Source organism: Halopseudomonas formosensis (assembly GCF_900115905.1).
In the GTDB taxonomy this organism is placed as follows: Bacteria; Pseudomonadota; Gammaproteobacteria; order Pseudomonadales; family Pseudomonadaceae; genus Halopseudomonas; species Halopseudomonas formosensis.
In genome coordinates, this window is the sequence record NZ_FOYD01000005.1 from 57,672 (window position 1) to 115,145 (window position 57,474).

General features: G+C 63.4%; 50 protein-coding genes and 1 tRNA gene (1 of these 51 cut by a window edge). 13 read left to right on the top strand and 38 right to left on the bottom strand.

Annotated elements, in window-relative coordinates:
- From gltB to BM046_RS08885, 9 genes are all read right to left on the bottom strand, one after another.
- A protein-coding gene (gene gltB / locus BM046_RS08845) for a glutamate synthase large subunit (protein WP_090538744.1) crosses the window boundary here: on the bottom strand, positions 1-2,704 show its 5' portion. It extends 1,745 nt beyond the left edge of the window; the window shows 2,704 of its 4,449 coding nt (coding positions 1-2,704); it begins with the start codon at positions 2,702-2,704; the stop codon falls past the left edge of the window.
- A 345-nt stretch (positions 2,705-3,049) separates the two neighbouring features.
- On the bottom strand, positions 3,050-4,633 hold the full coding sequence (locus BM046_RS08850) for an AAA family ATPase (RefSeq protein WP_177197827.1): 1,584 nt from the start codon (positions 4,631-4,633) through the stop codon (positions 3,050-3,052).
- Positions 4,634-4,661: 28 nt separating this feature from the next.
- Entirely contained in the window at positions 4,662-5,741 is a 1,080-nt protein-coding gene (gene aroB, locus BM046_RS08855) for a 3-dehydroquinate synthase (RefSeq protein WP_090538746.1), read from the bottom strand.
- Positions 5,742-5,804: 63 nt separating this feature from the next.
- Complete coding sequence (aroK, locus tag BM046_RS08860) at positions 5,805-6,320, bottom strand: shikimate kinase AroK (protein WP_090538747.1); 516 nt, start codon at positions 6,318-6,320, stop codon at positions 5,805-5,807.
- A gap of 5 nt (positions 6,321-6,325) precedes the next feature.
- Entirely contained in the window at positions 6,326-8,533 is a 2,208-nt protein-coding gene (pilQ, locus tag BM046_RS08865; protein ID WP_090538748.1) for a type IV pilus secretin PilQ, read from the bottom strand.
- A gap of 57 nt (positions 8,534-8,590) precedes the next feature.
- Positions 8,591-9,124: a type 4a pilus biogenesis lipoprotein PilP gene (gene pilP / locus BM046_RS08870; protein ID WP_090538749.1), complete on the bottom strand. Its 534-nt coding sequence runs from the start codon at positions 9,122-9,124 to the stop codon at positions 8,591-8,593.
- Complete coding sequence (locus tag BM046_RS08875; protein WP_090538750.1) at positions 9,121-9,744, bottom strand: type IV pilus inner membrane component PilO; 624 nt, start codon at positions 9,742-9,744, stop codon at positions 9,121-9,123. The genes pilP and BM046_RS08875 overlap by 4 nt, the downstream gene beginning before the upstream one ends.
- The gene (locus BM046_RS08880; RefSeq protein WP_090538751.1) at positions 9,741-10,319 is read right to left on the bottom strand and encodes a PilN domain-containing protein; all 579 of its coding nucleotides are present in this window, start codon (positions 10,317-10,319) and stop codon (positions 9,741-9,743) included. The genes BM046_RS08875 and BM046_RS08880 overlap by 4 nt, the downstream gene beginning before the upstream one ends.
- The gene (locus tag BM046_RS08885; RefSeq protein WP_090538952.1) at positions 10,319-11,383 is read right to left on the bottom strand and encodes a pilus assembly protein PilM; all 1,065 of its coding nucleotides are present in this window, start codon (positions 11,381-11,383) and stop codon (positions 10,319-10,321) included. The genes BM046_RS08880 and BM046_RS08885 overlap by 1 nt, the downstream gene beginning before the upstream one ends.
- A 185-nt stretch (positions 11,384-11,568) precedes the next feature.
- Here BM046_RS08885 and BM046_RS08890 point away from each other — a divergent pair, with 185 nt between their 5' ends.
- Positions 11,569-13,968 carry a penicillin-binding protein 1A gene (locus BM046_RS08890; protein ID WP_090538752.1) on the top strand — a complete coding sequence of 800 codons (2,400 nt, stop codon included), beginning with the start codon at positions 11,569-11,571 and terminating at the stop codon, positions 13,966-13,968.
- Here the strand turns inward: BM046_RS08890 and BM046_RS08895 are convergent.
- On the bottom strand, positions 13,926-14,873 hold the full coding sequence (locus tag BM046_RS08895) for a LysR family transcriptional regulator (protein ID WP_090538753.1): 948 nt from the start codon (positions 14,871-14,873) through the stop codon (positions 13,926-13,928). The two genes, BM046_RS08890 and BM046_RS08895, sit on opposite strands and share 43 nt — an antisense overlap.
- Before the next feature lie 163 nt (positions 14,874-15,036).
- On the opposite strand from BM046_RS08895, the gene BM046_RS08900 reads away from it, so the two are divergent.
- Complete coding sequence (locus tag BM046_RS08900) at positions 15,037-16,725, top strand: AMP-binding protein (protein WP_090538754.1); 1,689 nt, start codon at positions 15,037-15,039, stop codon at positions 16,723-16,725.
- Positions 16,725-20,009, top strand: a complete 3,285-nt coding sequence (locus BM046_RS08905) for a carboxyl transferase domain-containing protein (protein ID WP_090538755.1) — start codon at positions 16,725-16,727, stop codon at positions 20,007-20,009. Before BM046_RS08900 ends, BM046_RS08905 begins: the two co-directional genes overlap by 1 nt.
- Before the next feature lie 205 nt (positions 20,010-20,214).
- On the opposite strand, the gene cydC (BM046_RS08910) is transcribed toward BM046_RS08905, so the two are convergent.
- The 11 genes from cydC (BM046_RS08910) to BM046_RS08960 all read right to left on the bottom strand — a co-directional run bounded on the left by cydC (BM046_RS08910) (position 20,215) and on the right by BM046_RS08960 (position 33,470).
- Positions 20,215-21,837, bottom strand: a complete 1,623-nt coding sequence (gene cydC, locus BM046_RS08910) for a thiol reductant ABC exporter subunit CydC (protein ID WP_090538756.1) — start codon at positions 21,835-21,837, stop codon at positions 20,215-20,217.
- The gene (gene cydD / locus BM046_RS08915) at positions 21,834-23,537 is read right to left on the bottom strand and encodes a thiol reductant ABC exporter subunit CydD (protein WP_090538757.1); all 1,704 of its coding nucleotides are present in this window, start codon (positions 23,535-23,537) and stop codon (positions 21,834-21,836) included. Before cydD (BM046_RS08915) ends, cydC (BM046_RS08910) begins: the two co-directional genes overlap by 4 nt.
- Positions 23,530-23,646 (bottom strand): cytochrome bd-I oxidase subunit CydX, encoded by a 117-nt coding sequence (gene cydX, locus BM046_RS08920; RefSeq protein WP_090538758.1) that lies wholly within the window; start codon positions 23,644-23,646, stop codon positions 23,530-23,532. Before cydX ends, cydD (BM046_RS08915) begins: the two co-directional genes overlap by 8 nt.
- A gap of 10 nt (positions 23,647-23,656) precedes the next feature.
- Positions 23,657-24,793, bottom strand: coding sequence for a cytochrome d ubiquinol oxidase subunit II (cydB, locus tag BM046_RS08925; RefSeq protein ID WP_090538759.1), 1,137 nt, complete (start codon positions 24,791-24,793; stop codon positions 23,657-23,659).
- A gap of 2 nt (positions 24,794-24,795) precedes the next feature.
- Positions 24,796-26,352: a cytochrome ubiquinol oxidase subunit I gene (locus BM046_RS08930; RefSeq protein ID WP_090538760.1), complete on the bottom strand. Its 1,557-nt coding sequence runs from the start codon at positions 26,350-26,352 to the stop codon at positions 24,796-24,798.
- Positions 26,353-26,492: 140 nt separating this feature from the next.
- Entirely contained in the window at positions 26,493-28,112 is a 1,620-nt protein-coding gene (cydC, locus tag BM046_RS08935) for a thiol reductant ABC exporter subunit CydC (protein ID WP_177197828.1), read from the bottom strand.
- Positions 28,105-29,829 (bottom strand): thiol reductant ABC exporter subunit CydD, encoded by a 1,725-nt coding sequence (gene cydD, locus BM046_RS08940; protein ID WP_090538762.1) that lies wholly within the window; start codon positions 29,827-29,829, stop codon positions 28,105-28,107. The genes cydC (BM046_RS08935) and cydD (BM046_RS08940) overlap by 8 nt, the downstream gene beginning before the upstream one ends.
- 16 nt (positions 29,830-29,845) lie before the next feature.
- Positions 29,846-30,847 carry a cytochrome d ubiquinol oxidase subunit II gene (cydB, locus tag BM046_RS08945; RefSeq protein WP_090538763.1) on the bottom strand — a complete coding sequence of 334 codons (1,002 nt, stop codon included), beginning with the start codon at positions 30,845-30,847 and terminating at the stop codon, positions 29,846-29,848.
- Positions 30,834-32,249, bottom strand: coding sequence for a cytochrome ubiquinol oxidase subunit I (locus tag BM046_RS08950; protein ID WP_090538764.1), 1,416 nt, complete (start codon positions 32,247-32,249; stop codon positions 30,834-30,836). The genes cydB (BM046_RS08945) and BM046_RS08950 overlap by 14 nt, the downstream gene beginning before the upstream one ends.
- Before the next feature lie 145 nt (positions 32,250-32,394).
- Positions 32,395-33,114, bottom strand: coding sequence for an LrgB family protein (locus tag BM046_RS08955; protein ID WP_090538765.1), 720 nt, complete (start codon positions 33,112-33,114; stop codon positions 32,395-32,397).
- Entirely contained in the window at positions 33,111-33,470 is a 360-nt protein-coding gene (locus tag BM046_RS08960) for a CidA/LrgA family protein (RefSeq protein ID WP_090538954.1), read from the bottom strand. Before BM046_RS08960 ends, BM046_RS08955 begins: the two co-directional genes overlap by 4 nt.
- A 173-nt stretch (positions 33,471-33,643) precedes the next feature.
- On the opposite strand from BM046_RS08960, the gene BM046_RS08965 reads away from it, so the two are divergent.
- Both BM046_RS08965 and BM046_RS08970 read left to right on the top strand, forming a co-directional pair.
- Complete coding sequence (locus BM046_RS08965; protein ID WP_090538766.1) at positions 33,644-34,036, top strand: globin; 393 nt, start codon at positions 33,644-33,646, stop codon at positions 34,034-34,036.
- 60 nt (positions 34,037-34,096) lie between these two features.
- Complete coding sequence (locus tag BM046_RS08970; protein ID WP_090538767.1) at positions 34,097-34,870, top strand: outer membrane protein OmpK; 774 nt, start codon at positions 34,097-34,099, stop codon at positions 34,868-34,870.
- Between the two features lie 38 nt (positions 34,871-34,908).
- On the opposite strand, the gene BM046_RS08975 is transcribed toward BM046_RS08970, so the two are convergent.
- Positions 34,909-35,088, bottom strand: a complete 180-nt coding sequence (locus BM046_RS08975) for a hypothetical protein (protein WP_090538768.1) — start codon at positions 35,086-35,088, stop codon at positions 34,909-34,911.
- A gap of 101 nt (positions 35,089-35,189) precedes the next feature.
- Entirely contained in the window at positions 35,190-36,605 is a 1,416-nt protein-coding gene (locus BM046_RS08980; protein ID WP_090538769.1) for a YdgA family protein, read from the bottom strand.
- A 147-nt stretch (positions 36,606-36,752) separates the two neighbouring features.
- Here BM046_RS08980 and BM046_RS08985 point away from each other — a divergent pair, with 147 nt between their 5' ends.
- Entirely contained in the window at positions 36,753-37,643 is an 891-nt protein-coding gene (locus tag BM046_RS08985; RefSeq protein ID WP_090538770.1) for a carboxylate/amino acid/amine transporter, read from the top strand.
- Here BM046_RS08985 and BM046_RS16635 read toward each other — a convergent pair.
- The gene (locus BM046_RS16635; RefSeq protein ID WP_455429307.1) at positions 37,615-37,701 is read right to left on the bottom strand and encodes a small membrane protein YohP; all 87 of its coding nucleotides are present in this window, start codon (positions 37,699-37,701) and stop codon (positions 37,615-37,617) included. The two genes, BM046_RS08985 and BM046_RS16635, sit on opposite strands and share 29 nt — an antisense overlap.
- 179 nt (positions 37,702-37,880) lie before the next feature.
- Here BM046_RS16635 and BM046_RS08990 point away from each other — a divergent pair, with 179 nt between their 5' ends.
- Positions 37,881-38,738, top strand: a complete 858-nt coding sequence (locus BM046_RS08990) for an acyl-CoA thioesterase (RefSeq protein WP_090538771.1) — start codon at positions 37,881-37,883, stop codon at positions 38,736-38,738.
- Positions 38,739-38,750: 12 nt separating this feature from the next.
- Here BM046_RS08990 and benD read toward each other — a convergent pair whose 3' ends face one another.
- The 7 genes from benD to BM046_RS09025 form a co-directional block, all read right to left on the bottom strand.
- Positions 38,751-39,530 (bottom strand): benzoate diol dehydrogenase BenD, encoded by a 780-nt coding sequence (gene benD, locus BM046_RS08995; RefSeq protein ID WP_090538772.1) that lies wholly within the window; start codon positions 39,528-39,530, stop codon positions 38,751-38,753.
- Entirely contained in the window at positions 39,527-40,549 is a 1,023-nt protein-coding gene (gene benC / locus BM046_RS09000; protein ID WP_090538773.1) for a benzoate 1,2-dioxygenase electron transfer component BenC, read from the bottom strand. The genes benD and benC overlap by 4 nt, the downstream gene beginning before the upstream one ends.
- A gap of 31 nt (positions 40,550-40,580) precedes the next feature.
- Entirely contained in the window at positions 40,581-41,072 is a 492-nt protein-coding gene (benB, locus tag BM046_RS09005; RefSeq protein WP_090538774.1) for a benzoate 1,2-dioxygenase small subunit, read from the bottom strand.
- On the bottom strand, positions 41,069-42,445 hold the full coding sequence (locus BM046_RS09010) for a Rieske 2Fe-2S domain-containing protein (protein ID WP_090538775.1): 1,377 nt from the start codon (positions 42,443-42,445) through the stop codon (positions 41,069-41,071). Before BM046_RS09010 ends, benB begins: the two co-directional genes overlap by 4 nt.
- 23 nt (positions 42,446-42,468) lie before the next feature.
- Positions 42,469-43,410 carry a catechol 1,2-dioxygenase gene (gene catA, locus BM046_RS09015; protein ID WP_090538776.1) on the bottom strand — a complete coding sequence of 314 codons (942 nt, stop codon included), beginning with the start codon at positions 43,408-43,410 and terminating at the stop codon, positions 42,469-42,471.
- 108 nt (positions 43,411-43,518) lie between these two features.
- Positions 43,519-43,809: a muconolactone Delta-isomerase gene (gene catC / locus BM046_RS09020; protein WP_090538777.1), complete on the bottom strand. Its 291-nt coding sequence runs from the start codon at positions 43,807-43,809 to the stop codon at positions 43,519-43,521.
- 12 nt (positions 43,810-43,821) lie between these two features.
- Complete coding sequence (locus tag BM046_RS09025; protein ID WP_090538778.1) at positions 43,822-44,940, bottom strand: muconate/chloromuconate family cycloisomerase; 1,119 nt, start codon at positions 44,938-44,940, stop codon at positions 43,822-43,824.
- Between the two features lie 107 nt (positions 44,941-45,047).
- Here BM046_RS09025 and BM046_RS09030 point away from each other — a divergent pair, with 107 nt between their 5' ends.
- On the top strand, positions 45,048-45,950 hold the full coding sequence (locus BM046_RS09030) for a LysR family transcriptional regulator (protein WP_090538779.1): 903 nt from the start codon (positions 45,048-45,050) through the stop codon (positions 45,948-45,950).
- 129 nt (positions 45,951-46,079) lie between these two features.
- Positions 46,080-46,871, top strand: coding sequence for an alpha/beta fold hydrolase (locus BM046_RS09035; RefSeq protein ID WP_090538780.1), 792 nt, complete (start codon positions 46,080-46,082; stop codon positions 46,869-46,871).
- Positions 46,872-47,000: 129 nt separating this feature from the next.
- On the opposite strand, the gene BM046_RS09040 is transcribed toward BM046_RS09035, so the two are convergent.
- The 4 genes from BM046_RS09040 to BM046_RS09055 form a co-directional block, all read right to left on the bottom strand.
- A complete protein-coding gene (locus tag BM046_RS09040; RefSeq protein WP_218150025.1) occupies positions 47,001-47,798 on the bottom strand; it encodes an HNH endonuclease in 798 nt (265 codons plus the stop codon).
- 175 nt (positions 47,799-47,973) lie between these two features.
- Entirely contained in the window at positions 47,974-49,176 is a 1,203-nt protein-coding gene (gene pcaF / locus BM046_RS09045; RefSeq protein ID WP_090538782.1) for a 3-oxoadipyl-CoA thiolase, read from the bottom strand.
- Positions 49,177-49,186: 10 nt separating this feature from the next.
- A complete protein-coding gene (locus BM046_RS09050) occupies positions 49,187-49,954 on the bottom strand; it encodes a CoA-transferase subunit beta (RefSeq protein ID WP_235818615.1) in 768 nt (255 codons plus the stop codon).
- 7 nt (positions 49,955-49,961) lie between these two features.
- Positions 49,962-50,777: a CoA transferase subunit A gene (locus tag BM046_RS09055; protein WP_090538784.1), complete on the bottom strand. Its 816-nt coding sequence runs from the start codon at positions 50,775-50,777 to the stop codon at positions 49,962-49,964.
- A 133-nt stretch (positions 50,778-50,910) separates the two neighbouring features.
- Between BM046_RS09055 and BM046_RS09060 the strand changes: the two genes are divergently transcribed.
- Positions 50,911-51,744, top strand: coding sequence for an IclR family transcriptional regulator domain-containing protein (locus BM046_RS09060; protein ID WP_090538956.1), 834 nt, complete (start codon positions 50,911-50,913; stop codon positions 51,742-51,744).
- A gap of 9 nt (positions 51,745-51,753) precedes the next feature.
- On the opposite strand, the gene BM046_RS09065 is transcribed toward BM046_RS09060, so the two are convergent.
- Positions 51,754-53,193 carry a methyl-accepting chemotaxis protein gene (locus BM046_RS09065; protein ID WP_090538785.1) on the bottom strand — a complete coding sequence of 480 codons (1,440 nt, stop codon included), beginning with the start codon at positions 53,191-53,193 and terminating at the stop codon, positions 51,754-51,756.
- Between the two features lie 173 nt (positions 53,194-53,366).
- A complete protein-coding gene (locus tag BM046_RS09070; protein WP_218150026.1) occupies positions 53,367-53,603 on the bottom strand; it encodes a DUF2798 domain-containing protein in 237 nt (78 codons plus the stop codon).
- Positions 53,604-53,864: 261 nt separating this feature from the next.
- On the opposite strand from BM046_RS09070, the gene nhaA reads away from it, so the two are divergent.
- Together nhaA and BM046_RS09080 are read left to right on the top strand one after the other, a co-directional pair.
- Positions 53,865-55,223, top strand: a complete 1,359-nt coding sequence (gene nhaA, locus BM046_RS09075; protein ID WP_235818612.1) for a Na+/H+ antiporter NhaA — start codon at positions 53,865-53,867, stop codon at positions 55,221-55,223.
- Positions 55,224-55,425: 202 nt separating this feature from the next.
- A complete protein-coding gene (locus BM046_RS09080; protein WP_090538787.1) occupies positions 55,426-56,277 on the top strand; it encodes a universal stress protein in 852 nt (283 codons plus the stop codon).
- Between the two features lie 73 nt (positions 56,278-56,350).
- Here BM046_RS09080 and cynS read toward each other — a convergent pair whose 3' ends face one another.
- Entirely contained in the window at positions 56,351-56,800 is a 450-nt protein-coding gene (gene cynS / locus BM046_RS09085) for a cyanase (protein WP_090538788.1), read from the bottom strand.
- Between the two features lie 175 nt (positions 56,801-56,975).
- On the opposite strand from cynS, the gene BM046_RS09090 reads away from it, so the two are divergent.
- A tRNA-Thr gene (locus BM046_RS09090) sits at positions 56,976-57,051 on the top strand.
- Positions 57,052-57,474 lie beyond the last annotated feature (423 nt).

Genomic DNA, 57,474 nt, shown 5'->3' on the forward strand with positions numbered 1-57,474 from the left:
TGCTGCCGTAGCGCACCGGATCCTCACCGCCTTCTCCGGAGTTGGAGCGTGCGCCCAGACGATTCATCGCCTCGGCAATGGCTTCGTGGGCCTCGGGCGACAGAGCCCCCAGGGAAATACCGGCCGAATCGAAGCGCTTGAACAGCGACTCCAGCGGCTCTACCTCATCCACCGGAACGGGCTCGACGTCGGTACGCAGTTGCAGCAGGTCGCGCAGGGTGGCCACCGGACGCTGGTTGACCAGCGCGGCGTACTCCAGGTACTTGTCGTAGCTGTCGCCCTGCACCGCGTCCTGCAATGCACGCACGATGTCCGGGTTGTAGGCGTGATATTCGCCGCCATGCACGAACTTCAGCAGACCGCCCTGCTGTATGGTCTTGCGCGGGTTCCAGGCTTCCCCCGCCAGCAGCGCCTGATCGGCCTGCAGATCACGGAAACCGGCGCCCTGGATACGGCTGGGCACCCCGCGGAAGCAGAGGTCGACGACCTCATCGGCCAGGCCCACAGCCTCGAACAGCTGGGCACCACGGTAGGAAGCCACGGTGGAGATGCCCATCTTCGACAGGATTTTCAGCAGCCCCTTGGAGATGCCCTTGCGGTAGCTCTTGAATACCTCGTACAGGTCGCCGATGACCTCGCCGGTGCGGATCAGATCGGCCAGCACCTCGTAGGCCAGATAGGGGTATACCGCCGAGGCGCCGAAGCCGATCAGCACTGCGAAATGATGCGGATCGCGGGCGGTGGCGGTCTCCACCAGGATGTTGCAGTCGCAACGCAGGCCGCGGGCTACCAGGTGATGGTGCACCGCACCGACGGCCAGCGCGGCATGCACCGGCAGCTTGCCACGGGTGATCGCACGGTCACTGAGCACCAGCAGGGTCTTGCCGGCACGTACCGCGGCCTCGGCCTGCTCGGTGATGGCGGCAATCGCCGCCCCCAGGGGCACGCTCTCGTCGAAATTCAGGTCGATGCGCTCGTGGGCGAAGCCGGGGCGCTCGAGCTGCATCAGCGTCCGCCACTTGGCCGGGGAGACCACCGGGCTGCTGAGAATGGCCCGATTGGCATGATCCGGCGTTTCCTCGAAGACATTGCGCTCGGCACCCAGACAGGTTTCCAGGGACATCACCACCGCCTCGCGCAGCGGGTCGATGGCCGGGTTGGTCACCTGGGCAAACTGCTGGCGGAAGTAGTCATAGACCGAGCGCACCCGGCCGGACAGCACAGCCATGGGGGTATCGTCACCCATGGAGCCCACCGCCTCCTGGCCGTTCTCGCCGAGCGGGCGCAGTACCTGGTCGCGCTCCTCGAAGCTGACCTGGAACATCTTCATGTATTCCTGCAGCGGTTCCGGAGCCAGGAACTCGTCGGCCGCATCGCGATCATCCAGGGTGCCCTGGATGCGCAGGGCGTTCTGCTTCAGCCACTTGCGATAGGGGTGGCGCGACTTCAGGCGGTTGTCCACCTCATCGGTATGCAGCACCTCGCCGGTATGGGTGTCCACCGCCAGGATCTGGCCGGGACCGACCCGGCCCTTGCTGATCACGTCCTCGGGGCTGTAGTTCCATACGCCGATTTCCGAGGCCAGGGTGATGTAGCCGTTGCGGGTGATGACGTAGCGGGCCGGGCGCAGGCCGTTGCGGTCTAGCAGACAGACGGCGTGGCGGCCTTCGGTCAGCACGATGCCGGCCGGACCGTCCCAGGCCTCCATGTGCATGGAGTTGAATTCGTGGAAGGCACGCAGGTCGGCATCCATGGTCTCCATGTTCTGCCAGGCCGGCGGCACTATCATGCGCACCGCGCGGAACAGGTCCATGCCCCCGGTCAGCAGCAGCTCGAGCATGTTGTCCATGCTCGACGAATCGGAACCGGTGACGTTGACCAGCGGCGCCAGACTTTCCAGGTCCGGCAGCAGCGGATTGGCGAACTTGGTACGCCGCGCTTGGGCCCAGTTGCGGTTGGCGGTAATGGTGTTGATCTCGCCGTTGTGCGCCAGCAGGCGGAACGGCTGGGCCAGCGGCCAGCGCGGCAGGGTATTGGTCGAAAAGCGCTGATGGAAGACACAGATAGCCGTCTGCATGCGCTCGTCGCCGAGATCCGGATAGAAGCTGGGCAGGTCCGCCGGCATCATCAACCCCTTGTAGGAGATGACATTGGCGGACAGGCTGCAGACATAGAAGTCGGCCTCGCTCTGAAGGGCGATTTCCACCTTGCGGCGAACATAGAACAGACGGATCGCGAACTGCTGCTCGTCCAGCCCCTCGCCACCCAGAAATACCTGGCTGATGGCAGGCAGACTGCTCAAAGCCAGCGGGCCGAGCACGCTCTCGTCGATCGGCACCTGACGCCAACCCACGACGCTCAGGCCCTGATCAGCTGCCGCGGCGGCAAAGGCTTCACGGGTACGCTGCTGAGCAGCCTCATCCTTGCCAAGGAAAATCATGCCCACCGCGTAGCGGGACGGCAGCTCCTGCCCCAGCTCGTCCCGCGCCACGGCGCGCATGAACTGATCGGGCATCTGCAGCAGCAGTCCGCAACCGTCGCCGGTGCGGCCATCGGCATTGATACCGCCCCGGTGGGTCATGCAGGTCAGGGCATCAATGGCGGTTTTCAGCAGGTGATGACTGCTCTGGCCCTGCATATGGGCGATCAGACCGAAACCGCAGTTATCCCTGAATTGATCCGGTTGATAGAGGCCTTTGTGCATAAATACGCTCTCGAAAATCGAAGTGTTTCTGAGGCTTGCCGACAACCGGCGGACCTTCGCCAAGGGCCATCACCACGCCTGGAATGCCCTGATTCTACACAGCGGCATGTCGCGTCACAATAATTTTTGCCGCAAAAACATATGCAAATGTCGTAAAAAGGAATGCTTTTTTATTTTGATGTCGATTTTTTGAACCAGCATGGTGCACGCACCATCGGCATGCACCAGCAAAGTGCATGACCGGGAGGTCATGAACCGAGCACGAAGAGCAAAGAGGGGAAGAGTAAAAGGAACGGAAGGCCCCAGGCCGACCCACAGCTGCGGGTCGGCCTGGCGAGACGCGCTTCAGCGCAGGGATTGCTGAATGCTGGCCATGCTGCGCGGCCAGGGCTTCTGCTTGCGCAGCGACTCGGGCAACCTGGCAGCCCCCTGCTGAGCCTGGGCACGACTGGCATAGGCACCCTGGGTCACGACATACCAGGGCTGGCCCTCATGGACGGTCTCGAAGAGCCCCATATCCGCAACGCCGGACTGCGCCCGGATGAAGTCCAATGCCGCCTGACGAGAACGGGTCCCCAGCACCTGCAGCGCATACTGGCTGGCCGGTCGCTGACGATACCAGGCCGCGCCGTGGGGCTCGGCTGAACCATGGGGTGCTGCCTGCCCTTCCACAGCAGGAGCGCTGCGCACCGGAGCACTGCTCGTTGCCGGCGTGGCAGCCACGGGGGCCGCAGCAACAGGTGTCGACTGTAGCACCGGCGTCGATGCCGTCGGAGCCGGCGAAGCAGGTGCCGGTCCACCCGCGGGCGGAACCGGCGGAGCTGCTACTACCGCAGGCACCTCCACCCGGGGCGGCTCGGGCATGGGCAGAGGCGGCGGAAGTTCGCCACCAGCTGACGGCCGGGTCGCAGCTGCAACGGGTGCGGACACCATTTCAACGTCAGCTGTTGATTCGGCGTCCTGCTCCTCGGCAATCCGTTCGAGCGCACTGGAGGAATCTCCGGGCATCTGCAGCACTGCAGCGCCGGTTCCGGCAGTAACATCCACGCTGGCCACCGGCTCGGGCAGATTCAGCACCGTCTGGGTGGGCGCCGGCTCCTCGCCACCCATCATCCAGGCGATGGCAACCCCGACACCTACCAGAACCAGCGCGGCAACCGAACGCAGGGGAAAACCGGAGCGTCTGGATCGCACTGGCCGGATGTCCTGCTCAACCTCCTCCAGCATGACCTGACGAGCCGCCTCGTTGACCGCACCCGGCCACCCGCCGCTCAGCTCATGGATTCGCGCCACCTGCTGATCATCAAGCAACTCGATGCCCTGCCCCGCACCTTCCAGTCGCTGGGCCAGATAGGCTCGCGTCTCTTCCAGGGTAAAGGGCGGCATATCCACCAGCTGCAGCCAGGCGCGCTCTGCCGGCATGCTCACCGACTCCAGCTTCTCGGCAATGCTGTCTTCGGCGAACAGGAAAACCCGAGGCGCCGCCCTTCCGGACTGGCTGATATCTGCGAGCATCTGCAGGGCATCCTGCTGCAGGCAATGGGCATCGTCCACCACCAGATAGATCTGCATGCCTGTGGCGTGGAGCTGTGAGGAGCGCTCCAGCAAGTCGTCGATGTCACTGACCCCGAGCGCCTGACAGATCAGCTTCTGCAGCCCATCCTCGGTCGCATACTCGCGCCCGGAGGTAACCACACACTGCACCTTGTCCCGGTTGCAGCTGGCCACCAGCGCCTGACGCAACAGGGTCTTGCCCGCCCCGCTGGGGCCGACCACCACCTGCAACTGCTCGGCAAAATGTGCCATATGGTGGAGCTGGGCGAGAACCGGCTTGCGGCCGGGCGTAAAGAACCTGAACCCCGGCGGTCGCGCGGCAAAGGGGTCATGCTGCAATTGGTAATGAAGAAGAAAATCCTCGGTACTGCTCAATTCGTCCGCCCTCACGTTCCTTCGCCCCTTATTGTCCAATTCCGGCCAGAACGGTATCCAGCGCAGATCCATCGAACGCACCAGTCACCACCGCCTGCCCCAGCTGCTGCAGCAGCACCAGGCGCAACTGGCCGTCCAGCACTTTCTTGTCCACGGACATCAGCCGCCGGAAATCCTCGGCCCGCATGCCCGGCGGGGGCGTGATCGGCAACCCTGCAGCAGCGATGATGTTCCGTGCACGCTGGCGATCCTGATCGGTCAGCCAACCGAGCTCCGCCGACATGTCCAGAGCCATGACCATGCCTGCACCCACCGCCTCACCATGCAGCCAGCTGCCATACCCCTGATGGGCCTCTATCGCATGGCCGAAGGTATGACCGAGATTGAGGATGGCACGTACGCCGCCCTCTCGCTCATCTGCAGCCACCACCTCGGCCTTGATCGCACAGGAACGGTGGATGGCCCTGGTAATCAGTTCCGGGTCCAGCGCGCGCAGCCCCGCCATGTTGTCTTCCAGCCATTGCAGGAATTCGCGGTCACGGATCAGCCCATACTTGATGATCTCCGCCAGCCCCGCACTGACCTCCCTGGCCGGGAGCGTGGCCAGAGTATCGGTGTCTATCAATACCGCCCTGGGCTGGTAGAAGGCGCCGATCATGTTCTTGCCGGCGGGATGATTGATACCCGTCTTTCCGCCTACCGACGAGTCAACCTGTGACAGCAGAGTGGTGGGGATCTGGATGAAGTCCACGCCGCGCTGATAGCAGGCGGCGGCGAACCCGGTCATGTCACCGATCACCCCGCCACCAAGGGCTATCAGGGTGGTGCGCCGATCGTGACGGGCCCCCAGCAGTGCATCGAAAATCTGCTGCAGAGTAGCCCAGTTCTTGAACGCCTCGCCGGTGGGCAGGACCACCGATAGCAGGGAATAGTCCGACAGGGTCCGGCGCAACCGCTCAAGATACAGCGGCGCGACCGTATCGTCGGTTACGACACAGACCTGACGGCCAGCGATATGGGGCTTGAGCAGCTCAGCCTGGTCAAGCAGGCCACTGCCAATATGGATGGGATAACTACGATCACCGAGATCAACGGTCAATTGCTGCATGGAACTCTCCCTGACAATCCCGCTAGGATACATCAGTCCCGCCCTCACAGGGCAGAGCACCACTCAGCCCGCGCTCCGCTCCAACTCCGCGACGATGGCATTGACCACCACCTTGGGGCCACGCTGGTCGGTATCTATGATGAGGTGCGCAATCTCGCGGTACAGGGGATCGCGCTTGGCCATCAGGTCCCGAAGCACCTTTTCCGGATCCGCCGTCTGCAGCAGGGGCCGCTGGCGATCCTTGGCGGTACGCTGGAGTTGCTGCTCGACACTGGTGCGCAGATAGACCACCAGCCCGTTTTCACCCAGCGCACGACGATTGGACTCGCGCATGACCACACCGCCGCCAGTGGCCAGAACGATACCCCGTTCCTGCACCAGCTCGGCGATCATGGCTTCTTCACGTTGACGAAAGCCGTCCTCCCCTTCCACATCGAAGATCCAGGGAATATCGGCTCCGGTTCTGGCTTCGATCTCCCTGTCAGAATCCTTGAAGGGATAACCAAGCTCCTTGGCCAGCAGGCGCCCGATGGTACTCTTTCCTGCCCCCATCGGGCCTACCAGAAACACATTACGCAACGGGATTACCTGGCAAGACTGATAGCTCCGTTGTTGATGATACGCGGGGTCAGGAATACCAGCAGTTCGGTTTTGCTTTCGAAGGTAAGATCACGACGGAAGGCGCGACCCACCACCGGAAGATCCCCCAGGAAGGGCACCTTCTCCTGACTCTTCTGGGATTCACTGGAGAATACCCCACCGATAACGATGGTTTCACCATCGGCCACCAGAATCTTGGCATTGACCTCGTTCTTGCGAATGGTCGGCACGCCGTTCACCTGGTTGGTAAAGTCAGGTTCGTCCTTGGTCACGATAACTTCCATGATCACCTGGTTGTCCGGAGTGATCTGCGGGGTCACTTCCAGGGACAGCACTGCCTCGGCAAAGGCGGTTGTGGTAGCACCACTGGAGCTGGCTTCCTGATAGGGAATCTCCGAACCCTTGAGGATCTTCGCGGTTTCCTTGTCGGAAGTGACTACCTTGGGCTGGGAGATGATCTCGCCGTTACCGGAGCTCTCCATCGCCGACAGTTGCAGATCAAGGATGGCATTATCCGTGATGAAACCGATACCGATGCCCGAAGTCGCACCCAGTACACCCATGTCGACAAAGGGGATGTTCAGCGGGATTTCGGGAATACCCATGAAGCCAGCAGTCACGTCTTGCACCGTTTCGGTACGGACTTCCTGCTCACCTGTGAGCGGATTGGTATAGATATACTCCCGCTCACGCTGGTTGGGGTTATCAACGATATTCATGCGAGCATCTCGGCTGGTACCGCCGAAGGTATTGAAGCGGCTGCCCAGGTTGACGTTACCACCCCAGCGTACGCCCAGCGCCTTGTCGAAACCGACGTTGGCTTCCACGATACGCGCCTCGATCATCACCTGACGCACCGGGATATCCAGCTGGGTAACGATACGACGCAGCTCGTCCAGACGATCCTGGGTTTCCAGCGCGATGATGCTGTTGGTACGGTCATCCACAGTGATGGAACCGCGCTGCTCGCTGCCGGCTGTCACCGAGGCGAACAGGGCGGCGATATCGGACGCCTTGGCGTAGTTGACCTGGATCAGCTCACGGCGCAGCGGCGCCAGTTCGGCGATCTGCTTCTGGGATTCCAGCTCCTGACGCTCGCGCGCGGCAATTTCTTCCGCCGGAGCTACCAGCAGCACGTTGCCGATTTTCCGCTGGTCCAACCCCTTGGTCTTCAGCACCAGATCCAGCGCCTGATCCCAGGGCACGTTCTGCAGGCGCAGAGTGATGCTGCCCTGGACGGTATCACTGGCCACCAGGTTAAGGTCGGTGAAGTCGGCAATCAGCTGCAGCACCGAACGCACCTCGATGTTCTGGAAGTTCAGCGACAGCTTCTCGCCTGTGTAGTTGAAGGCATCAGCCCGGCGCTGCTCGATCTGGCTCTGGGTCAGCGGCTTGATGCTGACGATCAGACGGTTGTCGGTCTGGTACACCAGATGTTCGTAGAGACCGGTGGGCTCGATATTGATGGTCGCATCCTGGCCGGAGGTGCTGGCGTTGATGAAGTTCACCGGCGTGGCGAAGTCCTTCACATCCAGGCGCACGCGCAGCTCATCGGGCAGCTGGGTAGCGGGGAAATTGAGGCGGATGCGGCCGCCCTGCTCCTGCACATCGACACGGATGCTCGGATCGGAGAGGTCGACGATGACGTTGCCTTCACCCTGATCGCCACGCTGGAAGTCCAGGCTGCGGATGGAGCGCCCACCGGACACAGCTGCCGGGCTGGATACCGCCGGCTCATTGGCACCGCGCCAGTTACTGGCACTGGTCTGGGCAGGCACGGAAGTTGCCGCAGCTGCGGTATAACCGGGGGCCTCGCTGGCACCAACCATCACGTAGAGGCTGTTGCCCTCGGCGCGGGTCGCGTAGGGGGCCAGATCGGTCAGATTGATGATCAGGCGGGTACGATCATTGGCCTCGACCACTGTGAGGCTGCGGGTATTGCCCAGTCCCAGTTCACGGCTGCGCTCACCCAGGCGGTTCTTCACCCCTGGCAGGTCGATGGCGATACGGGCCGGCTGGTCGATGGTGTAGCCCTTGGGCGTACCGGTCACCGGCTCGTCGAAGGTCAGTTTCAGCTCCACCCGGTCACCGGGCAGTGAGGCGACATCGAGTTTCTGGAGATCGGCGGCCAGAGCCAGCGGGCTGAGCAGCGCCAGTACGGCTGCGATTGAAAAATTCCTGGTCAGAGGCATTTGATTGCGTTCCACGCGCGACTTTTTACAGTTCATGTTATCTCTCCCTGGTTGACCTTATCCGCGCTCAGCCAAGCTGAGGGTACGCGGTCGCTCCAACCAACCACCTTCACCATCCGGGACTATTTCAACAACATCGACACGGCCCTCTTCGATGCTGGTGACCCGGCCGTGGTTGCGGCCCAGGTAGTCGCCGATCTTGACTCGATGCACGCTGCCGGCGCCGCGAATCAGCGCCTGCATGCCCTGCTGATTGCTCAGCACACCGACCATCTCGAAGCCTTCGATGTTGAAGCCTTCGAGGAACTGTCTGGGCCGATCCTCATCCGGTTTGATGTCCTTGGAGCCTCGCTCGCGCTGGGTCAGGTCGATCCGGACCGGAGGCTGGAACGGGCTGCGCAGCGAGCTGGCACTGTAGGTGAATGCCTCATAGGGAATGACCTGCGGCAGTGGTTCGATATTGCCGGCGGGGCGCGCCCGCACCTCCTCCATGTAGGCCTGCAGGTCACTGAAATCGTTACCACCACAACCGGCGAGCAGCGCCGCCCCGAGCAGCAATGCGCAGCCTCCGAAAGGTCTGAACAGGCTCATTGCTGACCTCCCGATTCGTTGTAGCGATAGGTCTTGGCCACTATATTCATCTTCAGCAGGTCGGGATTGCCTTCGGACACCGGCTTAATGTCGAAATCGTGCAGCGTGACGATACGCGGCAGGCCGGCGACGCTGCTGACGAAGGTGGCGATATCATGGTAATTGCCCTGCACTACGATCTTGATCGGCAGCTCGATGTAGAACTGACGTTCAACTTCCGGTTGCAGGGTGATGGACTCGAACTCCAGGCCACTGTTGAGCCCCATCTGGGTGATGTCCTCCAGCAGACCGGGAACCTCGGTGTCGCTGGGCAGCTGCTTGAGCAGGGTACCGAACCTGTCCTCGATTTCGATCAACTGTTCCTTGTAGGCCTCCAGATTGGCGGCCTTGAAGGACTTGTCGGAAAACTCCTTGCGCAGGGTGGCTTCCTGGGCTTCGGTGCGTTCGAGCTGAGCCTGGAGATCCTTCAGATGGAAGTGGTAACCGAGGAACAGCAGCACAGCAAACAGCAGCGCTGCCACTATGACCTTGAGCGCCCCTGGCCAGGAGCCGATATTGTTGAAGTCGAGGTCGTTGAGATCGACCTTCTTCAGACTTTCCATGGATTGAGCAAAACTCATTGCTGCTGTTCTCCCTCAGCGGCGTTCGCGCCCGGCTCGGTCTGACGGACCGACATCTCGAACACGTTGGCCTGATCCAACGCTCCCTGGGTGACTGCCTTCACGGCGGTCAGGTTAGGCGAGGCCAGCCAGTCGGACGCATCCATCTGACGCATCAGATTGGACACGCGACTGTTGGACTCCGCCCCACCCTTGATGCCGATCACGGATCCCTTCATGTCCACCGAGGTGAAGTACACACCGTCGGGCAAGGTACGGACCATCTCATCAAAGACGCGGACAATGATCGGGCGATTGCCCTGCAGGTCCTGAATGATCTTCATGCGCTCCAGCAGCTGGCTGCGCCGGGCCTGCAACTGCTCGATCTCCTTGATACGCCCGTCCAGCAGCCGGATTTCCTTGCGCAGGAACTCGTTGCGGGCGTTCTGATGATCTATCTTGCCGTTGATCGTACGGTCACCGAGAAAGACCAGCAGCCCGGCGACGATAACGATGAGGGCCAGAATGGACAGGAACTGCTTCTTGCGCTCTTCCCTGAGCTGCTCGCGCCAGGGTAACAGGTTAATGCGAGCCATCAGTCGAAACTCCTCATTGCCAGACCACAGGCGATCATCATTGCCGGAGCGTCATTACTGAGCGCAACCGCATTCACCTTGTTCGAGAGGGTCATGTTTGCAAAGGGGTTGGCCACCACGGTAGTGGTTCCGAGTTTCTGCTGAATCAGCTGATCCAGCCCCGGAATCGACGCGGTGCCACCGGCCAGGAGGATGTAGTCGACGTCATTGTACTGCCCGCCGGCGAAGAAGAACTGCAGCGAGCGGGATACCTGCTGCACCACAGCTTCCTTGAAGGGTTGCAGGACTTCGGTTTCGTAATCGTCGGGCAGGCCGCCCTGCTTCTTGGCGCGGCCGGCCTCTTCCTGGGACAGACCATAACGGCGCTGGATCTCGTCGGTCAGCTGCTTGCCACCGAACAGCTGCTCGCGGGTGTAGATGGTTCGACCCTGGCTCAGCACGCTCAGCGTCATCATGGTGGCGCCGACGTCGATGACCGCGATGGTCATGTCCTTGGGATCACCGTCCAGCTGGTCGATGATCAGTTCGCAGGCTCGCTCCATGGCATAGGCCTCGACCTCGACTATTTTGGTCTCCAGTCCGGCCAGGGCCAGCGCCGCCTCGCGGATGTCGACGTTCTCACGCCGGCAGGCCGCCAGCAGCACCTCAACCCGGTCGGGGTTGCGAGGCGAAACGCCCTGAACTTCGAAGTCCAGCGCCACTTCGTCGAGAGGATAGGGAATGTACTGATCGGCCTCGAGGGCGATCTGCTCTTCCATCTCGTTCTCATCGAGCCCGGCGTCCATCTCGATGATCTTGGTGATCACCGCGGAGCCTGCCACCGCCACCGCCGCCTGTTTCAGCGAGGTACGCGAACGGGACAGCACCTTCTGCAAGGTCTGTCCGACGCTCTCGAGTTCGACGATATTCTTTTCGGCTACCGCACCTGGTGGGAGAGGTTCAACCGCATACGATTCCACTTTGTAGCGGTTCCCTGATCGGCTGAGTTCCAGCAACTTCACTGTCGTGGAGCTGATATCGATACCCAGCAACGCGTTCGATTTTTTCTTTAGAAGCCCTAGCACAGCCAATTTCCTATCAGCATCCGCCACTTACGGGCGGTTCATATTTGACCACATTAAATAACAGTCCTTGTTCCAGCGCAAATGGCTAAAAGGAAAAAAATCAGCTTATAATGCGGACTGTTAACCCGTTCTCAACACCATCTTCCGCAAACAGCTTCTTCAAACAGGGAAATGATCAATCCCTCATGCGCCTGCTAATTGTTCTCTTCTGGTTGCTGGCCGCCGCTGCGAGTGGTCCTTTGCTCGTGCTCAGCGGTGTTGCACTGTATCTGAGTCCGGCCCTACCTGATGTAGATACACTGCGCGATGTCAAATTGCAAACCCCTTTGCGAGTTTATAGCAAAGATCACAAACTGATCGCCGAATTCGGCGAGATGCGCCGATTGCCCATTTCCTTTGAGCAGATTCCCCAGGGGTTCATCGACGCCCTGCTGGCAGCGGAGGATGACAACTTCCTCCATCACCATGGAGTGGACCCGGCCAGTCTGCTGCGAGCCGCATCCGAACTGATCAGCACCGGCCAGATCCAGACCGGTGGCAGCACCATCACCATGCAGGTCGCCAAGAACTACTTCCTTTCCAGCGACAGGGTGTTTTCACGCAAGCTCAACGAGATCCTGCTGGCACTGCAGATCGAGCGTCAGCTGAGCAAGCGCGAGATCTTCGAGCTGTACGTGAACAAGATCTACCTGGGCAACCGCGCCTATGGCATCGAGGCGGCGGCCCATGTGTACTATGGCAAGCCCATCGCCGAACTGCCGCTGGCGGACCTGGCCATGATTGCCGGACTGCCGAAGGCCCCGTCGGCCTTCAACCCGGTCGCCAATCCGGAACGGGCCCGTATTCGCCGGGACTGGATCCTGGGCCGCATGCTGCAGCTGGGAAGTATTGATCGGGCCGCCTACGACGAAGCCATTGCCACCCCGGTGACGGCCCGCTATCACGGCTCCAATCCCGAGCTCGAAGCCCCCTATGTTGCCGAAATGGCGCGCCTGGAGATGATCGAACGGTTCGGAACCAGCGCCTATACCGACGGCTATCACGTGTACACCACGGTGGACAGCCAGCTGCAGACCCAGGCCAATCGTGCCCTGCGCGACGGCCTGCTGGCCTATGATCAGCGCCACGGCTACCGCGGCCCGGAGGCACGGCATCCGGATCTGGCCGACGAGCAACTGGCCTCCGCCATTCGCAATCTCCCCAGTCTGGGCGGATTGCGCCCGGCCATCGTCAGCGCAGTCGGTGACGACTCGGTAAGCATCGTTCTGCGCAATGGCGACAGCGGCACCATCGCCTGGGAGAACATGCGCTGGGCCCGCCCCTATCTCAGCGCCAACAGCATGGGTCCCAACCCGCGCAAACCCGCTGACGTGCTCCAGCGCGGCGACGTCATCCGCGTGCAGCCGCTGGAGGAGTCCGGACAATACCGGCTTACCCAGCTGCCCGAAGCCCAGAGCGCGCTGGTCAGCCTCTCCCCACAGGACGGCAGCATACAGGCCCTGACCGGCGGCTTTTCCTTTGTACAGAGCAACTACAACCGGGTCACCCAGGCCCGCCGCCAACCGGGGTCGGCGTTCAAGCCCTTCCTGTATGCTGCCGCTCTGGACCATGGCTATACCCCGGCCAGCCTGACCAACGACGCTCCTCTGGTGTTCAACGATGGCCACCAGGCCGAGGACTGGCGTCCGCGCAACTCCGGCGGCGACTTTCTCGGCCCCATACGTCTGCGCGAGGCGCTGTATCGGTCACGCAATCTGGTTTCCGTGCGGCTGATGATGGATATCGGTGTGGATGAGGCCCTGAGCTACATCGAACGCTTCGGCTTCAACCGCAGCGACCTGCCCCGCCACCTGTCCGCCTCACTGGGTACACCGGAACTGACCCCGCTGCAGATTGCCACCGGCTATGCGGTGATCGCCAATGGCGGTTATGCGGTCAAGCCCTGGCTGATCGAGCGCATCGAGAACAGCGAGCGCCAGGTCATCGATTTCGGCCGTCCGCTGGTCACCCCCGAGGCCGTGGCGATGCACCAGCAGCGCATCAGCGCCTATGCCGGGCTGGATGCCCCGGCCAGGGATACCCAGGTGCAGACCGCCGAGCAGGTCATCGATCCGCGAACCGTCTTCCAGCTCAACAGCATGCTGCAGGATGTGATCACCCGCGGCACCGCCTCACGTGCGCGGGAGCTGCAGCGCAGCGACCTGGCCGGCAAGACCGGTACCACCAACGATCAGAAGGACGGCTGGTTCTCCGGCTACAACGGCGACTACGTCACCACCGTCTGGGTCGGTTTCGACCAGCCCGCTCCACTGGGTCGACGGGAATACGGCAGCACTACCGCCCTGCCGATCTGGACCCAGTTCATGGCAGCAGCCCTGGCCGGTCGCCCCGAGCACAGCCAGCCACAACCCGAAGGGCTGGTCAGCGTACGCATCGACCCCTACACCGGACGCACCGCACGCCCCGGCACCCCCGGCGCCCTGCTGGAGATATTCAAGGAAGAGGACGTACCCCCCTCCTACAGCGAACTGGAGCTGGGTGGCTACAGCACCGAGGATGCACTGACGCCGCTGGAACTGTTCTGAATCAACGCCAATATCTGCTCGCGCAACCAGCGGTTGGCGGGATCCTCCTCGGCCTCCTCGTGCCAGTAAAGACTCAGCCCCAACTCGGGCAACGGCAGGGGCATATCCAGCACCCGATGGCCCAGCGCCGGATTGAGCTGCTCGGCCTGCAACCGTGACATGGTCAACAGCAGGTCGCTACCAGCTACCACCTGACTGGCCGCAAGATAGTTCTGGCAGCGCTGCACTACATTGCGTACCAGCCCTAGGTGGCGCAGGGCCAGATCCTCGAACGACAAACCCCGACGCCATGAGGCCACGGCGATATGCTCCGCTGCCAGGTAGCGCTCGGCGGTCAATTCTCCACTGAACTGCGGTCCTGCAAGCACACACAGCGGCGCACTGATCAATTGCATCTGCCGCAACGGCGCGGCAGCCGGCCGGGCAACCTGGATCGCCAGATCAATCCGACCAGCAGACATTTCCAGAGGCAGCTCCGCCCAGCGCACTCCGGCGGTATGCACCCGGCAATGGCGTGCCAGATGGCGCAGGCGCAACAGCAAAGGTGGCAGCACAGCCGATTCCAGTTGTTCTGGCAGGCTGATGGTGAAGGTGCGCTGATCCCTCAGCGGGTCAAACCGCTGCAACCAGCCTATTCCCTGCTGCAACCGATCCAGGCTGTCGAGAACCGCCGGGGCTATGCGCAATGCCATAGGGGTGGGCGCCACCCCCCGCCCCTCACGGACAAACAGCGGATCCGCTAAGTGCTCACGCAAACGAGACAGCGCATGACTGACCGCCGATTGGCTGACATGCAGGACCGCCGCCGCCCGGGTCAGACTGCGCTCGCGATAGATCACCTCAAATACCCGAAACAGGTTGAGATCAATGCGCGCCAATGATGGTGATATATTCTTTTCGTTCATGCTGCGACTCCCATGCCGCATTATCACCTGATTATCATAAGGACTACCGCAGCATCCATGAAGGATATTCATGTCTAGTAATGAATAATCATCGCTTTGCCCGGACCCTGTCCGGGCTTACCCTCCAGTCTGCATTCAGAATAATTCCAACAGGAGCATCCCAATGTCAGAACAGGCTTACCTGCAACGGCTGGCCAAACTGCAACAGGCCGTCTGGCCTCAGGGCCACGCCCGTGAGCCGCAGTATCCGCTGGGCCAGCGCCCGCTTACTCATTATCTGAAGCATTGGGCGCAGAGCACCCCGGACAAACCTGCCGTGCGCTTCTACGGCCACGACCTCAGCTATGCCGAACTCGATGAGCTGAGCGACCGCTTCGCCAGCCTGTTGCTGGACAACGGCGTGCAACCCGGCGACCGCGTTGCCGTCTACCTGCCCAACTGCCCGCAGCTGCATATCGTTTTCTATGGCATCCTCAAGGCCGGTGCCGTGCATTGCCCGGTCAGCCCCATGGCCATGCCGATGGAACTGGCCTATCAGGTCAAGGACTGCGGCGCACAGGTGATTGTCAGCTTCGATCAGCTGCTTCCGGTGGTGCGCCAGGTGGCCGATGACTGTCAGTTGCGCCTGATCATCAGCACCAGCCTGTCGGAGCTGTGCCCGGCCGAGCCGCCCTTCCCGGTGCCAGATCTGCTGCTGGCACCCAAGCTGCCGGTAACCGACAGCCTCGACCTGATGCCCGCGCTGGCCACCACCGCGCCCCGCGAGCTGCCCGAACCGGCCCTGGACGATATCGCCGCCCTCAATTACACCGGCGGCACCACCGGCCTGCCCAAGGGCTGCATCCACACCCATGGCGACATGCTCTACACCTGCGCCAGCTTCCTGCCCGCCGCGCTGGGGCTGGACAGCGACAGGGTCAGCCTGAACTTCATGCCCGAATTCTGGATTGCCGGGGAAAACGCCGGCCTGCTGTTCCCGGTGTTCGGCGGTACCACCCTGGTGCTGCTGGCCCGCTGGGATGCACTGGCCTTCATGGGCGCGGTCCAGCATTACCGGGTCAACCATACCGGCCTGCTGGTGGACAGCGCGGCGGAGATCCTCGATCACCCGCAATGCCGCGAGTTCGATTTCAGTTCGCTGCAGGTCACCAGCTGCGTGTCCTTCATCAAGAAGCTGACCCCGGAATACCGGCGGCGCTGGCGTGAATTGACCGGCTGCACCCTGTTCGAAACCAGCTTCGGCATGACCGAAACCCATACCTGCGACACCTTCACCGCCGGGCTGCAGGAGGACGATTTCGACCTGAAGTCCGCGCCCACCTTCGTCGGCCTGCCGGTACCCGGCACCGAGTTCAAGGTCTGCGACTTCGAGACCGGCGAGCTGCTGCCGCTGGGCAGCGAGGGCGAGCTGTGCGTACGTTCCCCATCCCTGCTCAAGGGCTACTGGAACCGCCCCGAGGCCAGTGCCGAGGCGCTGCGCGATGGCTGGCTGCACACCGGCGACAGCGGCGTGATCACCGAACAGGGCTTTATCCGCTACCTCGGCCGGCGCAAGGAAATGCTCAAGGTCAACGGGATGAGTGTGTTCCCTGCGGAGCTCGAGGCCATGCTCGGCCAGCATCCCGACCTGCTGGCCTCGGCGGTGATCGGCCGCCCCGACGAGCGCCGGGGCGAGATGCCGCTGGCCTTCGTCATAGCCAAGCCCGGCAGCGGTCTGACCGCCGAAGCCCTGACCGACTGGTGCCGGGAGGTCATGGCCAGCTACAAGGTGCCGGAAATCCGCATTGTTGAAAGCCTGCCGATGACCGCCACCGGCAAGGTCAAGAAGAACGAACTCAAGGACTGGATCTGATGCCCTTCCAACGCCTGCTGATTGCCAACCGCGGCGAAATCGCCGTCCGAATCGCCCGCGCTGCCGCCGAGCTGGATATCCCCAGCGTCGCCATCTACTCCGAGGACGATGCCGCCTCGCTGCACCTGCGCAAGGCGGATCAGGCCGTGTCCCTGCGCGGACGCGGCGCCAGCGCCTATCTGGATATTGCCCAGATTGTCGCGCTGGCCCGGGAGCAGGGCTGCGATGCCATCCATCCCGGCTACGGCTTCCTCAGCGAGAGCGCCGAGCTGGCCCGCGCCTGCGCCGAGGCGGGCATCACCTTCATCGGCCCCGACGCCCGGGTACTGGAACTGTTCGGCGACAAGGCTCAAGCAAGACAACTGGCCCAGCGCGAGGGCGTGCCCGTGGTCCAGGGTACCGAGCAGGCCACCACGCTGGAGCAGGCGCATGCCTTCATCAAGGCACTGCCTGCGGGCACCCCGGTGCTGCTCAAGGCGCTGGCCGGAGGTGGTGGCAGGGGCATGCGGCTGGTCACCGATCCCGCCCAGCTGCCGGACGCATTCGAGCGCTGCAGCTCCGAAGCCCGGGCCGCCTTCGGCAATGGCGAGCTCTATATCGAGCGGCTGATTCCCCGGGCCCGGCATATCGAGGTGCAGATCGCCGGTGACGGCCAGCAGGTCAGCCACCTGTGGGAGCGGGAATGCAGCCTGCAGCGCCGTCATCAGAAGGTCATCGAAGTGGCGCCGGCACCGGGGCTGGATCCCGACCTGCGCCGGCGACTGCTGGACGCCGCCTGCACCCTCACCGCGGCGGTCGGTTATCGCGGCCTGTGCACCGTCGAGTTTCTGGTCGACGAGGACAGCGGCGACTTCGTATTCATGGAAGCCAACCCGCGGATCCAGGTCGAACACACGGTGACCGAAGCCGTCACCGGGCTCGATCTGGTCCAGCTGCAGATACGCCTGGCCGCCGGGAGCAGCCTGGCCCAGCTCGGCCTGGAACAGGCGCGCGTACCTGCGCCCCGCGGCTTCGCCGTGCAGCTGCGGATCAATCTGGAAGCCATGCAGGCGGACGGCAGCGCCCGCCCCACCGGCGGCACCCTGAGCGCCTACGAGCCGCCGGGCGGCCACGGCATTCGCGTCGATGGCTACGGCTACAGCGGCTACACCACCAACCCCGGCTTCGACTCGCTGCTGGCCAAGCTGATCGTGCATGCCGATGCGGACTACCCCGCCACCCTGCGCCGGGCCTATCGCGCCCTGTGCGAGTTCCGGCTGGAGGGCGTGCCCAGCAACCTGCCCTTCCTCCAGAGCCTGCTGCAGCACCCGGAGGTGCAGGCCAACCGGGTCACCACCGGTTTTATCGACAGCCACGCCGCCGCACTGCTGGCCGCGGCCGGCCAGCCGCACCCGACCCTGTTCGCCACCGGCGGCGCCGCAGCCACCGCCCTGCAAACGGACCGGGCAGCCGCCCCGGAGGGCTGCCGCGCCCTGTCCGCGCCGGTACAGGGGGTACTGGTCAGCCTTCAGGTGCAACCCGGCGACAGCGTCGCCGCCGGCCAGCAGATCGCCGTGATGGAGGCGATGAAGATGGAATTCGAGGTCAGGGCCGATTGCGCAGGCGTCATCCGCGCCCTGCAGGCCAGCCCGGGGGACAACCTGTTTGAAGGCGCGCCCCTGGCATTCATCGAGCCCAGCGCGACAGGCGAGGAGCAGGTCACCACCGAGGAGCAGATCGACCTGGCGCATATCCGCGCCGACCTGCAGGAAGTGCTGGACCGCCAGGCCCAGCTCACCGACGCCCAGCGCCCCGAGGCCGTGGCCCGCCGCCGCAAGACCGGCCAGCGTACAGCCCGCGAGAACATCGCCGACCTGCTGGATGAGGGCAGCTTCATGGAGTACGGCGCCTTTGCCCTGGCCGCCCAGCGCACCCGCCGCAGCCATGAGGAGCTGCTGAAGATGAGCCCGGCCGACGGCCTGATCGCCGGCATCGGCACGGTCAACGCCGACAAGTTCGGCGCCGAAACCGCCCGTTGCATGGCCATGGCCTATGACTACACGGTATTCGCCGGTACCCAGGGGGTGATGAACCACAAGAAAACCGACCGCATGCTGGAGCTGGCCGAGCAGTGGCGCCTGCCGCTGGTGTTTTTCACCGAAGGCGGCGGTGGCCGTCCCGGGGATGTGGACAAGGTCGGCGTCGCCGGGCTGGACTGCACCACCTTCATGCGCATGGCCCGGCTCAGTGGCAAGGTGCCGCTGGTGGGCGTGGTATCGGGTCGCTGCTTTGCCGGCAACGCCGCCCTGCTCGGCTGCTGCGATGTCATCATCGCCACCCGCAATGCCACCATTGGCATGGCCGGCCCGGCCATGATCGAAGGCGGCGGACTGGGCAGCTATACCCCCGAGGAGGTTGGTCCGACCAGCATGCAGGCACCCAACGGCGTGATTGATGTGCTGGTAGAGGACGAAGCCGAAGCCACCCGGGTGGCCAAACAGTACCTGTCCTACTTCCAGGGCGATCTGCCCGGCGGCGAGTGCGTCGATCAGCGCCTGCTGCGCCACCTGATTCCGGAGAACCGCCTGCGCGTCTACGACATCCGCCAGGTCATCGAAGCGCTGGCCGATACCGGCTCGGTGCTGGAACTGCGCCGACAGTTTGCCCCCGGCATGATCACCGCGCTGATCCGCATCAATGGCAAGGCCTTCGGCCTGATTGCCAACAACCCCATGCATCTGGGCGGCGCCATCGATGCCGCCGGCGGCGACAAGGCCGCCCGTTTCATGCAGCTGTGTCAGGCCCATGGCCTGCCCATGGTCTCACTGTGCGACACCCCCGGCTTCATGGTCGGCCCGGACTCGGAGCGCCAGGCCACGGTGCGTCATGTCTCGCGCATGTTCGTCACCGCCGCCAGCCTGAGCATTCCCTTCTTCACCGTGGTGCTGCGCAAGGGCTACGGCCTGGGCGCCCAGGCCATGGCCGCCGGCAGCTTCCATGCCCCCATGTTCACCATCGGCTGGCCGAGCAGCGAGTTCGGTGCCATGGGGCTGGAGGGCGCGGTGCGGCTGGGCTTTGCCAAGGAGCTGGCAGCGCTGGAAGACCCGGCTGAACAGCAGGCGCTGTTCGACAGGCTGGTGGGCGAGCTCTATGCCCGGGGCAAGGGCCTGAGCATGGCCAGCTTCCTCGAGATAGACGCGGTCATCGACCCGCTGGAAACCCGCGACTGGCTGCTGCGCGGACTCAGCTCCGCGCCACCGGAGTCGTTGCAGGCAGGGACCAGACCGTTTGTGGATACCTGGTAGTCACTGCTTCTGCCCCCTGGGGCGTGCTGCGCACGCCGTTCGCCCCGAGGGCGGGGCTCCTACCCGGATACAGCGACCATCCTCGTAACCGGAAACCCGGGGAAAGGGGTAGGCCGCGCACAGCGGATCACCTGTGTAGCCAGGGAACCTGTAGGAGCCCCGCCCCCGGGGCGAACGGCGGCTGAAAGCCGCCCATAACCCTGACCTACCGCCCTACCCTCACCACCTGCAGATCCGGCGCGCTGACCGGCTGGTGACTGGCGATGATCAGCAGACCATCGCGCTGACGGCGCAGCAGCGCCTGCATGACCTGCTCGCGGGTGGTGGCGTCGAGGCCGGCGAAGGGTTCGTCCAGCAGCAGTATCGGCCGTTCGGCGAGCAGCAGGCGGGCCAGGGCAATGCGCCTGGCCTGGCCGCCGGAGACGGCGCTGCCCTGCTCGCCCAGCGGGGTGTCCAGGCCGCGCTCCCGGGCCCAGTCCGCCAGCGCCACATCCTCCAGCACCTGCCACAGCTGGGCGTCACTGGCCTGCGGGTTACCGAGGCGCAGGTTGGCCGCCAGACTGAGGTCGAACAGATCCACCTGCTGCGGCAGATAACCGAGCACCCGCCGCAGATCCCACTTCCTCAGGGGCCGACCATTGAGCAGACAGCTCCCCTGCCCCAGCGGCAGCTCGGTCGCCAGCATATCCAGCAGCGTCGACTTGCCCGAACCCGATGCGCCGGCAATCCAGACGACATCGCCTCCCCGCATCTCGAAGCTGATCTGCTGCGGTCCGTTCAGGGCGCCGGGCCGGCGAGCACTGACACCCTGCAACTGCAGGTACCAGGGTGCCCCGGGCTGCTCGGCAGGCACGGGTTTGGGCTGCTCGGTCGCCTCCAGCGTGGTGTTGATCCTGTCCCTGGCCGCTCGACTCATGCCCAGCGCCACAGCGGAGCCTGCCAGCGGCAGCAGCGTTTCGGCCAGACCGAACACGGCCAGCAGGCTCGCCAGCAACCAGGCCAGCTCCAGTTGCTGCTGCTCGGCCAGTGCCATCCCCAGCATCAGCAGCAGCAGAATACCCAACCCCAGCAGCCACTGCTGGGCCAGCGCCAGCACGGAGCTGAGTCGCCGTTGCTGCCACTGCAGGTCGAGGCACCGGGCGCTCCCCTGCTCCAGCGCGAGGCGCCGCTGCTCCCAACGCTGCCAGATCAGCAGGTCATTGAGCAGCCGCAGGCTGTCCAGCAGGTACTCCCGGTGCTGCTGCTCGGCCATGACCATCGACTCGGCCAAACGGCTGCCACGCCGATAACCGAACCAGGGCAACAGCCAGGCCGCCAGCAGGGGAATCCCCGCCAGCAACAGCAGGGTATCGAGCAACCCCAGCATAACCAGCACCCCGACCAGCAACAGACTCGCCCACAGCCAGGGCAGCAGGATGCGTAACGGGAACTGGTCCAGCAGATCGATATCCACCACCAGCCGCTGCAGCAGCTGGGCGGAACGCCAGCGACGCGGGTCCATGGGCAGGCGGGCGATATGGGAAAACAGCCCGACCCGCAGGTCCCGCAGTAATCCCAGTACCGCGTTATGCGAGGCCAGCCGCTCGGCATAACGCCCGGCCGTGCGGGTAATGGCGAAGAAGCGGATGATGGCTGCCGGACGGAACACATCAAAGCCGTAGCCCGCCGCTCCGCTGACCAGGCCGGCCAGTGCCGCGGCGGTAATAAACCAGCCCGAAGCAGCCAGCAGCCCGGTCACGGACAACACGGTCAGGGTTCCCAGCAGGCCGGCCAGCGCCCAGGCTCCCGGTCGGGAGCAGGTCAGCTCGCGCAGACGAACCCGTTTCATGCCGCAGCCTCCACCGGCCGGGCCACCTCTAGCACTTGCGTCAGCCAGTCCAGGCCTGTGCGTTCATGACTGACCAGCAGCAGGGTGCGCCCCTGGCTGAGCCGGTCGATCAGCACGCCTATCTGCTCGGCGGTATCCGGGTCCAGATGGGCCAGTGGCTCATCCAGCAACCACAGCGGCGTGTCGCGCAGCAGCAGGCGCGCCAGCGCCAGGCGGCTCTGCTGCCCGCCGGACAGGCCCAGCCCGCGTTCGCCCAGCGGGGTCTCCAGGCCCAGCGGCAGACGCCGCAACAACGGAGCCAGGCCGACCTCCCCCAGCACGCCCCACAACTGCCGGTCCGTGGCCCCGGGCACGGCCAGCCGCAGGTTGTCCGCCACACTGGCAGCCAGCAGTTGTGGCTGCTGGGCTAGATAACCTACCCTGGCCTGCCAGGCCGAACGCTCCAGCTCGGCCAGCTCCCGACCGTTGACCTTCAGGCTTCCCTGATAGGGGACAAAGCCCAGCAGCAGCTCCAGCAGGGTGGATTTGCCGCTGCCGCTGGGGCCCTGTATCAGCACCCGCTGGCCCGGCGCCAGATTCAGATCCAGGGGTGCCAGACGCAGCCGCCCCTGCCCGCCGGCCGCACTCACCTGCTGCAGCTCCAGCGCCGGGGCACCCTCGAGCAGCAGCGGGCGGCTGCCGGTATGGTGCCAGACCTCGCACTGCAACAGCGGCAATAGCTCCTTCATCGCCCCCTGGGCCTCGGCCCGGGCATGGTAGTCATTGCCCAGCTGGCGCAGCGGCGCGTAGAACTCCGGCGCCAGCAGCAGGATGAACAAGGCACCCTGGTAGGGCACGGGAATCTCGCCCCTGGCCCAGGGCAGCAGGCCGAGCAACCCCAGCCCGAGATAAACCGCCACCAGCGCGATCGCCAGGGCAGCGAAGAACTCCAGCACCGCTGTGGACAGGAAAGCCATGCGCAACACCTGCATGGTGCGTTGGCGGTACTCCTCAGCAGCCCCATCCACCGCCTGTTCAGCCAGCTCCAGCGCCTGCAGATGACGCAGGGTCGGCAAGCCCCGAAGCAGGTCGAGAAAACGCCCGCTCATGCGGCCCAGGGTATTGAGCTGGCGCTGGCTGGCGGTGGCGGCAGCACGCCCCAGCAACACCATGAACAGGGGCACCAGTGGCGCAGTCAGCAGCAGCAGGGCGGCGGCCAGCCAGCTGTGCCAAGCGGTTGCCACCAGCAACATCAGGGGTACCATCAGCACCAACCGGGTCTGTACCTGATAGCGGGCCAGATAGCCATCCAGCGCATCCACCTGCTCCAACGCCCGGCTGGCCAGCTGGCCATCGGCACCCAGCCGCCGACGGGACGGCCCCAGTTGCGCCAGACTGTCCAGCACGCGGCCTCGCAGTCCGGCACGGGCACGCTGGCTGGCCCGGTCAGAGCAGATTTCGCGCAGATATTGCAGTAACGGACGCAGCAGCAGGCAGAGCGCCAGCCCCAGCAGAATCCCGGCTATCGGGCGCGGCTGCAGCGGCTCCCCAGCCTGCCAGGCCCGCAGCGCATCACTGAACAGACCGGCCAGCCACCAGCTCTGCAGAATGAACAGCCCTGCTGCAGCCAGCGCTGCCAGCAGGGCCATCCGTAACAGGGGGCGCTGGCCGGCCAGCAGCCCCCGCAGCTCCGTTGCTACTCTGGAGTCGATATCAGCCATCGATTGGCTCGTCTTCCCCCTCATAGCCATTGAGTTCCAGCCACATGGCGTTGATGATGCCGAAGGCGCAGGCCAGCAGCACACCGAGAATCCAGGTGAAGTACCACATGATCGCCTCCTCAGTACAGGTTATGGGTGTTCTCGCGGATATGCTGCTCTGTGAGCCGTCCGCGCATGACGAAATAGCCCCAGGCGGTGTAGCCAAGGACGATGGGCACGAAGATGCAGGCCACCACGAACATGATCATCAGCGTGGCTTCACTGGCCGTGGCATCCCACATGGTCAGGCTGTGGTTGGGTACCGAGGAGGATGGCATCAGGAAGGGGAACATGCTCACCCCGACCGTCACTATCACCATGGCCATACCCAGCGCCGAGCTGATGAAGGCCGTCGCATGCATCCGCGCCCGGCTGGCCAGTGCGCAGACGATGAAGGCCACGATACCGCTCAGGGGCATCAGCCAGAGCACCGGCCAGCTGCGATACTTGTCAAACCAGGCGCCGCTGACGATCTCGACCGTCTTGTCCATGGTGCGGTTGGCCGCATTGGTATCTATCCCGTCGATCACCCGATAGCCGTCGATACCCAGTGCCAGCCAGATACCCGCCAGCACGAAGAGAACCGCGCAGACCAGCGCCAGCCAGCCGGCCAGTCGCTCGCTGCGCTTGAGCAGCTCGCCGTCGGTCTTCAGTTGCAGGTAGGTCGCACCATGGTTGACGATCATCGCCAGACTGAGCAGCCCGGCCAGCAGGGCAAAGGGATTCAGCAATGCCCAGAAACTGCCGGTGTAATCCAGCCGGTGCAACTCATCGAAGTGGAAGGGCACCCCCTGCAACAGGTTGCCGAAAGCCACCCCGAAGATCAGCGCCGGCACGGCCGACCCAGCCGTCAGCGCCCAGTCCCAGCGGCCGCGCCAGCGGTCACTGTCGATCTTGGCCCGGTACTCGAAACCCAGCGGCCGCAGAAACAGCGCGAACAACGCCAGCATCATGGCGAAGTAAAAGCCGTTGAAGGCCGCCGCATAGACCACCGGCCAGGCCGCGAACAGGGCACCGGCAGCGGTGATCAGCCAGACCTGGTTACCGTCCCAGTGCGGCCCCACGGCATTGATCATCACACGCCGCTGCTCGTCATTACGGCCCAAGACCTTGAGCAGCGCCGCCACGCCCATATCGAAACCGTCGGTCACCACGAAGCCGATCAGCAGCACGCCGATCAGTACCCACCAGATAAAACGCAGGGCTTCATAGTCCATGTTCAGGCCTCCTTCAGCTTGCCGGTTTCAAGATCGTAACGGCCGGTGTGCAGGCTCGAGGGTCCCTTGCGGGCGAACCTGACCATCAGCCAGACCTCTATGATCAGGAAGATGCTGTACAGCACCACAATCGCCGCCAGCGTTCCCAGCACCTCACCGGCAGTCAGGGAGGACACCGCCAGGCTGGTCGGCAGTATCTCACCGATGGCCCAGGGCTGACGCCCGTACTCGGCGACGAACCAGCCAGCCTCGCTGGCAATCCAGGGCAGCGGCAGGCTGAACAGCGCCAGACGCAGCAGCCAGCGCGGCTTGTCCGGGGTGCGGCGGGCGCTGTGCCAGAAAGCAAAGGCAAAGATCACCAGCATCAGGAAGCCGCAGGCAACCATGATGCGGAACGTCCAGAACAGCGGCCATACTCTGGGAATGGAGGCATCCAGCGCAGCGGCAATCTCCGCATCGCTGGCGTTGGCCACATCCTCGGCGTAGACGCTGAGCAGCAGCCCGTAGCCGAGGTCGTCACGCAACGCCTCGAAGCGAGCGCGCACCTGCTCGTCACCCTCCCCGGCGCGGATCCGGGTCATCAACTGATAGGCCTCCTGACCGCGGATGATGCGCTGCAGGTTGTGCTCGAGAATACGGTCGAAGCCATCCACCTGCTGATCAGTGGAGCGGGTAGCAATCAGCCCCATGATCGCCGGGATGCGTACCGCGTAGTCGGTACTGCGGGTTTCCTGATTGGGGAAGCCGAACAGGGTGAAGGCCGCCGGTGCCGGATGGGTCTCCCACTCGGCCTCGATGGCCGCCAGCTTGACCTTCTGCACATCGCCCAGCGCGTAGCCGGACTCGTCACCCAGCACTATCACCGATAGCGCCGCCGCCAGACCGAAGGCCGAGGCAATGGCGAAGCTGCGGCGGGCAAAGGCCAGATCCCGACCCTTGAGCAGGTACCAGCTGGAGATCGCCAGCACGAACACAGCCCCGGTGACATAACCGGCCGACACCGTATGCACGAACTTGACCTGGGCCACCGGGTTCAGCAGCACCTCGGCAAAGCTGGTCAGCTCCATGCGCATGGTCTCGATATTGAACTCCGAGCCGATGGGATACTGCATCCAGCCGTTGGCCACCAGAATCCACAGGGCAGACAGGTTGGTCGCCAGCGCCATCAACCAGGTCACCGCCAGGTGCTTGACCCGGCTCATGCGATCCCAGCCGAAGAAGAACAGGCCCACCAGGGTCGACTCGAGGAAGAAGGCCATCAGCGCCTCGATCGCCAGCGGCGCACCGAAGATGTCGCCCACATAGTGGGAGTAGTACGACCAGTTGGTACCGAACTGGAACTCCATGGCCAGCCCCGTGGTGACACCCAGGGCAAAGTTGATACCGAACAATTTGCCCCAGAAGCGCGTCATGTCACGGTAGATCTGCCTGCCGGTCATCACATAGACCGACTCCATGATCGCCAGAATGAAGGAAAGCCCCAGGGTCAACGGGACGAATAGGAAGTGGATCATTGCTGTATAGGCGAACTGCAATCGCGACAGCTCAACAATATCCATCTACTGCCTCCTGATAGATGCTTGAGATGTACTTAAGACAATACTAATGAAGAAAACCCCGGAAGTTGCTCCAGATCAATTTTCCGGAACCCCGGGGAGCAGGCAGGTGCGTGGCAGGAAGTCGCATCCAGGGGGTGGGGCTACCCGCCTACCCTCACCACCTGCAGATCCGGCGCGCTGACCGGCTGGTGACTGGCGATGATCAGCAGACCATCGCGCTGACGGCGCAGCAGCGCCTGCATGACCTGCTCGCGGGTGGCGGCGTCCAGGCCGGCGAAGGGCTCGTCGAGCAGCAGTATCGGCCGTTCGGCGAGCAGCAGGCGGGCCAGGGCAATGCGCCTGGCCTGGCCGCCGGAGACGGCGCTGCCCTGCTCGCCCAGCGGGGTGTCCAGGCCGCGCTCCCGGGCCCAGTCCGCCAGCGCCACATCCTCCAGCACCCGCCACAGCTGGGCGTCACTGGCAGCGGGGTTGCCGAGGCGCAGGTTGTCGGCCAGCGGCATATCGAAGATGTCCACATCCTGGGGCAGCCAGCCGATCACGCCAGCCAGATCCCAGTGGTCCGGCGGATGACCGTTGAGCAGTGCCCGCCCCTGGCGCTGTATTGGCTCTCCCGCCAGCCAGTGTAACAAGGTGGACTTGCCGCCACCGGAGGGGCCGATCACCAATAGCGTCTGCCCGGAATACAGCTGCAGATCCAGATCGCTCGGCCCGCTCAGCGCACCGGGCCAGCGCAGACTCAGTTGCTGCAGATGCAGAGTGAAGGGCGCCTGAGGTACAGGACGATCATGCTCAGGCGTCGGTTGGTCCGCTCTGCCCAGCGCCTGCAATCGATCCCGCGCGGCCTGGCTCAGACCCAGCGCGACAAAGCTGCCCGCCACCGGCAGCAGCGCTTCGTTCAGCCCCAACAGCGCCAGTGCGGCGGCCAGCAACAGCGGTACCGTCAGGCCGTCCTCGATCAGCAGGCTACCCTGCCACAGCACCATCAGCAGGCTGGCCGCCAGCGCCCATTGCTGCAGCAGAGTCAGGCGGCTGATAAGCCGTTGCTGGCGATCCTGCTGGGCCAGGTACTGCTGATCCTGTGCGGTGAAGGCCGCAGCGCGGCCCGGCCAGCGCTGCCAGATCAGCAGCGGTGTGAGCAGGCGCAGGCTGTCCAGCAGAAAGCTGCGCCGCGCCTCGGCCCATTCCACGTCCGCCCGGGCCAGTCGCCCCCCACGCCAGTAGCCCAGCCAGGGCAGCACCCAGGCCAGACACACCCCTGGGGCAGCTGCCAGCAGCAAACGAGAATCAAGCAAGGCCAGAAAGCCCAGCAACAGGAGCGCCATGAGGCTGGCCCAGATCCAGGGCAGCAGCACCCGCAGCGGGAACTGGTCCAGCAGGTCGATGTCGGCCACCAACCGGTGCATCGCCTCATTGCTGCGACGGGGCAGCTGCCGGGCGTGGCTGATCCGGCGAAATACCGCCGAGCGCAGATCCCGCAACAGACCCAACGCCGCCTGATGGGAAGCCAGCCGCTCGCCATAGCGACCCAGGGTGCGGGTCAGCGCCAGCAGACGGATGATGGCCGCCGGTCGGAATACATCCAGCATGTACCCCGTGGCCATGCCCGCCAGCGCCGCCGCGGTGATGAACCAGCCGGACAGGGCCAGCAGGGCAATGGCGGAGAACAGCGCCAGTGCACCCAGCAACAGGGCGAGCAGCCAGCCCGCCGCACGGCTGTGCAATAGCCGGGACAGGCGCAGCCGCAGCTGTCCCTCAGTCATGCCCCACCTCCAGCCGGATGCGTCGCTCCAGCCACTCCAGCCCGGTGTCCTCATGACTGACCAGCAACAGGGTGCGACCCCGGCTGAGCCGCTCCAGCAGCTCACCGATGCCTCTGGCGGTATCGCTGTCCAGATGCGCCAGCGGCTCATCCAGCAGCCACACGGGGGTGTCGCGCAGCAGCAGCCGGGCCAGCGCCAGGCGGCTGAGCTGGCCACCGGACAGACCCAGCCCGCGCTCGCCGAGCGGTGTATTCAACTGCAGCGGCAGCCGCCGCAGCAGCTCCCACAACCCCACCTCCTGCAACACATGAATCAGCCGCACATCCGTCGCCTGGGGCGCCGCCAGTCGCAGGTTGTCCGCCACGCTGCCGGGCAGCAATTCTGGCTGCTGGGCCAGATAGCTGACGCGGGCATTCCAGGCGCTACGGTCCAGCGAGTGCAGCGGCTGCCCATTGATCAGCAGTTCACCCTGATAGGGCAGAAAGCCGAGCAAGGCGTGGATCAGAGTGGATTTACCGCTGCCGCTGGGGCCCTGCACCAGCAGGCGGTCGCCAGGCTTGAGCTGCAGGCTCAGCGGCGGCAGACGAGCGGGAATACCCACGTCGCTGACGGAAAGGTGATGGCAATGGATGGAGACAGCACCGGCAGACCCGTCCGGCATCGGGTTGCCGACCCCCGGCTGGGCACTGACATGGCGCCGGTGAGCTGCCTCCCCGTCGTCCTCCAATTGCAGTATCGGCAGCATTCCCTCCACCGCCGCCCGGGCTTCGGCGCGGGCGTGATAGTCGCTGCCCAGCTGCCGCAGGGGCGCGTAGAACTCCGGTGCCAGCAGCAGGATGAAGAGCGCGCTCTGGTAGCTGACCGGCGCCTCACCGGGGGACCAGGGCAGCAGGCCGAGCAGCCCCATGCCCAGATACAGCGCGAGCATGGCGATGGCAATGGAGGCGAACAGCTCCAGCACCGCAGTGGAAAGAAAGGCCAGGCGCAGGACGCCCATGGTCCGGCTGCGGTAATCCTCCGCGGCCTGTTCCACGGCAGACTGAGCGGCCGGCAGTGCCTGCAGGTGACGCAGGGTGCGCAGCCCCCGCAGCAGATCGAGAAAGCGCCCGCTCATGCGCCCCAGGGCAGCGAACTGGCGCTGGCTCGCGGCGGCAGCAGTGTGCCCCAGCAATACCATGAACAGGGGCACCAGGGGGGCGGTGACCAGTAACAGCGCCGCTGCCAGCAAGCTGTGCCAGGCGGTCGCCAGCAACAGCAGCAGCGGCACCCAAAGCACCAGCTGACGCTGCACCTGATAGCGGCTGATATAGCCATCCAGTGCATCCACCTGCTCCAGCAGCTGACTGCCCAGCTGGGCGTCGGGTCCGAGTGCGCGGCGGGCCGGCCCCAGCGCCGCCAGACGCTGCAGCAGCAGCTGGCGCAGTGCATTGCGCGCCCGCCAGCTGGCCTGCTGGCACAGCCGTTCACGGAAGAACTGGAGCAAGGGGCGCAACAGCAGACACAGCAACAGAATCGGCCACCAGCCGGCGCCCGGCGCCCCCTGGCCGGCCCCGCTGGCAGACTGCAGCCAATGGCCGAACAGGTCGGCGATGATCCAGCTCTGCAGGATGAACAGCACGGCGGAGGTCAAGGCCAGCACCAGGGCCAGCCCGAGCAGGCGACGCTGTCCCTGTACCAGCCGCTGCAGCCAGCGCCCTGCCGGCTCGGTCGCTGTCATGGCGTGGCGGCCATCCTCAGTGGTAACCCTCGCCGGCACGCACCTTGCCGCGGAATACCCAGTAGGTCCAGGCGGTATAGGCGAGGATGACGGGAATCACGAAGAGCACGCCGATCAGCAGGAACAGCTGCGACCCCGGGGCGGAGGCGGCGTCCCACAGGGTGTAGTTCGGCGGCACCACATAGGGCCACTTGGTCACCAGCAGACCGAAGTAGGTGAAAGCGAACATTGCCATGGTCGCCATGAAGGGAGTCGCGTGATGCTGGCGGTGCACCCCGCGCCACACCAGCCAGGCGCTCAGCAGTGCCAGCGCCGGGAAGATCCAGATCAGCCGGATAACGCTGAACCAGCGCTCGAAGGCGGACGGGTCCACCAGCGGTGTCCACACGCTGACCGCGGCAAATACCCCCAGCACCACCAGCAGCAGCCAGGGCGCCAGGCGCCGCACCCACTGCTGGATGTAGCCCTCGGTCTTCAGCACCAGCCAGGTACTGCCCAAAAGCGCATAACCGGCCACCAGACCCAGGCCGGTGAGCACGGTAAAGGGACTCAGCCAGTCCAGCGGCCCACCGACATAGCGCCCATCCACCGTGTTGAAGCCTTCGATATAGGCACCTACCACCGCACCCTGGGCAAAGGCCGCCACCATGGAGCCTCCGGCAAAGGCCCAGTTCCACAGGTTGCGCGAGCGCTCGGCCTTGAAGCGGAACTCGAAGGCCACGCCACGGAAGATGAGCCCGGCCAGCATCAGGAACACACCGATGTAGAGGGCCGGCAGCAAGACCGAATAGACCAGCGGGAAGGCCGCCAGCAGTCCGGCGCCACCGAGGATCAGCCAGGTCTCGTTGCCATCCCATACCGGTGCCACGGAGTTCATCATCACGTCCCGGGCGTCCTCGTCCGGCGCGAAGGGAAACAGGATACCCACGCCCAGATCGAAGCCATCCATGAGCACGTACATCATGATGCCGAAGGCGATGATGATCGCCCAGATGATGGTCAGGTCAATGCCGTGCATGGCCGTGGCCTCCTTCTTCGATACTCACATGGCTGGCCGACAGCGGGCGCTTGGGCCGCTCGATATCGTGCACCTCCTCGGGCCAGTCGATACTCTCGATGCCGGCGCGCAGCACCCGCATCAGGTAGTAGATGCCGGCACTGAAGATCACGGCATAGACCAGTACATAGCCGATCAGGGTAAAGAGCACCATGCCACCGGTCAGCGAGGGTGTGAGCCCCTCGCTGTGGCTCATCTGCCCGTAGACCACCCAGGGGAAACGGCCGACCTCGGTAACAACCCAGCCGCAGAGCACAGCGACAAAGGGCGTGAAGGCCATCAGCCGCAGTACGTTGAGAAACACCGGCTGCTGCCAGTAACGCCCACCGCGCCGCAGCAGCAGCCCGACCAGTGCGCAGCCGATCATCAGCATGCCTATGCCGACCATGATGCGAAAGGCCCAGAACACGATCCACACCGGGGGGCGCTCCTCCGGCGCCACTTCCTTCAGCCCCAGCACCTCGCCGTCCCAGTCATGGGTCAGGATCAGGCTGCCCAGGCGCGGAATACCCACCTCCATATGGTTGCGCTCGGCCTCCTGATCGGGAATGGCGAACAGCAGCAACGGCATGCCGCGGGTGGTCTCCCAGTTGCCTTCCATGGCGGCGATCTTGATCGGTTGATGCTCCATGGTATTGAGCCCGTGAAAGTCGCCGATCACCGCCTGGGCCGGAGCACCGATAAGGATCAGCCAGAGGCACATGGACAGCGCCCGCCGGTTGGCGTCGACCTCGCGACCGGTCAGCAGATACCAGGCACTGACCCCGGCCACCACGAAGGAGCCGGTCAGGAAGGACGCCAGCACCATATGGGTGAATCGATAGGGGAAGGAGGGATTGAAGATCGCCTGCCCCCAACTGGTCACGCCGAATATGCCATCCACCAGCTCGGTGCCCTCCGGCGTGTGCATCCAGCTGTTGGCCGCCAGAATCCAGAAAGAGGAGATGAAGGTGCCCAGTGCCACCATGCAGGCGGCGAACAGGTGCATGCCCGGCGGCACCTTGTTGCGCCCGAACAGCAGCACACCGAGAAAGGCCGCCTCCAGGAAGAAGGCCGTCACCACCTCATAGCTGAGCAGCGGTCCGATGAAGTTGGCCGCCGCATAGGAGAAGTTGCTCCAGTTGGTGCCGAACTGGAAGGACATGACGATGCCCGACACCACGCCCATGGCAAAGGCCACGGCGAATACCTGAATCCAGAACTGGGACAGGCGGCTCCAGGCGGGGTTGCCGGTGCGGAACGCCAGCATCTCGAGGAAGGCGATAAAAGTGGCCAGCCCGATGGTGAACACCGGGAAAATGGCATGAAAACACACCACGAAGGCAAACTGCAGACGGGATAGCAGCAGCGGATCCAGTTCCATCTATGCAACTCCTGACGGGCTGTCGTGCCGGATGCCGACTCGGCCCGGCACGCTGTGGGAGTGACGAATGCATAGAGTCTGACAGGGGATGGCAGGAGGTGTTCCCGGCATTTACCGGGAACAGGCCAGGCAGGTCAAAAGCGAATCAGAGCATCAGCCACAGGGTCACGGCCAGCGGCAGCAGCAGCGCGGTACCTATGCCCATCAGGCTCATGGCCAGCGCAGCGAAGGCCCCGGTTTCCTCGCTCTCCTCCAGCGCCCGGGAGGTGCCCACGGCATGGGCAGCCAGGCCCAGCGCCATGCCCCGGGCCGACGGCAGGGTAACCCCGGTGACGCTCAGCAACCAGGGGCCCATCAGGGCACCGAGAACCGCGGTGTACATGACGAAGCCGGCGGCCAGTGCCGCCATGCCGCCCAACTGGTCCGCCACCACCATGGCGATGGGCGTGGTCAGGGACTTGGGGGCCAGGGTCATCAGCATCGGGAAGTCCGCCCCAAGCAGCCAGGCCAGCAGAATGGTCAGCACGGTGACGAACACACCGCCCACCAGCAGACTGATCATCACCGGCCAGAAGTACTGCCGGATGCGCCGCAGGTTGTGGTACAGCGGCACACCCAGCGCCACAGTGGCAGGCGCCAGCAGCATGGTCAGCGGAAACACCGCATCGCGATAGGCGGGGTATTCCAGGCCGAGCAGCCACAGTGCGGGGATCAGCAGGGCAATGGCGACAATCAGCGGGTGCAGCAGCGCCATGCGGGTGCGCTCGTACAATGCCTGCCCCAGCTGGTAGACACCCAGGGTCAGCCCGATAAGGAACAGTGGGTGTGCCACCACCGCCGACCAGGCGGCCATCAATGCGTTCATGCCTCCTCCCGGCGCGCCTGGCGCTTGATCAGGTACTGCATCAGATGCCCGGTCAGCGGCACCACCAGGATGAAGGAGACCGTCAGGCTGACCAGAATGGCAGCAGCATCCGCAGCAATCTCGCTGCCGTACATCATGATCCCGGTAGCGGGCGGCGTCAGCAGCAGGGGCAGAAAGCGCAACAGGCCGCCTGAGGCAGTCTCGATGGACTCGCTCACCTGTCCACGCAGGCGGAGAAACAGCACCAGCAGCACCATGCCGATGATGGCACTGGGCAGAAAAGGCAGGAACAGCACATTCAGAGCGGTACCGATCAACTGGAACAGGATCAGCCAGCTCAACCCCTTGATCAACAACATCAACTCCCCTCACATCTCGTGCGGCGCACCATTTTCGCATGCGCGCCGACTTTGCGGTATCCTGCGCGTCCTTGCGACAAACCATACCACCGTTGCCCCCGCTGCGGCAGCGGATTCCAACAGACCGCCCCTGATGGCCTCTGTCATTAGCGGGCAATATGGAACAGGCCATGACGGACGAGAATCTGGTATTTCAGAGCTATGGGCGCTGCTGCGCCAAACCCGAGTTTTTCGATGATTTCTACCGCACCTTCCTGGCCAGCTCGCCTGAAGTAGCGGAAAAGTTCACCCACACCGACATGGTGGCGCAGAAACAGCTGCTGCGCGCCGGGATTCTCAACCTGGTGCTCTATGCACGCGGCCTGCCGCCAACCAAGCTGCAGGCGCTGGCCGAATCCCACTCCCGCCACCGTCTGGACATCAAACCCCACCTGTACACCTACTGGGTCAATGCGTTGCTGGATACCATCCGCCGGCACGATCCGGAAATGGACGAAGCGGGCATCCGCGCCTGGGACCGGGTCCTGACCAAGGGCGTGGAGGTGATCAGAGGCGGTTACTGACAGCCGGGGCAAGGCAGTTTAATATGGCGCGCTTCGTCAACCCTGCACCCGGATAGCACCATGCGCACATTGATCAAGGGCGCCGTAGCCGCCAGCCTCGCGCTGGCCTCGAGCCTGGCCACCGCTTCCCCCCTGCTCTGGCAGGACAACAGTCTCACCTACCTGTACGGCAAGGACTTCGAAGTCGACCCGCCCATTCAGCAGGCCGTCACCTTCGAGCACGTCAGCGGCTGGAGCTTCGGCGACCTGTTCCTGTTCGTGGACAGCATCCACTACAACGGCGCGCGGGATGCCGCCGGCAACAACAGCACCTGGTACGGCGAGATCGCTCCGCGTCTGTCCTTCGGCAAGATCAGTGGTCGCGAAATCAAGTTCGGCCCCATCACCGACGTGCTGCTGGCCGGCACCTACGAGCGCGGCCGTGGTGACATCAAGAACTACCTGCTCGGCCCGGGCTTCGACCTGGCGGTACCCGGCTTCGACTACCTGCAGCTGAACACCTACTACCGCCACTCCGACTCGCCGAGCGACGTACGCAGCTCCTGGCAGATCACCCCGGTGTGGGCCATCACCCTGCCGGCCGGCCGCTCCGACATCCTGATCGATGGCTACATCGACTGGATCGTGGATAACGACGGCGACGGCAAGCACGCCAACCTGCACTTCAACCCGCAGGTAAAATACGATCTGGGCAAGGCGATGGGCTGGAAAGCCAAGCAGCTGTACGCCGGTATCGAGTACAGCTATTGGAAGAACAAGTACGGAATCAAGGACAGTTCGGCCTTCGAGACCGATCAGAACGTCACCAACCTGCTGGTCAAGGTGCACTTCTGATGGAGGGGGAGCTGCTCCGGGCGGAGCAGCTCCTGCTTTCAGGTCAGGGACACCGCATCAATGATGCGCGCCGCAATGGTCACCAGCACGACAATGGCGCCCGCCATCATCACCGCGATTCCCCACCCCTTGTCCCGAAAGTTGAAGCCTATACCCAATAGTACAAACCCCAGCACCAGAAGCCCCAGCATCAGGTGCAGCTCATCAATAGGACTCATCTCTTTCCTTAATGGTCAAGCGGACCGCGACTGCCTGACGGGTCCATCGCGATCCATGTTAACCGCCTGCCATCAAGGTGCCAAGGCAAGCCGGCAGGGCCTTACTGCAACCCCTTCATCCCACTCAGCAGCCCGGCCAGGGCAGAAGGCTCGATCGCCTGGCCATTGAGCTTGAGAGAGCCGCCGGCATAACTCAGCTGGGTAAGGATGTTATCCCCCTCCACCCGACCGATCTGCAGCATCTCCGCCATACCCGAGACCATCTCGGCCATCATCTGCGCTTCCTGCTCCAGAGTCGCCGCATCGGTGCCAGGCTGGAACAGCGCCTTGTGCCGAACCATGTCCATCAGCATGGGCTTGGACAGGACCAACCTGGCCTCCAGACTGCCGATCAACTCCGGCAGCAGCGCTTCGGGCGGCAACTGCAGCGACGAGGGACGCCCCAGCTCCACGGCGAGACTCAGACGGCTCTCGCCATTGGTGGTGCGGATGGAAAAGTCATCCAGGGACAATCTGGGGAAGCCGTCCAGCAGACGTTCCAGGGATGCCTGGAACTGCTCTTCCAGAGCCTTGGTATCGTCCGGAACGCCGCCCAATGCTGCACTGTTGTACATCCCGGCCAGGTCCACCATGGCCTGCGGATCGATGCGGCTCAGGGTCCAGCCCATGTGCATTGAGCCAAGCTTGGTGGTGCCGTAATTGACCGAGCCAATGCGGTAATCCAGCTCGAGGTTGGCACCGTCCTCCTTCAAGGTGGACACGTCCGACTGCACCAGGCCATTGAGCACCACCGCCGGCTCACCTTCGATCACTATGGACAGCTGATCCAGCTCCACCTGCCCCGTGCCCAGATAAAGGCCGGACGCATCACGCTGACGATCCAGTTCGAAGTCCACCCCGGCCAGCCCCACCCGCGCGCCGCCCTGCAGCTCCAGTGAATCCACCCGGCCATGCACCTTGATGCTCTCACCGGCGGTATCGGTGCGGAATACGGCAGACAGGCCGGAGAAAGACCCGGTAACCTCATCTGTGCTCCAGCTCATCGGCGCCAGCTGCAATTCACCGTCCACGCCATTGGCGTAACCGATGCTGCTGGCCACCGTCAGCGGAGAACGTCCGGCACTGGCGGCGAAGAGCCCGGCCAGTTGTTCGCTCGGCTCCAGCTGAGCATGGCTGGTAGCCATGACCGGCAGAAGCTTGAGAGAGGTGAGACGGGACAGCGGCCAGGGTCCGTGCTCGATATGATCGCTGATGAGCAGCTCCAGCGGCGGCTCATCAGCATCATCCGCCACCAGCACCAGGCGGTAACGGGCATCACTGCTGAATATCCCCCGCTGGAGGCTGACCAGCTCCAGCGCCAGGTCGGTATCGGGCAGCTGATCCTTCAGCTGCTGATTGGCCCGCACGATATTGTCCTGAATAACAGTTTCCATCCGGGTCCCGGTAAACCAGGCACCCGCGCTCCCTGCGGCAGCCAGAACCACCAGCGCGGTGGCGGCAATCCCTGCTCTGTTCATGATGCTTCCTTAGTTGAATTGAGGTCAGCCGCTGCCCAGCGGCCAGCCACCAAATCTGCCACAGATACCAGCAAATTGCATCCGTCTGCAGGGGCCCATTATCATCGTGCCCCACGGCCACGCCTGCCCGTCCATCGAAGGTCAATCATGTTTTATCTCATCGCCGTCACCCTGCTCTGGGCCATCTCCTTCAGCCTGATCGGCGAGTATCTCGCCGGCCAGGTGGACAGCTACTTTGCCGTGCTTACCCGTATCCTGCTGGCCTGCCTGCTGTTCCTGCCGCTGCTGCGGCCCCGCCGCCTGCCACGACACATGGCCGGCGGCCTTCTGCTGGTCGGCGCACTGCAGTTCGGCATCACCTACATCTGCCTGTACCTGTCCTTCGAGCTTCTGAGCGTCCCGGAGGTGTTGCTGTTCACCATCTTCACCCCCCTGTACGTCGCGCTGATCGACAACGCACTGCGACGCCACTTCAGTATCGGCCCGGTCGTGGCCACCCTGCTGGCCGTGCTGGGGGCGGCCATCATCCGTTACGACGGCATCAGCGAAGCCTACATCAAGGGTTTTCTGCTGCTGCAACTGGCCAACCTGGCATTCGCCGCCGGCCAGGTCGGTTATGCACACCTGATACGCCGCAGCGGCGCGACTGTCAGCCAGCAATGGGCGGGATTCGGGCTGTTCTTCATAGGTGCACTGGTGGTGGTACTGCCGGCCTGGCTGCTGCTCGGCGATCCGGCACGGATGCCGGCCACGGCACTGCAATGGGGAGTACTCGGCTGGCTGGGGCTGGTGGCTTCGGGGCTGGGCTTCTTCTTCTGGAACCGGGGTGCCACACAGGTGGACGCCGGCACTCTGGGCATCATGAACAACGCCCTGATTCCGGCAGGCCTGCTGGTCAACCTGTTGATCTGGAACCAGCAGGCCGACCTGCTGAGACTGGGTCTCGGCGGCGCCGTGATCGGCCTGTCACTCTGGCTGAATCTGCGCTGGGATCAGTGGCTGGCCCGCATCAGAAGATCAGCATCAACAGACCTATAATGACGATCAGGCCCACCAGAAAGATAAAACCTGCGGTACTGGCAAGAAACTTGAGCATATCGAACTCCTGTCTATCGAGCGTGTAAGGATTCGACTCTGCGCCGCCCGCCGCGGTTCAGCCTTTTGTGCGCCCCATGGCACCGCAATGGCCCTGTATTTACCCCGTTGATGACGTTTGCCTGGCAGCTGCCAACCTTGGATGCTTCACTGGCAACCTCCTGATACACCGAGCTCACAATGACAACGACAGCAGACAACACCGATTTCAGTTGCACCCTCTCACCGCGCTTCACCGACCTGGACAACTGGCGCCACGTGAACAACTCGCGCCTCTATCAACTGCACCAGGAAGCGCGCATGCGCCTGCAACTGGATTGTCTGGGCAAAAACAGCTGGTATTCCGATGACGTACGCCTGCGCCCGCTGCGCAGCAACACCCAGTTCCGCCAGGAAACCTTCTACGGTGAAGACATCCAGGCCACAGTCAGGGTCGTCAGCGTCGCCCGGGACCAGTTCCGCCTGCTCAGTACCCTGTATCAGAACGGCCGTCTGGTCGGCACCCAGGACGTCACCATGGGCGCCACGGCCCAGAGCCATCGGGTCGATCTGCCCACCGCCACCTTCGAGCAACTGGCCGCCCGCCTCTCTGCCGAGCCGGCCCCCGAGCTGGATGAACCCAGCTACCTGGATCACCTCCATCACATACACAACTTCCCGGTGCACCAGCAGCTCACACCGCGGTTTGCCGATGTCGACGCCGACAGTCAACGCAGCGAGGCCGCCCTGGCCCGCTACATGGAACAGGCCCGCTTCGGCGGCATCCGCCAGCTCGACTTCGATGGGTTGAGAGTCATGGTCGCGGCAGTGGATATCAGCTTTACCGACTACCACATGAGCTGGACACCGGTGGAACTGGCCTCCGGCATCAGCCACATCGGCAACAGCTCCTTCCGCTTCACCGGTTGTGCTCTGCACAAGGGCGAGATCCAGGTAGCCGCCTCCAGTGTCATGGTAGTGATAGACCCGGCCACCAGCCGCCCTGCCCCCCTGCCGCGTAGTCTGCGTGAGCAGCTGGAGGGGTGGTTCATCGGCTGAGGGGGAACGAATTCAGCCCTGATCCCCGCCCGCCACCGGCAGTATGGTGCCGGTGATATAGCTGGCCGCATCCGAGGCCAGAAACAGGATGGGCTCGGCCTGTTCATCCAGGGTGCCGTAGCGGTGCATGAAGCTGGTCGCATTCGTCTGGTCGACCAGCGTCTGGTACCACTGCCGCTCCCGCTCACCCTGCTCCTCCGTGTTGCGCGGAATCAGTCGGGGCGGGGCTTCGGTGCCGCCGGGGGCAGTCGCGTTCACGCGGATGCCCTGTTCGGCATACTCGAAGGCCAGGTTCACCGTCAGTCCGTTCACCCCGGCCTTGGCCGCGCCATAGGGCACGCGCATCAGCCCGCGGGTGGCTACCGAGGAGACGTTGACGATGGCGCCCTTCTGCTGCTCGACCATGTACGGCAATACCGCCCGGCAGCACCACAGGGTGGGAAACAGCGAGCGCTGGATTTCCTTCTGGATCTGCTCGGGCTGATAGTGCTCGTAGGGCTGGGCCCAGATGGTGCCCCCCACGTTGTTGATCAGCACATCGATGCGGCCGTATTCCTTATAAGCCGCAGCCATGATGCTTTCGGCCCCTTCCCAGGTTTCCAGATCGGCCTGCAGCGCCAGCACCTCCATGCCCTGGCGGCGCAGAGCCACAGCCACATCGTGGACATGCTCTGAGATGTCGACCAGCACCAGTCGGCCGCCCTCGGCACCGGCCAGTTCGGCTACCCGCTTGCCTATGCCCTGGGCGGCCCCGGTGATAACCATCACCTTGCCGCTGAAGCGGGGAGTCATGCTGCCTCCTCGGTCGCCACGCTGGGGGTGAAGCGTTCGTAGTGGAAGGACGCCGGCTCGATGCCTTCCTGGCGGAAGAAGCCCAGCACCGCATCAACCATGGGCGGCGGGCCGCACAGGTAGACGTCCACGTCGCCATCGTTGATCGGCGCATCTTCCATGTGGTTGGTGACGTAGCCAGTACGCGGGTGCCCGCTTTCCGCATTGGCCACCACCGTCTTGAAGGTGAAGTTCTCGATCTCTGCGGCATAGGCTTCCAGCGCCTCGACCGCTACCAGGTCTTCATCATTGGTCACGCCGTAGATCAGGTGAACCGGCTGGCTGCTGCCGCTGGCCTTGAGGTGCTCCAGCATGGACAGGAAGGGCGCCAGACCGGTGCCACCGGCCAGCATCAGCAGCGGACGGCCCACCGGGCGCAGGTAGAAGATGCCCATCGGGCCGGCCAGCGTGACCTTGTCACCGGTCTTGGCCTGACCGACCAGCCAGGAGCTCATCAGCCCGCCCGGCACGTTGCGGATCAGGAAGCTCAATTCCCGACTGCCAGGGCGCGAGCTGAAGGAGTACGCGCGGGTTTCGCTGGTGCCGGGTACGGTGATGTTCACGTACTGGCCGGGCAGGAAGGCGATATCCGCATCGGCGGTGATCTTCAGCTCGATCGCCGAGGGCGAGATCAGGTTGACCTCGCTGACCGTGCCTGTGGTTTCCAGCTGCCCGGTCTTGCACAGGGTCGAGGCCGCCGGAATGCTCACCACGCAATCACTTGAAGGCACCATCTGACAGGTCAGGATCATGCCCTGCTCCGCCTCGTCCTCGGTCAGGGCCTCTTCGATATAGTCATCGCCCAGCTCATAGCTGCCCTGCTGGCAGGCACCCTTGCAGGTGCCGCAGACGCCATCGGAACAGTCCATCGGCAGGTTGATCTGATTGCGATAAGCCGCGTCCAGTACGGTCTCGCCTTCGTTGCAGTTGATGAAGCGGGTCACGCCGTCTTCAAAGTTCAGTGCAATGTTGTAGCTCATGTCAGTGGCTCCTGATCGGTACGCCCGCCCATCACAGGTGGTAGATATCAATCACCTGGTTGATGTAATCGTTATTCAGAATGACCTTCTTCTCGGTGATCACCGGCTGTTCACCGCTGGTATCCAGCGTCAGGAAAGCGGTACCGAAGAACATCTGGGTCTTGTGATAACGATGGCTGTTGGTCTGCCAGTTGTAGCGCAGCTTCACCATGCTCCCCTCCTGCTCGAGAATCTCGATGTTGGCACGCAGATGGGTGGTGCGCGGCTCCGGCATGGAGCTGGCACCGGAGCGCTCGGTCTTGATGCGGTACACCCGATCCTCCAACCCGGCACGGTTGGGGTAGTAGATCAGCGACAGCTCGGTCTGCGGGTCCTCGGTAAGGGTGTCCTCATCGTCCCAGCAGGGCATCCAGTAGGTGGCGTCCTCGTGGTAGCAGGTCAGCCACTCGTCCCAACGGCGATCATCCAGCAGGCGCGCTTCACGGAAGATGAACTGCTGGATCTGTTCGAAATTCATGCTCATGCCGACGCCTCCTCGCTGCTCAGCGCAATGAACCGTGCCCGCTCGCTCTCGACCGCGCGCAGCATTTCATCCACCCAGTGCTGATGGTGGGTCACGTACAGGCCTTCGTCTTCCGGCTTGGCGCCGCTGAGCAGCGGGTTCATGCCGATGGCCTTTGCGGCTTCGTCGGGCCCTTCGATCCAGTGGGTCGCACCGCGGCTCATGTCGTTCCAGCGCAGGCCTTCAGCCTGGTAGCCTTCCTGACAGGCGCGGAATTCCTCCAGGTCATCCGGCGTGCCCATGCCGCTGACGTTGAAGAAATCCTCGTACTGACGGATGCGCTTGGCACGCAGCTCGGGGGCCTCGCCCTTCGGCGCCCAGCAGAAGATGGTGATCTCGGTCTTGGTCGGCGAAATCGGACGCAGCACGCGAATCTGGGTGGAGAACTGGTCCATCAGATAGGCGTTGGGATACAGGCACAGGTTGCGGGTAGTGTTGACGATATTGTCAGCACGGGCCTCACCGAGCTTCTCCTTCAGACGCTCGTGGTGGGCGTAGATCGGCCGCACCTCGGGGTTCTTCAGCTGGGTCCACAACAGCATGTGGCCGTTCTCGAAGGAGTAGAAGCCGCCGTCGCCGGACCAGCCCTTGGCGTCGACCGCCGCGGTGCCGCCCTTCTCATAGTTGCGCTGGCCCATGGTGGACAGGTAGTTCCAGTGCACCGTGCCCACGTGGTAGCCGTCGGCGCCGTTCTCGGCGGTCAGCTTCCAGTTGCCGTCGTAGGTGTAGGTCGAGGTGCCGCGCAGCACCTCCAGTCCTTCCTCACACTGGTCGACGATCTGGTCGATGATCCGCGCGCTCTCGCCCAGATACTCTTCCAGCGAGGACACGTCGGCGTTCAGGCTGCCGAACAGGAAGCCACGGTAGCTCTCGAAGCGCGGCAGGCGCTTGAGGTCATGGGAGCCGTCGGTGTTGAACTGCTCCGGATAGCCGCCTTTCTTCTCATCCCGCGCCTTGAGCAGCTTGCCGTCGTTGCGGAAGGTCCAGCCGTGGAACGGGCAGGTGAAGGACGACTTGTTGCCCCGCTTCTTGCGGCACAGGGTGGCGCCACGGTGCGAACAGGTGTTGAGCAGCGCCTGCAGCTCCCCGTCCTTGGTGCGGGTGATCACCACCGGCTGACGCCCGACGGTCAGCGTGAAATAGTCACCGGGATTCGGTACCTGGCTCTCATGGGCCAGGAACACCCAGTTGCCTTCGAAGATGTATTTCATCTCCAGCTCGAACAGCTGCTCATCGGTGAACGCCCGGCGGTCGCCACGGTAGCGCCCGGTCTTCGGGTCGGCTTCCACCGCACCGCGGATCAGACTTTCGATTTGATCAAGTTGACGAGTCATGAGGGTAACTCCCCTTGTTGTTGTCAGGCGGTGGCTTCTTCCAGGGCACGCGGGCGGGCGTGACGGTCCTGCAGTTCGGCCTTGTCGGTGCGTACCAGCTCGATGTTGAACTCGACCTCGGTGATCGGACCGGTCACACCGAAGCGCGCGCCGTCAACGGACTGCTCTACCTTGTTGGCTTCCACCACCAACTCGTCGCGGGTAGCAAAGGCGAAGTCGTCGTAGGTGTACTCGTCACCGGCCAGGTTGATCTGGGTAGTCAGATGCTTGTGGCCGGGCGCTTCCACGAAATAGTGGATGTGCGCCGGACGGCGGCCGTGACGGCCGAGCAGGTCGAGCAGGCGCTGGGTGGGACCGTCCGGCGGGCAGCCATAGCCGGCGGGGATGATGGACTGGGCGAAGTAGCGGCCGTCCGCATCGGTCTTGATGCGGCGGCGCAGGTTGTAGTCGCTCTGCGACTTGTCGAAGTAGGAGTAACCGCCGTGGGCGTTGGCATGCCAGATGTCGACGATGGCGTTGGCGATCGGATTGCCCTCGGTGTCAGTTACCCGGCCCTTGATCAGCATGGGCTCGGAGGTGGTGTCGGTACCGTCGTCCATACGCGCAAAACCTTCGCACAGCGGCGCGCCGGCAACGAACAGCGGGCCCTCAATGGTGCGCGGGGTACCACCGGCCAGGCCGGCGGCCTCGTCCTCGGCATCCATGCGGATATCCAGGTACTTGTCCATACCCAGACCGGGCGCCAGCAGCGCCGCCTCATTGTTCTTGCCCAGCTGGCTGACATAGTCGACGGCGGTCCAGAACTCCTCCGGAGTCACGTCAAAGTCCTCGATCAGCTGGAAGATATTGCTCATGAAGCGGTGAACGATCTTCTTGGTGCGCGCATCGCCACCTTCGGTGTGCAGGCCTGCAACCTTGTGCAGCAGTTCTTTTACTTCTTCGGTGTGCATGGTCTTGACGGTCATGATTTTTTCCTCGTGCTTGTTCTTGTCCGGATCACGTCTCTTGAGCTCGCAATCTCATCAGGGGTTGCGGTGCCACTTGCCCACTGGCACCTGAGGTGCCGCCTGGCCTCAGCGGTCGTCCTCGTGGATGGACGAAGGGTGGCGACACAGCGGCGCAACCCTGATGTCCATGTAGGGGAACAGCGGCAGATTGCTGATCAGGTCCTGCAGTTCTGCGTTGTCTGCCACATCAAAAATGCTTACGTTGGCGTAGCTGCCGGCCACCCGCCACAGGTGGCGCCACTTGCCCTGGCGCTGCAGGTCCTGGGCATAGGCCTTCTCCCGTGCCTTGATTTCGTTGATGACGTCCGCATCGATGTCGTGCGGGATGTTCACTTTCATCTCAACCTTGAACAGCATGGATACTTCTCCTTACTTGCGGCGGTATTCAGCCAGCTTGTCTTCATCGATCTCGACGCCCAGCCCCGGGCCGGTCGGCAGATCAACACCGTTTTCGTGGTATTTGAGCGGTTGCACCACGATGTCGTCCTTCATCAGCAGCGGGCCGAACATCTCGGTGCCCCACTGCAGGTGATCCAGGGTCGCCCAGGCGTGCAACGACGCGGCAGTACCGATGGTGCCTTCCAGCAAGGTGCCGCCGTACAGGCCGATGCCCGCCGCCTGGGCCACTGCCGCCTGCTCCAGCGCGCGCAGCGGGCCGCCGGCCTTGGCGATCTTCATCGCCACCGCACCGCTGAAGCCTTCGGCGGCCAGCTTGTACATATCGGTGGCATCGGCCACGGCTTCGTCGGCCAGGATCGGGATATGGAATTTCGCGGACAGCCGCGCCAGCGCAGCAAAGTCCTTCATGGGCGTGGGCTGCTCGACCAGATCGATACCAGCCGCCTGCAGCTCGGCCATGCCGCGCGCAGCGGTCGACTCGTCCCAGGCCTGGTTGACGTCAACCCGCACGCTGGCTTCGTCGCCCACCGCCGCCTTGATCGCAGCAACGTGGCGCACGTCATCCATCAAGGGGCGCGAGCCGATCTTGAGTTTGAAATCGCAGTGCCGGCGTGCGGCGATCAGCGTCCTGGCCTCGTCGATATCGCGCTCGGTATCACCACTGGCCAGGGTCCAGAGCACCGGCAGGTGCTGTCGCACAGCGCCACCAAACAGCTCTGCCAGGGGGCGATTCAGGCGCTTGCCCATGAGATCCAGCAGCGCGGTTTCGATGGCGGACTTGGCGAGATTGTTGCCACGCACACTACGACCAAGGTCTACCCTCAGGGTATTGATGTTGGCCGCCGGCTTGCCGAGCAACTGTGGTGTGAAGTAGGTGTCGATGGTAAGTTTGACGCTCTCGGGGCTCTCCGGACCGTAGGCCAGACCGCCGATAGTGGTCGCCTCGCCGAGCCCTTCAAAACCGTCCGAGTCCTTGATGCGTACGATGACCATGCTCTGTAAGCCCATGGTAGTCATCGAAAGCTTGTGCGGCCGGATGGTCGGAATATCCACCAGAACGGCTTCGATGGACTGGATGGTGGCGGTCATTAGGCTCTCCGGAATCGGTAATAATGAAACTGTGATTCCGACGATATGAAGTTTTTGTTACGCCGACCAATATTGAATAAGTAGGCAGCGATACCCTGGAGGTATTGATGGAACTCAGACACCTGCGTTATTTCGTCGCAGTCGCGGAACAGCGCAACTTCACCCGAGCGGCAGAAAAGCTGTTCATCGCCCAGCCACCACTGACCAGAGCGATAAAACAGCTGGAAGAAGAGATCGGCGTGGAACTGTTCATCCGCAAGGCTAGAGGTCTGGAGCTGACCTCGGGAGGCATCTATTTTCTTGCCCACGCCCAGCAGATACTCGACAAGGTAGAAACCACGGTAGCCGATACCCGTCGTATCGCCCTGAACCGCAAGACCATCTTCTCCATCGGCTTCGTGCCCTCGGTGTTCTATGGCCAATTGCCCAACATGGTCCGCCGGCTGCGGCAGAACAAGAATCTGGAAATCATCCTGCGTGAGCTGAAGACCCGGGAACAGGTTGAAGCCTTGAAGACAGGAAAGATCGACATAGGTTTTGGCCGCGTCACCATCGACGACCCTGAGGTGGAGCAGGAGAAGCTGTTCGACGAACCGCTGATCGCCGCGCTGCCTGCCAACCACCCCCTTACCGCCCGGCCACCGAGCATGAAGGAACTGGCAGAGGTCAACATGATCGCCTTCCCGGCCACAGCCGGACCCAACTTCGCGGATCTGACCCAGGGCCTGTTCCGCCGGCGCGGACTGCGGCTCAACGTGATACAGCAGGTCAACGACCTGCAGACCGCCCTCTCTCTGGTCGCCTCGGACATGGGTTTCACCCTGGTGCCGGAACAGGTACGGCGGTTGCAGCGGGAGAACGTGGAGTACATGCCACTGGCCGATGACAACATCACGGTGCCGGTGCTGGCCTCGCGCCGGGCCGGAGAGAATCCCAACGCCATCATGCGACTGACCAACACCATCCTCGCCGAACTGGTAGACAACCGCAAAAGAGGCCTCTATCCATGATCATCAAGGTCGCCCGTGGTCCGTTCGCCCGGACTATGCTTGACGCGGTGAAATGGCCACCGCAAAATGTTCGCCAATAGAACACATATTCGCATTGCGAACATAAGCCGCCAAATCGAGGGTGAAACGATGACATTCTGCATGCACAAGGGCCGTACCATCAGCTACCGCCTGCTGGGGCAACCCACGAAACCCCTGCTGGTACTCGCCCATCCGCTGGGCATGACCCAGGGAATCTGGGATGAAATGCTGCCCGCCCTGCTGGAAGAGTTTCAGGTACTGACCTGGGACCTGCCCGGTCATGGCGCCAGCAGCGCCTGGCCCGAAGACAACGGCGCCATCGAAGCCGAAGACCTGGCTCAGGAAGCCATCACCCTCGCCAGCCGCGCCGGTGCGGAGAAATTCCATTTTGCCGGCACCTCCATCGGCGGCGTCATCGGCCAGCAACTGCTGAGCCAGCACGCTGACAAGCTGCTGTCCGCCACCCTGACCAACACCGGTCCGGTGATCGGCACCCCGGATGGCTGGCAGCAACGCTCCGCTGCCGTCATGGAACAGGGACTGCAAGCCATGGCCGAAGGCATAGTGCCGCGCTGGTTCGGCCCCGCTGCCTGCGAGCAGAACCCCGCCCTGGTCGACGGCTGGCGCGTCCAGCTCGGCCGCACCGACAAGCGCAGCTACGCCCTTCTGTGCGAAATGCTCGGCCGCTGCAACTTCACTGAAGCCTTCAAGGGCAAAAGCCTGCCCAAGGTAACAGTGATCGCCGGCACCGACGACGTCGCCACCCCGCCCTCAGCCCTGGAAGCCCTGTCCAGCGCACTCGGCGTGGCTGCACCGCTGGTCTGGGAAAACGTCGGTCACGTACCGGCGGTTGAGTGCCCGGAGAAGATGATTGCAGTGCTGAACGCACTGGCAAACTAACTGCCAGACGTTGTGGCAGTCCGCGTGTAGACTGCTACAACGAACCGGCTACCCAATTGGACGCATACTTTCCGCTCCGCGCATGTGGAAGCTGCGCCCCTCGGCGCAGCTTTCCAGCAGCACTCCGACTTAACCTAGGAAGATTCGCTCTCGGTGTAACTGCATCAAATCGGAGTCGGGCATGAACCGCTCAGGTAGTTCTATTCTTTGGCCTTCAACGGACTGAAAATGTTGTTGCAGGGGTGGCTTAGGTTCTTTCAGCGCCGTAGACAGCACCACGCGCCAGTCCTCATCTAGGGTGATCAGCCCTTGGTCAAAAGCACGATCATAGAGTGCGGACAAACATAGGCCGTTGCGAGGGTTTAGGCGATTCGCTTTATCTTGGCCCCAGGGGACAATATGACTGGCCAGCAGCAAACGCGGTTCTGACAGGCCTGTAATACAGCAACGGTCGTGATAGCTGGATAGTACGGTTCGGCGGAAGAATGTCTGGCCTATACGTTGCTGGACAAGCTGAGCACGGGTTTGTCCGGTGAAGTCCGCCACCGGGTTCTCGACTTCCAGGTCGTTGTCGGTAGCTGGGTCGCCGAGCGCTTGACGGATACGATTAGCCTCCAGCACAAGCCCTTCCCAGTCCGCATGGAACTGGTCCCATACAGCTCGATCCAGTTTCGATGCACCGCTCAATCCTTTGCGGCCCGATGCGGTGATCACGGGGTCTAAGCTGGCGAAGTTGACGAGCTTCATCGCTACAGCCGACGGACTGCGCTCAATGAGGTTGGCCAGGGCGATAACCTCGGGGTTGCCTCGGTGCAGGCGCCCGAACGGCAACTGGCAGTAGAGATGAAATGCTAGTTTGACCTGCTCGGGTGTCCAATCCTTCCTTGCCATTGCTAATCCTTTATCTCTGCCAACGAATGTCTGCATGGTACTACTGCTTCGCAGCAACACAGAACTGGCGTAGCTCAGGCGCGCTACACCCCGACGGTCGGTGAGTCGAAAGGATCGGTATTTCAATGCCCAGTCCGGGACTGAATGGTTTTTGAATGGGCATTGGAATGCCGACAACAGAGCGCCCTGTGAGCGCTCTGTGCCGTGAGACTTATACCCGCTCGATGAGCATGGCGATGCCCTGGCCTACACCTACACACATGGTGCACAGGGCGTAGCGGCCGCCGGTGCGCTGCAGTTGCAGGGCGGCGGTCATCAGCAGGCGGGCGCCGGACATGCCCAGCGGGTGGCCCAGGGCGATGGCGCCGCCGTTGGGGTTGACCCGGGCGTCGTCGTCCTTGACACCCAGTTCGCGCATGACGGCCAGACCCTGGGCGGCGAAGGCTTCGTTCAGTTCGATGACGTCGATCTGATCGATGGTCAGCCCCTGCTTGTCCAGCAGCTTGCGTACTGCCGGTACCGGGCCGATGCCCATGATGCGCGGCTCGACGCCGGCGGTGGCCATGCCGAGGATCCTGGCGACCGGCTTGAGGCCGTGTTTCTGCACTGCATCGGCACTGGCGACCAGCATGGCGGCGGCGCCGTCGTTGACGCCGGAGGCGTTGCCGGCGGTAACGCTGCCGTTTTCACGGAAGGGGGCGGGCAGCGCGGCCAGTTTCTCCAGGGTGGAGGCGCGGGGGTGCTCGTCCTTGTCGAAAATCAGCGGCTCCTGCTTGCGACGCGGGATCTCGATGGCGACGATTTCCTCGGCGAAGATGCCGGCGGCCTGAGCCTTGGCAGTCTTTTCCTGGGAACGCAGGGCGAACAGGTCCTGGTCTTCACGGGAGATGTTGAACTGTTCGGCAACGTTCTCGGCGGTCTCCGGCATGGAGTCGATGCCGTACTGCTTCTTCATCAGCGGGTTGACGAAGCGCCAGCCGATGGTGGTGTCCTCGATCTTCTGCCCGCGGGAGAAGACGCTGTCGGCCTTGCCCATGACGTAGGGCGCGCGGGACATGGATTCCACGCCACCGGCCAGTACCAGATCCATTTCCCCGGCGCGGATGGCGCGGAAGGCGGTACCGACCGCGTCCATGCCGGAGCCGCACAGGCGGTTCATGGTGGTGCCCGGTACGCTGGTCGGCAGGCCTGCCAACAGTGCGGACATACGCGCGACGTTGCGGTTGTCCTCACCGGCCTGGTTGGCGCAGCCCATGATCACTTCTTCGATGGCTTCGGGGTTGAGTTCCGGCGACTGGGCCAGCACGGCCTCGAATACCCGGGCAGCCAGGTCGTCGGGGCGTACGCTGGCGAGCGTACCGCCGAAGCGTCCGATGGCGGTGCGTTTGGGGTTGCAAATGAATACGTCTGTCATGTCGGTGTCCTCAGTTGCCGGCGTGGTGGGCGTCGGTGCGGGCCTTGAGCTCACGCAGCACGGTCAGCTCCTCGTCGGTCGGCTCGGGTGTGGTTTCCAGCTGCTCGGCGAAGCGGATTTCCCAGCCGGTGGCCTCGATGACCTGCTCGCGGGTCACGCCCGGGTGCAGCGAGGTGACGACCAGCTCTTTGGTCTCCGGGTCCGGCTTGAGGATGCACAGGTCGGTGATGACCACGGTCGGGCCACGGCCGATGTTCGGCACATTGTCCCGGGCCTTGCCATCGCGACCGAAGCCGACGGTGGTGATGAAATCCACGTCCTTCACGAAGGTGCGCTTGGAGTGCTTGACGGTGATGAACACTTCCTTGGCGTTGGTGGCGATCTCCGGTGCGCCGCCGCCGCCGGGCAGACGGACCTTGGGATTGCGGTAGTCACCGATCAGGGTGGTGTTGAGGTTGGCGTAACGGTCGATCTGGGCAGTGCCGAGGAAGCCGACGCTGATGTGACCGCCCTGCAGCCAGTACCGGAACATCTCCGGAACCGACACTGTGGTCAGGGCCGAGGAGCACAGCTCGCCATCACCGATTGACAGCGGCAGTACGTCCGGGGCGGTCTGCAGGGTACCGGATTCGTAGATCAGGGTGATGTCGGGAGCATGGGTCAGGCGCGCCAGGTTGGCTGCCTCGCTGGGCAGGCCGATACCGACGAAGCAGGTCATGTCGTTGGTAAGCGCCCGAGCGGCGGTGATGCTCATCATTTCCGAGGAGGTGAATTCAATAGTCATCTCAGGCAGCTCCTTTCTCGAATACGTTTTCTTGCAGCCAGGCCTGGAACAGCTCGCGATCACGGGCGATGGCGTCCCATTCCTTGTAGAAGGCGTTGTTGCGCTCGTAGTAACCCAGGGCGTAGGACGGTGCAGCGCCCCGCTCGGCGACGGCAATGGCGGTGATGGCCCAGGAGGGAATCACGCAGGCGTTAACCGAAGCACCCAGGTCATCAACGATCTCTTCCACGGTGACGATGCTGCGCTTGGCCGCCAGCACGGCTTCCTTCTGCACACCGACGATGCCTTCCACCAGCACGTTGCCCTTGCGGTCGGCGCGCTGGGCGTGGATCACGGTGACATCCGGGCGTACCGAGGGCACGGCGGCCAGGCGCTCACCGGTGAAAGGGCATTCGATGAATTTGATCTGGTCGTTGACCATCGGCAGGTCGCTGCCGATGTAGCCGCGCAGTACCGCCAGCGGCAGACCGGCCGCACCCGCCTCGTAGGCGTTGGCCATGGCGGCGTGGCTGTGCTCGACCAGCTCCAGCGGCTGCGGCCAGCCGGACTGAACGGCATCGCGCATGCGGTGCAGGGAGCCGACACCGGGGTTGCCGCCCCAGGAGAAGATCAGCTTCTTCGCGCAGCCGGCGCCGATCATCTGGTCGTAGACCAGGTCCGGGGTCATGCGGATCAGGGTCAGATCCCGCTTGCCCTGACGGATGATCTCGTGGCCGGCGGCGAAGGGAATCAGGTGGGTGAAGCCTTCCAGCGCGACGGTGTCGCCATCATTGATGAGGGTCTTCACCGCGTCCTTCAGAGAGAGAAATTCAGCCATCACATGTCTCCTGTAGCGACATCTTTTGTTCGTATTACGAACTTATGTTTTACATGCGAACATCATGACGCATATAATTTGTGCGCGTCAACTCCATCCTTTGGTCGAACGACCAAGGGAACTGATGTTCGCCATGCGAACAGTGGTAGGATTTCCGGGTAACTCAGGAGGCAGGACTCTGGATAACAAACTCAAACCCGGTGACCGGGACTATGTGGCGGCTCTGGCTTCGGGGCTGCAGGTGCTCACGGCGTTCGATGCCGAGCATTCACGGATGACCCTGACGGAAATGGCCGGCCGCACCGATATGGACAGGGCCAAGGCACGGCGCTTTCTGCTGACGCTCGAATCGCTGGGCTATGTAAGGCGAGACGGGCGCTACTTCGAGCTGACACCTCGCGTGCTTGAGCTCAGTCAGGCCTTCCAGTCATCCAACCAGTACCACACGGTGATTCAACACTACCTGCGGGACATTACCGAGGAGATTGGCGAGTCTTCCTCGCTGAGCGTGCTGGATGGGATAGAGGTGGTCTATGTGGTGCGTTCGGCGGCGCCGCACCGCCTGATGGCCATTACCCTGTCGGCGGGGACCCGTCTGCCGGCCGCCTATACCTCCATGGGCCGGGTTCTGCTCGCCCAACTGAGTGACAGCGAGCTGGAAGCACGGCTGCTGCAGATCGAGCCGCAGGCCCACACCCCGCAGTCACTGACCACCCGCGAGGAACTGCGCAAGGCGATTCTGCAGGCCCGCCGTCAGGGTTACTGCATCATCGATCAGGAGCTGGATCTGGGGCTGCGCTCGGTGGCCGCGCCGGTATTTGCCGGCAACGGGGATCTGCTGGGGGCAGTGAATATCAGTACCAACGCCGCCCGGGTGCCGATGGAAGTCCTGGAGCAGGACTACCTGCCGCGCCTGCAGCAGCTGGCTGCCACCGTGCAGAAGACGATACGTTCAGCGGCCGGCTGAGCCCGCGGCTCAACCGGCGATGCGCTGGTGCAGTTGACGTGACAGATCGGCCAGCCGCTCGCCCAGCTGGCTGAGCTCCTGCTGGGCATTGAGCAGCTCGCTGCTGGCCTGATGCTGCCGCTGGGTGGCGGCACGCTGCTGGGCACTGAATTCGCGCACATCCACCAGTTGCCCATGGGCCTGATCCAGCGCCTGCTTCTGCGCGGCTATCGACTCGGCCAGTTTGCGGGTCTGCTCCGCAGTGGTCAGCAGCGTGCTACCGGCGCTGGTCACCTGGGTGACGCCGGTATCGACGGTGCTGTGCGAGTCGCCCAGTACCTGCTGGACCCTGTCGGCGGTCTCGTTGCTGCGCAGCGACAGGCTGCGCACCTCGTCGGCCACCACGGCAAAGCCCCTTCCCTGCTCACCGGCCCGGGCCGCCTCGATGGCGGCATTGAGCGCCAGCAGGTTGGTCTGGTGGGCGATGGCGCTGATCATCTGCATGGATTCCTCGATCCGCTGATTACTCTGCTGGATCGCCTGCATGCTGTTTTCCGCTTCCTGCATCTGGCTGACGCAGTCCTCGATCTGTGAGCTGCTTACCGCAGTGTGCTGGTTCAACTCCTGCATCTGCGCGGTGGTGCGCGACAGCTGCTGCAGCACCTGATCGGCCAGATAATCCAGCTGCTGCATGGTCTCGGCCTGGGCACGGCTGTCCGCATCTATGGCTTCGCAGCGCTGGCGCACCCCCGCCAGGGTGCTTTCCAGCTGCCCGGCCATCTGCAGCAACTCACCGGCACTCAGGCGCACTTCATCGACCAGGGCGGCCAGCTGCTGCTCCTTGAGCTCGACCTGCCGCCCGGACTGCAACACTTCCTCGACCCCGCGCTCGGCCTCGGCCACCGCCATGTTGCGCTGACGGGCGTTGAACCACTGGGCTATCCACACGGTGATCATGGGCAGCAGGAAGCCGGACCAGGTGTTGATCATTTCTTCCCTGGGACTCAGCTCGAAGATCGGCAGCGCCGCGCCGCTGCGATCCAGCCAGATCAGCCAGCTCACGAAGATCACCGACACCGCCGCCCAGAACGCACCACTGCGGGGGCTGACCAGTACATAGGCGAGGACCACCAGCACCACGGGCCAGAAGATGTGTGCCGAATGCAGTCCGCCGAGCTGGTAGACCAGCTGCATCGCGTAACTGTAGAAGAACAGCAGCGCCAGATTGCCGACCAGCTCCAGACTCAGCCGACCGCTGCGCAATACCGCCACCACACCGATCATGCCCAGCCCGAGCACCAGCGACCCCATCACCAGGGGGCCGTTACCCAGGCGCGCCCACTTGATGCCGCTGTACAACGCAATGAGCAAACTGATTACCGCCGAGAAGGCGATGATGCGCGCCAGCATCAGCTGGGATGGCCGGTTGATGGAGGACGGGATCAACAGTCCCAGATAGCGTTGCAGCATGGTGCAGGATCCTCGGGTGGTCCAGTTTGATCGACAACATCATATTGCTATCAATGAAACTAGCCCTTTACCCGAGGTCAGGCAATAGGGAGCAGGCGCTGGAACCCATCGCCCCCGGAGTGACTCACTGGTCCGCTGCAAACTGCGGTGGAGCCAGCCTGAGTGGCCCCTGCTCAGCGCGGCGTCTCGTCCCGCTTCAGGCGCAGGATGGCGCGGGTGATGCGCGGCGCGCCGACAAGGATCAGGGTAAAGGCAATCGGCCAGGCGATATAGAAGGCCCGCCACCAACGTTGCAGGAAGGCCTCATCCATGCCGGTGTTCACCCAGGTAATAACGAAGGTCATGATGCTGACCATGTACAACGACATCGCGAATGCCGTTACCAAGGGTATGTATCGGGATTTGATCACCTGCTGACTCTCCTGCACAAACTCCCGAACCAGCGATGGCGCCGGTCCGACAAATCATTAGAAATCGCTAATATACAGCAACCCGTTGCTCCGGCCGAGCAATATCCCGCAGCCGGGTCTAGGCTGAAATCTATCCTTTAGTCCAACCCATGGTGGCCAGAGCCCGAACCAGACGCTATATTCGCTGCCAAGGTGTGTCGCCGCATGGTGCGGAAAGGACAGGTATTTTGCGAGGGTCGGGCCGCCCACGCAGGAGACGCCATGATGCCACACCGTCATGCCGGGCAGCCGTTGCCCCGCGCCCAGCTTTTCACCCAGCGTGCCTTCGCCACCGTCGAACGCTTCATGCACATTCAGGCATCCAGCGGCATTGTCCTGCTGGTGGCTGCCGCTATTGCACTGATCTGGGCCAATTCGCCGCTTGCCCACTCCTACCACGATCTCTGGCATACCCCACTGGCCATTACCCTGGGCAACCTGAGTTTTTCCCAACCGTTGCACTTCTGGATCAACGATGTGCTGATGACGGTGTTCTTCCTGGTAGTAGGCATGGAGGTCAAGCGCGAGATCCATGAGGGGTCACTGAGCGATCTGCGCCAGGCGATGCTGCCGATCGCCGCCGCCGGAGGCGGTGTACTGGTGCCAGCGCTGATCTATCTCGGGCTGAACATGGGCAATGCCGGGCTGCATGGCTGGGCCATTCCCACGGCCACGGACATCGCCTTTGCGGTGGGCCTGCTGGCGCTGCTGGGGCCCTCGATTCCCAGCACGGTGCGCATCTTCCTGCTGGCCCTGGCGATCATCGATGACATAGTCGCCATCCTCATCATTGCCCTGTTCTACTCCGAAGGGCTGGACCCCAGCGGCTTTCTGGTGGCCGGTGTGGGCGTGCTGATGGTTCTGGCCATGCAGCAGATGGGTATCGGCAGCGCCTTCGCTTATGTGCTCCCGGGGATTGTGCTGTGGAGCGGCATGCTGATGACCGGCGCTCACCCTACCCTGGCCGGCGTGGTACTGGGAATGATGACGCCCGTAGTGCCGGTGCGACTGCGCGAACGCCCACTGGACATGCTCAGCCGCATTGCCGGCGAACTGACCGGCCGCGGCTCCAGTGCCAGCCGGGACCTGGAGCAGATGAACACCCACCTGCGCTCCCTGCGCCTGGCCCAGCGGGAAATATTGCCGCCAGTGGTACGCGTGCAGCATGCCCTGCACCCATGGGTGGCATTCGTGATAATGCCGGTATTCGCTCTGGCCAACGCCGGCATCACCCTGGACGGCATTGACCTGTCGGTCAGCGGTGCCCAGTGGGTGACGCTGGGCGTGATCGCCGGCCTGGTCCTGGGCAAGCCCCTGGGTATCGTCGGGATGACCTGGTTGATGGTACGCCTGCGCCTGTGCACCCTGCCCGAAGGCGCCGGCTGGGCAGGCATCTGTCTGATCGGCCTGTTCGCCGGAGTCGGCTTCACCATGTCCATCTTCATCAGCATGCTGGCCTTCACCGACCCCAACCTGCTGGGCGCCGCCAAGCTGGGCGTGCTTGCGGGCTCGGTGGTTGCCTCAGTGCTCGGTCTGGTGGTGGGCTTTGTGGTGATCAGGCGTCGTCGCACAGCCGCGTGACATTCAGAGTGACAGCCGCCCTGGCCTGACGCCCACTTCCGGGATACCACCCCAGCATCTATGCTGAGCAAGGCGGTACCCCGGTTCCACCTTGAGGGCGCCAGGGAGCGCGCGGGCTATCAGACCCACGCGACCGCTCCGTGGCACATGACGAACCGGGGCGACGGATACGCTGATGAGTCACTGACCAGAGGACGACGCCATGACGCACATCATTGCCTGCATTGATGGTTCACCTTCCACCCCCTCGGTCTGCGATCACGCAGCCTGGGCCAGCCAGCAGCTGGGCGCGCCGCTGATCCTGCTGCACGTACTCGACCGGACCCTGTACCCGCAGAGCAACGATCCGAGCGTGGATATCGGCCTGGACGGCCGTGAGCAGCTGATGGAGGAGCTGGCCCGGCTGGATGAAGAGCGTGCCCGCCTGGCCCAGGAACAGGGCCAGCTGACTCTGGAAGCAGCCCGCCAGCGCATCATCGAGGCCGGCTATCAGGAGCCGCAGCTGATGCACCGCCACGGCAGCCTGGTGGAGACCCTGCAGGAACTGGAGTCGGACATGCGCCTGCTGGTCATGGGCAAGCGCGGCGACGGTAGCTTGCGCCCCAGCCAGGTAATCGGCAGTCACCTGGAAAACGCTATCCGCAGCATGCGCCGTCCGGTGCTGGTGACGCCGTCGGTTTTCCGGATTCCACGCAGCGTGCTGCTCGCCTACGACGGCAGTGCCACCGCGGAAAAGGGTATCGACATGCTCTGCCAGAGCCCCCTGCTGCGGGGCCTGCCCATCCATGTGGTGATGATAGGTGCCGACACCGGAAACCACAGACAACAGCTGGCCGCAGCCGCCACGCGCCTGGGCGATGCCGGCTACCAGACTGAGGTGGTTGTGCTGTCCGGCGAGGTCGAGGACGCCCTGCTGGGTTACCAGCAGGAACACCAGTTCGACCTGCTGGCGATGGGCGCCTATGGCCACTCGCGCATCCGCGAGTTCTTTATCGGGAGCACCACGACCACCATGCTGCGCCGTTGCCAGACGGCGCTGTTGATGCTGCGCTGAGTTGCCAGCTCATATCCACGCTGACGCGCGCCGCTCGCTACTGGGGGGCAGGCGCCGTATAAGGCGCCCACCATTAATAGCTCTTGTAGGGGAGAAACTTGCCGGACAGCAATACCTTCACCCGGTCCCCCTTCGGATCGGGCTCGCGCTGGATATCCATGGAAAAGTCGATGGCGCTCATGATCCCGTCACCGAACTCCTCGTGAATCAGCTCCTTGATGGTGGTGCCGTACACGCTGACGATTTCGTACCAGCGGTAGATGAGTGGATCAGTGGGCACGGCGGTGGGCAGTGCACCTTTGTAGGGCACGATCTGCAACCAGGCCACCGCCTCGTCGGGCAGCTCGAACAGGTCACCCAGCGCCTCGGCCTGGGTCTTGTTGAAGGTCATCTGGCCCAGACAGCCGGCGGCGACAAACTCCTTCGACAGCCCCACCACCTCGGCAACCTGCTGCCATTTAAGGCCCTTGCGCACCTTGCTGGCGATGATCAGACGGGTAACTTCTTCGCGACTTGAAACCATGGTGTGTTCCTCGTTCCGTTGATTGCAGAGTTTTTGCTCGGCAGTGACGAAGCAAGGAGCAGGCCAACGCCTGCCGAACTACACAAGGACAAGGAGTTCCCACCGACGGTGCCGCCGGGCTTTTTTGAGAGCGATGCTTTACAGATCCTGCCCACTCTATATAATGCATTCCCGCGCCGGTATAGCTCAGCTGGTAGAGCAACTGACTTGTAATCAGTAGGTCCCGGGTTCGACTCCTGGTGCCGGCACCATGTAGATCAAGGCTTGCAGAGATGCAGGCCTTTTTCGTTTCTGGGGTGGGTTACGCCGGGGGTTACCTTCTCGGAACCCAACAGCGAACCAAGGCCGTCATCATCGAAAAGCTGGTTTCACGCGAGCTGTGGCGAGGTGGTCACAGACACTTTGATCTTGGTCACCCCAGAGTCCTTTAAGCATCTGCAGTCAAGCATTTCCCTCAAACCCTCACTTGTGAATTACTTCTCCAGCGCTACTTGACATTAAGCTCGTAAGCCATTGTTTCTCCACACTCATTCACAGCGATCATTTTTTGTACGCTTCGCTACAGGCCGCGTTATACGCGGCTCGCGGCAGGTTACCAAGCGCTCATCAACATTGTTATGCACAGCGTTCGGGGATAACTTTGGAAAGCGAAACCCTGTGGATAACTCTGTGTG

Bases quoted from the DNA above. Each gene is read 5' to 3' on its own strand.
- cydX (WP_090538758.1), bottom strand. From the start codon at position 23,646: ATGTGGTACTTCACCTGGATTCTCGGTGTGCTGCTGGCCTGCGCCTTC.
- BM046_RS08930 (WP_090538760.1), bottom strand. From the start codon at position 26,352: ATGGATATTGTTGAGCTGTCGCGATTGCAGTTCGCCTATACAGCAATG.
- BM046_RS09010 (WP_090538775.1), bottom strand. From the start codon at position 42,445: ATGACTCGTCAACTTGATCAAATCGAAAGTCTGATCCGCGGTGCGGTG.
- BM046_RS09025 (WP_090538778.1), bottom strand. From the start codon at position 44,940: ATGACCGCCACCATCCAGTCCATCGAAGCCGTTCTGGTGGATATTCCG.
- BM046_RS08985 (WP_090538770.1), top strand. From the start codon at position 36,753: ATGTTTTATCTCATCGCCGTCACCCTGCTCTGGGCCATCTCCTTCAGC.
- pcaF (WP_090538782.1), bottom strand. From the start codon at position 49,176: ATGACAGACGTATTCATTTGCAACCCCAAACGCACCGCCATCGGACGC.
- BM046_RS09030 (WP_090538779.1), top strand. From the start codon at position 45,048: ATGGAACTCAGACACCTGCGTTATTTCGTCGCAGTCGCGGAACAGCGC.
- BM046_RS09035 (WP_090538780.1), top strand. From the start codon at position 46,080: ATGACATTCTGCATGCACAAGGGCCGTACCATCAGCTACCGCCTGCTG.
- BM046_RS08950 (WP_090538764.1), bottom strand. From the start codon at position 32,249: ATGGAACTGGATCCGCTGCTGCTATCCCGTCTGCAGTTTGCCTTCGTG.
- cydD (WP_090538762.1), bottom strand. From the start codon at position 29,829: ATGACAGCGACCGAGCCGGCAGGGCGCTGGCTGCAGCGGCTGGTACAG.
- nhaA (WP_235818612.1), top strand. From the start codon at position 53,865: ATGATGCCACACCGTCATGCCGGGCAGCCGTTGCCCCGCGCCCAGCTT.
- BM046_RS09080 (WP_090538787.1), top strand. From the start codon at position 55,426: ATGACGCACATCATTGCCTGCATTGATGGTTCACCTTCCACCCCCTCG.
- BM046_RS09060 (WP_090538956.1), top strand. From the start codon at position 50,911: ATGCGAACAGTGGTAGGATTTCCGGGTAACTCAGGAGGCAGGACTCTG.
- BM046_RS08905 (WP_090538755.1), top strand. From the start codon at position 16,725: ATGCCCTTCCAACGCCTGCTGATTGCCAACCGCGGCGAAATCGCCGTC.
- cydB (WP_090538763.1), bottom strand. From the start codon at position 30,847: ATGCACGGCATTGACCTGACCATCATCTGGGCGATCATCATCGCCTTC.
- BM046_RS08970 (WP_090538767.1), top strand. From the start codon at position 34,097: ATGCGCACATTGATCAAGGGCGCCGTAGCCGCCAGCCTCGCGCTGGCC.
- BM046_RS16635 (WP_455429307.1), bottom strand. From the start codon at position 37,701: ATGCTCAAGTTTCTTGCCAGTACCGCAGGTTTTATCTTTCTGGTGGGC.
- BM046_RS09065 (WP_090538785.1), bottom strand. From the start codon at position 53,193: ATGCTGCAACGCTATCTGGGACTGTTGATCCCGTCCTCCATCAACCGG.
- pilQ (WP_090538748.1), bottom strand. From the start codon at position 8,533: ATGCCTCTGACCAGGAATTTTTCAATCGCAGCCGTACTGGCGCTGCTC.
- catA (WP_090538776.1), bottom strand. From the start codon at position 43,410: ATGACCGTCAAGACCATGCACACCGAAGAAGTAAAAGAACTGCTGCAC.
- BM046_RS08900 (WP_090538754.1), top strand. From the start codon at position 15,037: ATGTCAGAACAGGCTTACCTGCAACGGCTGGCCAAACTGCAACAGGCC.
- cydB (WP_090538759.1), bottom strand. From the start codon at position 24,793: ATGGACTATGAAGCCCTGCGTTTTATCTGGTGGGTACTGATCGGCGTG.
- BM046_RS08990 (WP_090538771.1), top strand. From the start codon at position 37,881: ATGACAACGACAGCAGACAACACCGATTTCAGTTGCACCCTCTCACCG.
- BM046_RS09055 (WP_090538784.1), bottom strand. From the start codon at position 50,777: ATGGCTGAATTTCTCTCTCTGAAGGACGCGGTGAAGACCCTCATCAAT.
- cydC (WP_177197828.1), bottom strand. From the start codon at position 28,112: ATGACTGAGGGACAGCTGCGGCTGCGCCTGTCCCGGCTATTGCACAGC.
- BM046_RS08880 (WP_090538751.1), bottom strand. From the start codon at position 10,319: ATGGCTCGCATTAACCTGTTACCCTGGCGCGAGCAGCTCAGGGAAGAG.
- BM046_RS08980 (WP_090538769.1), bottom strand. From the start codon at position 36,605: ATGAACAGAGCAGGGATTGCCGCCACCGCGCTGGTGGTTCTGGCTGCC.
- cynS (WP_090538788.1), bottom strand. From the start codon at position 56,800: ATGGTTTCAAGTCGCGAAGAAGTTACCCGTCTGATCATCGCCAGCAAG.
- pilP (WP_090538749.1), bottom strand. From the start codon at position 9,124: ATGAGCCTGTTCAGACCTTTCGGAGGCTGCGCATTGCTGCTCGGGGCG.
- BM046_RS08965 (WP_090538766.1), top strand. From the start codon at position 33,644: ATGACGGACGAGAATCTGGTATTTCAGAGCTATGGGCGCTGCTGCGCC.
- benD (WP_090538772.1), bottom strand. From the start codon at position 39,530: ATGACTCCCCGCTTCAGCGGCAAGGTGATGGTTATCACCGGGGCCGCC.
- BM046_RS08875 (WP_090538750.1), bottom strand. From the start codon at position 9,744: ATGAGTTTTGCTCAATCCATGGAAAGTCTGAAGAAGGTCGATCTCAAC.
- cydC (WP_090538756.1), bottom strand. From the start codon at position 21,837: ATGAAACGGGTTCGTCTGCGCGAGCTGACCTGCTCCCGACCGGGAGCC.
- BM046_RS08895 (WP_090538753.1), bottom strand. From the start codon at position 14,873: ATGAACGAAAAGAATATATCACCATCATTGGCGCGCATTGATCTCAAC.
- BM046_RS08955 (WP_090538765.1), bottom strand. From the start codon at position 33,114: ATGAACGCATTGATGGCCGCCTGGTCGGCGGTGGTGGCACACCCACTG.
- BM046_RS08975 (WP_090538768.1), bottom strand. From the start codon at position 35,088: ATGAGTCCTATTGATGAGCTGCACCTGATGCTGGGGCTTCTGGTGCTG.
- aroB (WP_090538746.1), bottom strand. From the start codon at position 5,741: ATGCAGCAATTGACCGTTGATCTCGGTGATCGTAGTTATCCCATCCAT.
- benB (WP_090538774.1), bottom strand. From the start codon at position 41,072: ATGAGCATGAATTTCGAACAGATCCAGCAGTTCATCTTCCGTGAAGCG.
- catC (WP_090538777.1), bottom strand. From the start codon at position 43,809: ATGCTGTTCAAGGTTGAGATGAAAGTGAACATCCCGCACGACATCGAT.
- cydD (WP_090538757.1), bottom strand. From the start codon at position 23,537: ATGGCTGATATCGACTCCAGAGTAGCAACGGAGCTGCGGGGGCTGCTG.
- BM046_RS09040 (WP_218150025.1), bottom strand. From the start codon at position 47,798: ATGCAGACATTCGTTGGCAGAGATAAAGGATTAGCAATGGCAAGGAAG.
- benC (WP_090538773.1), bottom strand. From the start codon at position 40,549: ATGAGCTACAACATTGCACTGAACTTTGAAGACGGCGTGACCCGCTTC.
- BM046_RS08890 (WP_090538752.1), top strand. From the start codon at position 11,569: ATGCGCCTGCTAATTGTTCTCTTCTGGTTGCTGGCCGCCGCTGCGAGT.